Source organism: Photobacterium damselae, from assembly GCF_003026815.1.
Taxonomy (GTDB): Bacteria; Pseudomonadota; Gammaproteobacteria; order Enterobacterales; family Vibrionaceae; genus Photobacterium; species Photobacterium damselae.
On the sequence record NZ_PYOG01000010.1, the window covers coordinates 1 to 57,671 of the forward strand.

General features: G+C 38.9%; 58 protein-coding genes (1 of these 58 running past the window's edge). 33 read left to right on the forward strand and 25 right to left on the reverse strand.

All coding sequences use genetic code 11. The features are described 5' to 3' along the window. Positions 1–460 precede the first annotated feature (460 nt). Positions 461–667: a hypothetical protein gene (locus tag CTN07_RS10865; protein WP_036765697.1), complete on the reverse strand. Its 207-nt coding sequence runs from the start codon at positions 665–667 to the stop codon at positions 461–463. A 439-nt stretch (positions 668–1,106) separates the two neighbouring features. Here CTN07_RS10865 and CTN07_RS10870 point away from each other — a divergent pair, with 439 nt between their 5' ends. Continuing rightward, complete coding sequence (locus CTN07_RS10870) at positions 1,107–1,556, forward strand: GNAT family N-acetyltransferase (protein WP_005305232.1); 450 nt, start codon at positions 1,107–1,109, stop codon at positions 1,554–1,556. A gap of 444 nt (positions 1,557–2,000) precedes the next feature. Here the strand turns inward: CTN07_RS10870 and CTN07_RS10875 are convergent, their stop codons facing one another. Next, a complete protein-coding gene (locus CTN07_RS10875) occupies positions 2,001–4,028 on the reverse strand; it encodes a DUF885 domain-containing protein (RefSeq protein WP_005305230.1) in 2,028 nt (675 codons plus the stop codon). Positions 4,029–4,793: 765 nt separating this feature from the next. On the opposite strand from CTN07_RS10875, the gene CTN07_RS10880 reads away from it, so the two are divergent. Then, on the forward strand, positions 4,794–5,225 hold the full coding sequence (locus tag CTN07_RS10880; protein ID WP_036765696.1) for a hypothetical protein: 432 nt from the start codon (positions 4,794–4,796) through the stop codon (positions 5,223–5,225). Positions 5,226–5,238: 13 nt separating this feature from the next. After that, positions 5,239–5,865: a hypothetical protein gene (locus CTN07_RS10885; protein WP_005305227.1), complete on the forward strand. Its 627-nt coding sequence runs from the start codon at positions 5,239–5,241 to the stop codon at positions 5,863–5,865. A 106-nt stretch (positions 5,866–5,971) separates the two neighbouring features. Here CTN07_RS10885 and CTN07_RS10890 read toward each other — a convergent pair whose 3' ends face one another. Next, entirely contained in the window at positions 5,972–7,099 is a 1,128-nt protein-coding gene (locus CTN07_RS10890) for a M14 family metallopeptidase (RefSeq protein ID WP_036765695.1), read from the reverse strand. A 42-nt stretch (positions 7,100–7,141) separates the two neighbouring features. Further along, positions 7,142–7,546, reverse strand: a complete 405-nt coding sequence (locus CTN07_RS10895) for an NUDIX hydrolase (RefSeq protein ID WP_005305219.1) — start codon at positions 7,544–7,546, stop codon at positions 7,142–7,144. 132 nt (positions 7,547–7,678) lie between these two features. On the opposite strand from CTN07_RS10895, the gene CTN07_RS10900 reads away from it, so the two are divergent. Continuing rightward, a complete protein-coding gene (locus tag CTN07_RS10900; RefSeq protein ID WP_036765692.1) occupies positions 7,679–8,197 on the forward strand; it encodes a GNAT family N-acetyltransferase in 519 nt (172 codons plus the stop codon). Here CTN07_RS10900 and CTN07_RS10905 read toward each other — a convergent pair. Next, positions 8,187–8,447 carry a hypothetical protein gene (locus CTN07_RS10905; RefSeq protein WP_050787818.1) on the reverse strand — a complete coding sequence of 87 codons (261 nt, stop codon included), beginning with the start codon at positions 8,445–8,447 and terminating at the stop codon, positions 8,187–8,189. The genes CTN07_RS10900 and CTN07_RS10905 overlap by 11 nt on opposite strands. Positions 8,448–8,652: 205 nt before the next feature. Here CTN07_RS10905 and CTN07_RS10910 point away from each other — a divergent pair, with 205 nt between their 5' ends. Then, a complete protein-coding gene (locus tag CTN07_RS10910; protein WP_036765688.1) occupies positions 8,653–9,108 on the forward strand; it encodes a YccF domain-containing protein in 456 nt (151 codons plus the stop codon). A 175-nt stretch (positions 9,109–9,283) separates the two neighbouring features. Continuing rightward, entirely contained in the window at positions 9,284–9,769 is a 486-nt protein-coding gene (locus CTN07_RS10915) for a ComEA family DNA-binding protein (RefSeq protein ID WP_005305210.1), read from the forward strand. 104 nt (positions 9,770–9,873) lie between these two features. On the opposite strand, the gene CTN07_RS10920 is transcribed toward CTN07_RS10915, so the two are convergent. Further along, the gene (locus CTN07_RS10920) at positions 9,874–10,974 is read right to left on the reverse strand and encodes a nucleotidyltransferase family protein (protein ID WP_005305207.1); all 1,101 of its coding nucleotides are present in this window, start codon (positions 10,972–10,974) and stop codon (positions 9,874–9,876) included. A gap of 201 nt (positions 10,975–11,175) precedes the next feature. Between CTN07_RS10920 and cobU the strand changes: the two genes are divergently transcribed. Together cobU and CTN07_RS10930 are read left to right on the forward strand one after the other, a co-directional pair. Beyond that, positions 11,176–11,712, forward strand: coding sequence for a bifunctional adenosylcobinamide kinase/adenosylcobinamide-phosphate guanylyltransferase (cobU, locus tag CTN07_RS10925; protein ID WP_036765686.1), 537 nt, complete (start codon positions 11,176–11,178; stop codon positions 11,710–11,712). A gap of 62 nt (positions 11,713–11,774) precedes the next feature. Beyond that, positions 11,775–12,407 carry a histidine phosphatase family protein gene (locus CTN07_RS10930; RefSeq protein ID WP_005305205.1) on the forward strand — a complete coding sequence of 211 codons (633 nt, stop codon included), beginning with the start codon at positions 11,775–11,777 and terminating at the stop codon, positions 12,405–12,407. 129 nt (positions 12,408–12,536) lie between these two features. Here the strand turns inward: CTN07_RS10930 and CTN07_RS10935 are convergent, their stop codons facing one another. Beyond that, on the reverse strand, positions 12,537–13,766 hold the full coding sequence (locus tag CTN07_RS10935; RefSeq protein ID WP_005305202.1) for a DEAD/DEAH box helicase: 1,230 nt from the start codon (positions 13,764–13,766) through the stop codon (positions 12,537–12,539). A 139-nt stretch (positions 13,767–13,905) separates the two neighbouring features. Here CTN07_RS10935 and CTN07_RS10940 point away from each other — a divergent pair, with 139 nt between their 5' ends. After that, positions 13,906–15,384: a cobyric acid synthase gene (locus CTN07_RS10940; protein WP_005305199.1), complete on the forward strand. Its 1,479-nt coding sequence runs from the start codon at positions 13,906–13,908 to the stop codon at positions 15,382–15,384. 114 nt (positions 15,385–15,498) lie between these two features. On the opposite strand, the gene CTN07_RS10945 is transcribed toward CTN07_RS10940, so the two are convergent. The 5 genes from CTN07_RS10945 to CTN07_RS10965 all read right to left on the reverse strand — a co-directional run bounded on the left by CTN07_RS10945 (position 15,499) and on the right by CTN07_RS10965 (position 20,320). Continuing rightward, entirely contained in the window at positions 15,499–16,590 is a 1,092-nt protein-coding gene (locus tag CTN07_RS10945; protein WP_005305195.1) for a YdcF family protein, read from the reverse strand. A gap of 234 nt (positions 16,591–16,824) precedes the next feature. Next, entirely contained in the window at positions 16,825–17,715 is an 891-nt protein-coding gene (locus CTN07_RS10950; protein ID WP_172460615.1) for an amino acid ABC transporter permease, read from the reverse strand. Positions 17,716–17,786: 71 nt separating this feature from the next. Then, positions 17,787–18,602: a transporter substrate-binding domain-containing protein gene (locus CTN07_RS10955; protein ID WP_036765685.1), complete on the reverse strand. Its 816-nt coding sequence runs from the start codon at positions 18,600–18,602 to the stop codon at positions 17,787–17,789. A gap of 124 nt (positions 18,603–18,726) precedes the next feature. After that, the gene (locus tag CTN07_RS10960) at positions 18,727–19,569 is read right to left on the reverse strand and encodes an amino acid ABC transporter permease (RefSeq protein ID WP_005305186.1); all 843 of its coding nucleotides are present in this window, start codon (positions 19,567–19,569) and stop codon (positions 18,727–18,729) included. Between the two features lie 10 nt (positions 19,570–19,579). Beyond that, entirely contained in the window at positions 19,580–20,320 is a 741-nt protein-coding gene (locus CTN07_RS10965; protein WP_005305182.1) for an amino acid ABC transporter ATP-binding protein, read from the reverse strand. Positions 20,321–20,753: 433 nt separating this feature from the next. Here CTN07_RS10965 and aroG point away from each other — a divergent pair, with 433 nt between their 5' ends. From aroG to mrdA, 6 genes are all read left to right on the forward strand, one after another. Then, entirely contained in the window at positions 20,754–21,809 is a 1,056-nt protein-coding gene (gene aroG, locus CTN07_RS10970; protein ID WP_036765682.1) for a 3-deoxy-7-phosphoheptulonate synthase AroG, read from the forward strand. A gap of 507 nt (positions 21,810–22,316) precedes the next feature. Continuing rightward, on the forward strand, positions 22,317–22,808 hold the full coding sequence (locus CTN07_RS10975; RefSeq protein WP_036765679.1) for a hypothetical protein: 492 nt from the start codon (positions 22,317–22,319) through the stop codon (positions 22,806–22,808). Next, positions 22,792–23,364, forward strand: coding sequence for a rhomboid family intramembrane serine protease (locus CTN07_RS10980; protein WP_217906982.1), 573 nt, complete (start codon positions 22,792–22,794; stop codon positions 23,362–23,364). The genes CTN07_RS10975 and CTN07_RS10980 overlap by 17 nt, the downstream gene beginning before the upstream one ends. A gap of 11 nt (positions 23,365–23,375) precedes the next feature. Beyond that, on the forward strand, positions 23,376–23,696 hold the full coding sequence (locus tag CTN07_RS10985; RefSeq protein WP_036765677.1) for a DUF1840 domain-containing protein: 321 nt from the start codon (positions 23,376–23,378) through the stop codon (positions 23,694–23,696). Positions 23,697–23,782: 86 nt separating this feature from the next. Next, entirely contained in the window at positions 23,783–23,962 is a 180-nt protein-coding gene (locus CTN07_RS10990) for a DUF2986 domain-containing protein (protein ID WP_005305171.1), read from the forward strand. 197 nt (positions 23,963–24,159) lie between these two features. Beyond that, on the forward strand, positions 24,160–26,118 hold the full coding sequence (gene mrdA, locus CTN07_RS10995; RefSeq protein WP_005305166.1) for a penicillin-binding protein 2: 1,959 nt from the start codon (positions 24,160–24,162) through the stop codon (positions 26,116–26,118). 83 nt (positions 26,119–26,201) lie between these two features. On the opposite strand, the gene CTN07_RS11000 is transcribed toward mrdA, so the two are convergent. The 3 genes from CTN07_RS11000 to CTN07_RS11015 form a co-directional block, all read right to left on the reverse strand. Next, entirely contained in the window at positions 26,202–26,924 is a 723-nt protein-coding gene (locus tag CTN07_RS11000) for an SDR family NAD(P)-dependent oxidoreductase (RefSeq protein ID WP_005305162.1), read from the reverse strand. Positions 26,925–27,063: 139 nt separating this feature from the next. Next, positions 27,064–27,444, reverse strand: coding sequence for a PH domain-containing protein (locus CTN07_RS11005; RefSeq protein ID WP_005305159.1), 381 nt, complete (start codon positions 27,442–27,444; stop codon positions 27,064–27,066). Between the two features lie 401 nt (positions 27,445–27,845). Beyond that, complete coding sequence (locus CTN07_RS11015; RefSeq protein WP_005305155.1) at positions 27,846–28,757, reverse strand: DNA ligase; 912 nt, start codon at positions 28,755–28,757, stop codon at positions 27,846–27,848. A gap of 265 nt (positions 28,758–29,022) precedes the next feature. On the opposite strand from CTN07_RS11015, the gene CTN07_RS11020 reads away from it, so the two are divergent. Then, positions 29,023–30,078 (forward strand): PTS sugar transporter subunit IIC, encoded by a 1,056-nt coding sequence (locus tag CTN07_RS11020; protein ID WP_005305152.1) that lies wholly within the window; start codon positions 29,023–29,025, stop codon positions 30,076–30,078. Between the two features lie 4 nt (positions 30,079–30,082). On the opposite strand, the gene CTN07_RS11025 is transcribed toward CTN07_RS11020, so the two are convergent. After that, on the reverse strand, positions 30,083–30,604 hold the full coding sequence (locus CTN07_RS11025) for a hypothetical protein (protein ID WP_050787817.1): 522 nt from the start codon (positions 30,602–30,604) through the stop codon (positions 30,083–30,085). 237 nt (positions 30,605–30,841) lie between these two features. Here CTN07_RS11025 and CTN07_RS11030 point away from each other — a divergent pair, with 237 nt between their 5' ends. The 3 genes from CTN07_RS11030 (at position 30,842) to CTN07_RS11040 (ending at position 33,090) form a co-directional block, all read left to right on the forward strand. After that, entirely contained in the window at positions 30,842–31,507 is a 666-nt protein-coding gene (locus tag CTN07_RS11030) for a hypothetical protein (RefSeq protein ID WP_005305149.1), read from the forward strand. A gap of 150 nt (positions 31,508–31,657) precedes the next feature. Beyond that, positions 31,658–32,101, forward strand: coding sequence for a hypothetical protein (locus tag CTN07_RS11035; protein WP_036765673.1), 444 nt, complete (start codon positions 31,658–31,660; stop codon positions 32,099–32,101). A 95-nt stretch (positions 32,102–32,196) separates the two neighbouring features. Continuing rightward, positions 32,197–33,090: an aspartoacylase gene (locus tag CTN07_RS11040; RefSeq protein WP_005305147.1), complete on the forward strand. Its 894-nt coding sequence runs from the start codon at positions 32,197–32,199 to the stop codon at positions 33,088–33,090. Positions 33,091–33,236: 146 nt separating this feature from the next. Here CTN07_RS11040 and CTN07_RS11045 read toward each other — a convergent pair whose 3' ends face one another. Genes CTN07_RS11045 through CTN07_RS11055 form a run of 3 tightly spaced genes read right to left on the reverse strand, consistent with a single transcriptional unit; the run spans position 33,237 to position 36,186 of the window. Continuing rightward, positions 33,237–33,986, reverse strand: a complete 750-nt coding sequence (locus tag CTN07_RS11045) for an ABC transporter ATP-binding protein (RefSeq protein ID WP_005305144.1) — start codon at positions 33,984–33,986, stop codon at positions 33,237–33,239. Then, positions 33,983–35,032: a FecCD family ABC transporter permease gene (locus tag CTN07_RS11050; protein WP_005305142.1), complete on the reverse strand. Its 1,050-nt coding sequence runs from the start codon at positions 35,030–35,032 to the stop codon at positions 33,983–33,985. The genes CTN07_RS11045 and CTN07_RS11050 overlap by 4 nt, the downstream gene beginning before the upstream one ends. Beyond that, positions 35,029–36,186 carry a TroA family protein gene (locus tag CTN07_RS11055; RefSeq protein WP_005305139.1) on the reverse strand — a complete coding sequence of 386 codons (1,158 nt, stop codon included), beginning with the start codon at positions 36,184–36,186 and terminating at the stop codon, positions 35,029–35,031. Before CTN07_RS11055 ends, CTN07_RS11050 begins: the two co-directional genes overlap by 4 nt. A gap of 311 nt (positions 36,187–36,497) precedes the next feature. Here CTN07_RS11055 and CTN07_RS11060 point away from each other — a divergent pair, with 311 nt between their 5' ends. Next, complete coding sequence (locus CTN07_RS11060) at positions 36,498–37,139, forward strand: DNA alkylation repair protein (protein WP_146154885.1); 642 nt, start codon at positions 36,498–36,500, stop codon at positions 37,137–37,139. Positions 37,140–37,209: 70 nt separating this feature from the next. Here the strand turns inward: CTN07_RS11060 and CTN07_RS11065 are convergent, their stop codons facing one another. After that, positions 37,210–37,893, reverse strand: a complete 684-nt coding sequence (locus tag CTN07_RS11065) for a MaoC family dehydratase (RefSeq protein ID WP_005305134.1) — start codon at positions 37,891–37,893, stop codon at positions 37,210–37,212. A gap of 498 nt (positions 37,894–38,391) precedes the next feature. After that, entirely contained in the window at positions 38,392–39,855 is a 1,464-nt protein-coding gene (locus CTN07_RS11070; RefSeq protein WP_036765671.1) for an oligopeptide:H+ symporter, read from the reverse strand. A gap of 370 nt (positions 39,856–40,225) precedes the next feature. Between CTN07_RS11070 and rnk the strand changes: the two genes are divergently transcribed. Then, the gene (gene rnk, locus CTN07_RS11075) at positions 40,226–40,627 is read left to right on the forward strand and encodes a nucleoside diphosphate kinase regulator (RefSeq protein ID WP_036765668.1); all 402 of its coding nucleotides are present in this window, start codon (positions 40,226–40,228) and stop codon (positions 40,625–40,627) included. A 136-nt stretch (positions 40,628–40,763) separates the two neighbouring features. Here the strand turns inward: rnk and CTN07_RS11080 are convergent, their stop codons facing one another. The 3 genes from CTN07_RS11080 to CTN07_RS11090 all read right to left on the reverse strand — a co-directional run bounded on the left by CTN07_RS11080 (position 40,764) and on the right by CTN07_RS11090 (position 44,271). Beyond that, the gene (locus CTN07_RS11080) at positions 40,764–41,678 is read right to left on the reverse strand and encodes a DnaJ C-terminal domain-containing protein (protein ID WP_036765665.1); all 915 of its coding nucleotides are present in this window, start codon (positions 41,676–41,678) and stop codon (positions 40,764–40,766) included. 134 nt (positions 41,679–41,812) lie between these two features. Further along, positions 41,813–43,708, reverse strand: coding sequence for a molecular chaperone DnaK (dnaK, locus tag CTN07_RS11085; protein ID WP_005305125.1), 1,896 nt, complete (start codon positions 43,706–43,708; stop codon positions 41,813–41,815). A gap of 140 nt (positions 43,709–43,848) precedes the next feature. Beyond that, the gene (locus tag CTN07_RS11090) at positions 43,849–44,271 is read right to left on the reverse strand and encodes an Hsp20 family protein (RefSeq protein ID WP_005305122.1); all 423 of its coding nucleotides are present in this window, start codon (positions 44,269–44,271) and stop codon (positions 43,849–43,851) included. A 509-nt stretch (positions 44,272–44,780) separates the two neighbouring features. Between CTN07_RS11090 and CTN07_RS11095 the strand changes: the two genes are divergently transcribed. Together CTN07_RS11095 and CTN07_RS11100 are read left to right on the forward strand one after the other, a co-directional pair. Further along, entirely contained in the window at positions 44,781–46,016 is a 1,236-nt protein-coding gene (locus tag CTN07_RS11095) for an efflux RND transporter periplasmic adaptor subunit (RefSeq protein ID WP_005305118.1), read from the forward strand. Beyond that, on the forward strand, positions 46,013–49,126 hold the full coding sequence (locus CTN07_RS11100) for an efflux RND transporter permease subunit (RefSeq protein ID WP_005305115.1): 3,114 nt from the start codon (positions 46,013–46,015) through the stop codon (positions 49,124–49,126). Before CTN07_RS11095 ends, CTN07_RS11100 begins: the two co-directional genes overlap by 4 nt. Before the next feature lie 69 nt (positions 49,127–49,195). Here the strand turns inward: CTN07_RS11100 and CTN07_RS11105 are convergent, their stop codons facing one another. Beyond that, the gene (locus tag CTN07_RS11105) at positions 49,196–49,996 is read right to left on the reverse strand and encodes a DUF2076 domain-containing protein (RefSeq protein ID WP_005305112.1); all 801 of its coding nucleotides are present in this window, start codon (positions 49,994–49,996) and stop codon (positions 49,196–49,198) included. A gap of 473 nt (positions 49,997–50,469) precedes the next feature. Here CTN07_RS11105 and CTN07_RS11110 point away from each other — a divergent pair, with 473 nt between their 5' ends. From CTN07_RS11110 to CTN07_RS11155, 10 genes are all read left to right on the forward strand, one after another. Further along, the gene (locus CTN07_RS11110) at positions 50,470–51,327 is read left to right on the forward strand and encodes an EAL domain-containing protein (protein ID WP_005305110.1); all 858 of its coding nucleotides are present in this window, start codon (positions 50,470–50,472) and stop codon (positions 51,325–51,327) included. 134 nt (positions 51,328–51,461) lie between these two features. Beyond that, positions 51,462–52,319 carry a glutathione-dependent disulfide-bond oxidoreductase gene (gene yghU, locus CTN07_RS11115; protein ID WP_005305108.1) on the forward strand — a complete coding sequence of 286 codons (858 nt, stop codon included), beginning with the start codon at positions 51,462–51,464 and terminating at the stop codon, positions 52,317–52,319. 138 nt (positions 52,320–52,457) lie between these two features. Continuing rightward, on the forward strand, positions 52,458–53,084 hold the full coding sequence (locus tag CTN07_RS11120; protein WP_005305105.1) for a PepSY-associated TM helix domain-containing protein: 627 nt from the start codon (positions 52,458–52,460) through the stop codon (positions 53,082–53,084). 20 nt (positions 53,085–53,104) lie between these two features. Next, on the forward strand, positions 53,105–53,623 hold the full coding sequence (locus CTN07_RS11125) for a DUF2271 domain-containing protein (protein ID WP_005305102.1): 519 nt from the start codon (positions 53,105–53,107) through the stop codon (positions 53,621–53,623). A gap of 23 nt (positions 53,624–53,646) precedes the next feature. Continuing rightward, positions 53,647–54,483 (forward strand): DUF4198 domain-containing protein, encoded by an 837-nt coding sequence (locus tag CTN07_RS11130; RefSeq protein ID WP_005305099.1) that lies wholly within the window; start codon positions 53,647–53,649, stop codon positions 54,481–54,483. A gap of 9 nt (positions 54,484–54,492) precedes the next feature. Continuing rightward, the gene (locus CTN07_RS11135) at positions 54,493–54,813 is read left to right on the forward strand and encodes a hypothetical protein (protein ID WP_036765663.1); all 321 of its coding nucleotides are present in this window, start codon (positions 54,493–54,495) and stop codon (positions 54,811–54,813) included. Further along, complete coding sequence (locus CTN07_RS11140; RefSeq protein WP_005305093.1) at positions 54,810–55,409, forward strand: DUF6162 family protein; 600 nt, start codon at positions 54,810–54,812, stop codon at positions 55,407–55,409. Before CTN07_RS11135 ends, CTN07_RS11140 begins: the two co-directional genes overlap by 4 nt. A 12-nt stretch (positions 55,410–55,421) precedes the next feature. Next, positions 55,422–56,345 carry a metal ABC transporter solute-binding protein, Zn/Mn family gene (locus CTN07_RS11145; RefSeq protein WP_005305089.1) on the forward strand — a complete coding sequence of 308 codons (924 nt, stop codon included), beginning with the start codon at positions 55,422–55,424 and terminating at the stop codon, positions 56,343–56,345. Further along, a complete protein-coding gene (locus CTN07_RS11150) occupies positions 56,345–57,136 on the forward strand; it encodes a metal ABC transporter ATP-binding protein (RefSeq protein WP_005305084.1) in 792 nt (263 codons plus the stop codon). Before CTN07_RS11145 ends, CTN07_RS11150 begins: the two co-directional genes overlap by 1 nt. After that, positions 57,136–57,671 carry the 5' portion of a metal ABC transporter permease gene (locus tag CTN07_RS11155; protein ID WP_005305081.1) on the forward strand. It continues 340 nt past the right edge of the window, so only the first 536 of its 876 coding nucleotides appear in the window; it begins with the start codon at positions 57,136–57,138; its stop codon lies off the right edge, out of view. Before CTN07_RS11150 ends, CTN07_RS11155 begins: the two co-directional genes overlap by 1 nt.

Sequence of the window (57,671 nt, forward strand, 5' to 3'; positions counted from 1 at the left end):
ACTCCATTTATATTTTGTTTGTGGAGTTTAGCTTTATTGTGATTGTGTACTATGATGATAGTCACATATTAGTAATTTATAAAATAGATATCTAAATGCTGATTACTAGGGATTTAAAATTAATAAACATAAAAAAGGGCTACAGATAATGTAGCCCTATGATAATGAACCTAGCTAAATTAATGGCTTCGCTTCCAACGAGAGATCATTTCATGCGTTACTTCTCGCTCATAGCAAATAGGAGAATAGCCACCAGGCTTACTCCATGCACTTCTTTTGCCACAGCGAGACCCATTGCTTGTTACATTGTAAGGGCAAGGACATCGACCTGAATAAGAGCGTATAGATTGCTTGATAATTTCTTGTTTGATTTTTGAATTAGTCTTTGCACTTATGGAGAAAGATGGAAGGTTAATTGCCAGAGCTATAATTACTAAATATAGCTTCATTACGTACTAACTTAAGATGTATGACAAAGGCTTGAGCAGTGTACACAGCCATTAGCTTTTGGATAATATTTTTTCGCTTCAATCACGGCATCACCACAATATTCGAAACAACCTAGATAACCTTTTTTATGTATTTGTGATAGATATGGACAGTTTTCTGAATGAACTTCATGCTCACCATTTGCCTGAGCATTTTGATTTACATAATAACGAGTCATAACATTCCTTATACTTTATCGAGCGGAAATAATATTTTGCTACTATTTACAACTAAATCAATAGTCAGTTACTTGATATGAGTGTTGTTGCATAAGTATATTATAGCTTTTTCTATAGTTGCAGAAGATTATTCTAACTAATATCTCATTTATCTTGTTATGTCTCAGTACGATTTGCATCTACTTCGTTTATCAACACATAGAGATACCTATGAGTAGAACTGTTGAGTTACTAGTCCGCATAATCTAAATAATGCATCGAAAAGTAGGTACAACTGCGCAGAAGCTATCAAAAAAATCGTTCTAGTTGTGGAGTATATATTCACCAGATCTGAATTTATATATTATCTATTATATTATAAATCTTATTTTACATATACTTTTATTTGTAGCTGAGAAAACTTGGGTATCTAATAGTGAACAAATATTGAGGTGTATTATGTTTTCAGTAAAAAAAGCAACATCAGATGATTTAAGTAAAATATCGCCACTGTACGAAGAGTATTTAACGTTCTATCACGTAGATTTCTCAGATAAGAATCCGCAGAAGTATCTAGAGGAACGTTTATCAAATAACGAATCTGTTATTTATTATGTAGAGGATGATAGCGGTAATTATGTTGGTTTCACTCAATTGTACCCATTATTTTGCTCTCTAGAAATGAATCGTACATGGTTACTGTATGATTTGTTTGTTGCTGAATCAGCTCGTTGTCATGGTATTGCACAACTACTTCTAGACCAAGCGGATAAATTAGCTAATGAAACGGATGCTTCGTTTATAATGTTAAGTACTGCCATTGATAATCTTAAAGCTCAAAAACTTTATGAAAAAAATGATTATGAAAAAGATGTTGAGTTTTTTACGTATTTAAAGCACTTGAAATAATGAATATTGCTTCTTTCATAAAGTAAGCTATTTAACTCACGTTAAGCCTCAATTATTAGTTGGGGCTTTTTCATATCTGGAATTTGTTATGTTTAGTAGAACAACATTCACTATCAGTGCAGTATGAGAACAGTGGTCGATATCGGCACTATTAAATCTTTGGTCATTGCTTAAATAGTAGATTAGGCCACTACATTAAGTACGATGGGCATAAGTGAGCCCAATAAATACATCGTGAAATGGTTGAATCATATGACTAGAGGTAGTGAGTTTCGCTCCGTATGTATTGAGTAAGTCCAGATATCCTGCAATGTATTGTTGACGGTTAGGAAATCTAACTCCTAACCGTCATTAAAAATTAGTTAAAATTAATAATTACTAGCTCGTTATATTTAGTCTGCTGCGTTTTGCAGCAACTGTGGCTGTTTATCTTTTTAACAAGTATTATTTCTGGGTTTTGATCCAATTCTTAATACTTGTTTCAACAACTTCCATTGGTTGATCCCCATATTTTAGCAGTTGATCATGGAAGCTCGCCCAGTCAAATTTATTGCCTAACTCATTTTGGGCTAAAGTCAGCATTTCCATGATTACTAAATACCCAGACTTATAAGATACGGCTTGCCCAACATAGGCCGCATAGCGGAAACTTTCAGATTCGATATCTCCATCACCCAAAGCAGAATTTTGATTCATATAGTTTTGCGCATTTTGGATACTCCATCCTTTTGCATGGATCCCAGTATCTACGGCTAGTCGCATGTTACGTAATTGTGCCTCATTTAGACTACCGAAATATTGCAGGGCGTTACATTCCTCAGCATCGTTATAAATACCGCCTTGGAAGTGGGTATAGTCGAGATCAGGTTTGCACATTCCTGTAGCATTAATAAAGGTTGGTTTGCCTTCAGCGTTTAGTTCACCATAAATACCCATCTTCAGACCTAACCATTCAGTGTACAGCGCCCAACCCTCGGCATACGCAGTATAGCTAACACCTTTGATGTAATCAGGCTTATCTTTTGGTGGATACTCAATGGAATAAGCATTTTGGAAATGATGACCAGGAGCAGCTTCGTGGAGTAATAGGGTAGAGACATTCCATTTCTGAAGACTATAATTTGGATTAGTATTGAGGTTAAACTCATTACCACCATAGGAGGCTACGCCATCATATTTCTCGCGGTTAGCAGGAACAGGAACGATGGTGTAATCGGTTTTAATTGGCTTAAAGTATGAGGCAACAATGTTATTTGCATCATTTTTAAAGGTGTTATAGTCGATAAGAGCCGCTTCACAAGCAGTTTGGTCGGATGCCGCTTTGCACAGATTGGCATAAGGTGTACCAGAGATAGTCCGACCGTCACGGCCATAGAAAAACTGTTCACTGTTGAGATAATCGAAAAACTCATCGAGGTTAACGCTTTCATCTGCATTTACAAGGTTAAACGTACGCTCTTCGACTACGCCATCTGGGTTACGCCATTCGGCTTTAATCGTCTCACCTCGTTTTTTGATGATCAATTGAGCGACTCGAATCATTTCGGCCTTAGCATCGGCTACCAGATCTTCACCGAGCTTGTTCAATTCCATCGCTGATTTGCCCGTTGTACTGTTACGATCAAGCTGCCATTGATACCATGCTTGACCATTTGGTAGATCGCCCCAACCGATATTGGTGTCAGTAATGTCATTTGTTCCGCGAGCGCTCTTGAAATAGTCTGTTTGCAAGAAATTAATAATATTGTCGACAGCTCTTTGGGCATCATTTACGGCTTTTTGGTATTCAGCTATAAATTCGTCACTATAATCAGCATTACCAGATGCTTTGATATCGTTCAGACCGATCTCTAGTAAACCATAAGGTTGGCCATTGATAGCCATAGCTTCAACGGTACTATTAATAAGGCGAGTTGTTAGTATTTTAGGTAGCTGAGCTCTGTCGATAATTGCCAGCGAGTATTGTGATTGTAAGTTATTGACCCAAGACGTGAATTCCCTAAGAACCTGAATATGTTTGTGGTAGGCTTCAGGTGATTCTTGTTTACTGCCTGCGGCACTGGCATTCCAGTCTATGTAGTTATAAAAGTGGGTGATGGGAATATCAAAGTTACCAAAACGAGGGTTGGGAAATGAAGCTCCTCTGATGGCAAGATTACGGTCAAATTGGAAAGTATCGTAGTAGATTTTGTCTTCGTCAGACAGTGCATCGCGATTGATTTGTTCTAATTTATCAAGATACATTCGGTCTATCCCCTGACGTGAACTTGCCATTTGGTCTGTTACTTGGCCGAAATGGGTATTGTCGAGGGTGTGGGTTGCATTTTGATAGTTACTTAAGACTGTCCGTAATTGTGTTGCTGGTGGTTCAGTATCTTTAGGCTGTTCGACAACAGTAGTATCATCATTACAGCCACTGAGCATAAGTAAACTGGTTATAGCAAAGGTGTAAGGTAAGGAGTATTTTTTCATTATTCTAATCCTAATATTTTTATCGTATCTCTGGTTTTGCCTGCATAGCGGGCTCAGAATAAGTTATTTTATTTGGGTGATTCAGTTTGTGAGCAGGATCAGGGAATATATCTTTGTTTTTATATGTGAAAATAGAATATTCACGGAATTATGCTTTCATGCAAAGAGGAGATGATTTTATAAGTACTGAAGCTGTTTAGGCTGGATAAAATTCCGATAAAACATTCAGGGTTATTGCCTTTTTTGCTGTTATAAATTAAAAAATGTGGATTGATTCACAATTATTTAATGTTGTATAGCTACATCCTTACTTTTTATTCGCTTTGATTTCTATAAGTCTAATCGAAAAAGACTATTATTTTAGTTTGAGGACAAAGTTTATCTATTCCATAGGAGGATAAATAACTTTAAAATAGGAATACTTTAAAAATATTTTATTATTAGAACAGTTTGGTTTTCCAAAAGTTATATTTGCATGTTAAATGAGACTTCCCACCAATATAGCATTAATAAAATATTTTGAAGTGAGCAGTGTATTCAATAAAATTACAATATCGAATTTCAGAGTGGTTTGTATGGTTTTTATAGTTAAATGTTTACTGTATAATCGTTCTAAGCTTCACTCGTGCAGTGCATGAAAGATGCAATATGTTGGATAGAAGCACAATTATAGAAAGTTTAAACCATTTAGATACGGACAAATTATTACTAAATCCTTTTAATTAGAAGAAAATTCCTAATCTATATTGAAGAGTAATTGAATTAATGAAAATAAAGTTGTTATTAAAACGTATTATACAGTTGGTAATTGTTTTATTTGCTTTTGTGTATCTATACGCGACAAATCCATTTACAACAAAAGAAATGAGTATGTCGAGTTTGAGTTTAGCTCTTGTGAATCAACAGGCTTGTAACTTTTCAGTGTATGGAATAAGAGCTGTTGAAAGCGATAAATTAAACCCTATTGGGTTCGCACTTAATTATGTTGAAAAGCCTAAAGTCGGTCTAGCAGTGATTAAAGGCTATAATATTTTAATGACTAAATATACGAAGGATGGAGTATTTACAAAGGGAAGTCCAAATGTTGTCACAAAAGAATGGTGTGAGAATGAGGCTTACAATCTAGCCAAAACATATGGTTCACCTATTCTCGCTTTACAAGTTAGTCATGAATCTTTTCGCCGATTATGGTTTTAAGAGATCAGTATAAATGAATGATAATCAATTTTATGTAGAAATGGTTGGTAATTTAGTTTGGCCTGTAGTAGTAATTATATGCGTTTTTATTATCAAGGATAAAATACAAAAGATAGGATTAAAGTTAGCAAAATACAAAGATGCTGAGCTTCATTTTAGTGATCAACAAACCGCTAAACCAAATTCAACAGTTCAACAGGATTTGCAACGTTTAATTCCTATTGATTCTACTGGGTTTCGCAAAGAGGTTGAAGATAGATTGCAAGACTCACTAGTTCAGATTACAAGTGATGAAGAGAAAATTGATATTCTTGTTAAAAACTTAGCTCAAGAGCAATTAAACAGAGCCTTCGAAACAATTTATTACAACATATTTGGTACACAAATTAGATTGCTTGAATTTTTATCTGTCCAAGAATCAGGAGCAGTGAAAACCACCGATATTCTTCCTTTCTTTGAAGAGTGCAAAAAAAGTAATCCTCAAACATTTTCTAAGTCAAATCTATCTGATTACCTTAATTTTCTTCATACATGGGAATTGCTAGAATTTGATGCGGATCAGTACATAATAACAAAAAAAGGCAGAGCATTTTTAAGATATATAACGGCAATGCAGTTTAATAAAAATAAAGCGTTTTAAATACTAAATAAACGATTAAAGACTGTACGCATAAAATCAGCTAACTTAAAAAAGTCCCTGCAATAAAAACAGGGACTCAGCATTAATTTACCGTTACCTAAGCTAATTACTTAACTTTTGGCAACGTTGCTAAAATTGCAGCTAGCGTATCATGACCAAACATAATGCTACGCTCTGGAGACCAACCGAATAGGCTATCGGGATGGTTATTGTGATCTTTAAATGGCATCTCTACCGTGTAAGATAAGCACTTAAAGGTTTCGCCAACCCAGTTAGAACAAATAGTTAAGTTCGCTTTACCTGGTTCATCTTTACCGTAACCGTGTTCATCTTGGAACTCAGGCGTTACTGTTAGTAGTGCTTGCTTGAAGGTATTTTCAAGATCAGCAAGGTAAGCATCATAAGATGGGATACCTTCAGAACCGGCAACGAAGTTATAAGGGATCGCTTCATCACCATGAACATCAAGGAAGAAATCGATACCCGTTTCTAGCATACGTTGACGAACATGATAAACCTCAGGGCTACGCTCAAGGCTTGGCTCCGCCCATTCACGGTTAAGGTTCACACCAATTGAGTTCATGCGTAAATGACCACGGATCGCGCCATCTGGGTTCATGTTTGGCACAATATAGAATACGGCTTGATCCAATAGAGCACGAGCAACCGTATCAGTCTCATCCAGTAGGCGCTGAACTACACCTTCCATAAACCACTCAGCCATGGTTTCACCTGGGTGCTGACGTGCAATCAACCAAACTTTCTTTTTGCCTTCATCTGGCTCACCAATGGTCAATAGGCTCATATCATTGCCATCAAGGGTGTGACCTAGAGTCTCAAGGCGACAGTTGTGCTGTGCTTGCGCTAAGTGAATCAAATCTTGGTGACGATCGTAGCTGTATGGTGCAAAGTAAGCAAAGTACATAGAACCGTGCTCAGGAATAATGCTAAAGCTTAGTGTATCACCATCAAACTCAGCAGGAATTCGGAACCACTCTTCACGGTCGTAAGAAGCCACTATATCGTAGCCGTTCCAGCCTTCAGGGTAACCGGATTTAGCAAGATCAAGGATCTTAAAGCTATGTGATTGCTGAGGCTCACTCTCTAAACGGAAATGAAACCACTGATAAACGTCAGACTGATTATCTTTAGGAATAGTGAGTTGGATATCATCTTTTGATTCGGCTTTGACAACATTAATGCTGCCACTTTCAAAGTTGCTAAAAATTTTCATTATTATTGTTCTCTATTTTGTGAGCTTAGTATGACAATTAATTTAGTCGATTAAGCCTTGTTGTTTAAAGTCTTCAACGATGATTTTTGCAGCAAGCGAACAGACATCTAAGTTTTCACTATTAAGCCATTGAGCCTCTTCGATCTCAGCACTTGGCGTGATTTGACCGTCAAATTGGGCAAAATAACAGGTCATTTTAACCATAACACCTTCAGGCTTACCGTCGGCTTGTGCTTGATAGAAGCCGGCGTATTCAATTGAGTCTGGTTTTAAATCTACAGCCAATTCTTCTTGAATCTCTCGAATTAACGCCTCTTGATCCGATTCGCCATTTTCTCTTTTACCACCAGGGAGATAAAAGCTGGTTTTACCAAATGAACGAACAGCCAGTAGCTTACGATCTTGAATTAGGATCCAAGCCAATTTATCAATATGTTGTAGCGTCATGAGTTTCTCCTAAATTTTGATTTAGTGTACTGATAAGTTCTGTTAACAGCCAGTTTTCAAAGTTGTTTTTTGAATGAACTCAATTTTTTCTTATAATCAGCTCAAACAATGATAATCAGAATAAAGATGACTATGAAAATGCATTTTGAAACCGAACGACTAGAGCTTGCACCATTAACACTAGAAGATGCGCAATTTGTCTTTGATCTTTACAGCACCCAAGAGTTTAAGACATTTGTTGGCGATAAGAATTTGCACAATTTAGAGGATGCCAAAAAGTATTTGGAAACGGCTTTAATGGCAATGTATCAAACTAAAGGCATGGGACTGCTAAAAGTGACGCGCAAAGAAGATAACAAGCCAGTTGGTATTTGCGGCTTAATTAAGCGTGATACATTGGATGATATCGATTTAGGTTATGGCTTCCTGCCAGAAGTATTCCGTTGTGGCTATGGGTATGAAGCGGGACGTTGCATGATGAATTTTGCAAAAGAAGCATTGAACATCACGCGATTGGTCGCAATTACAACATCAAACAATGTGGCTTCTCGTGCGTTACTGACGAAATTGGGTTTTACTTTTGAAGCGGTTCAGGAACATCAAGGCGAACATACGCTGGATCTTTTCTCAACCAACTTATCTAATTTGTAAACCACTTCTCGTAAAGGGTACGAGTCAAATAGAAACAAAAGATAGATGGGATCAGTAGGGTGATCACACCTAAAGCGTACGAGATGGCCGTTGGAATTCCCAGCCCCCAAGCAAAGGAAAATGCCATACCGTTTACAGCTTCAATAGGGCATTGATAAAACGGAACGTTTTGGTTGTAACACAGTCCAAATGTTGTAGCAGCAAAGGCTAGGACGGCAATGCAAAGGGAAATGATGGTCTTAGTTTTCATTTGTTCTCTAAAATGGTAAAATACGCTGTTTTTTTATTGTTTGATATTATAATCTGAATTGAGTAACTAGCAATAGAGATAACTCACGCCAACAATTTAATGTGAGCTAATCTTTAAATATTATAGACGTAAGATAAAACGTCTTTTTCTTTGCTTATAGCAAGCACTCAGTATGTGCTATAGCGAATTTGAATAGGTAATAGTAATGAGAACATTAGGTAATATTATTTGGTTTTTATGTGGTGGCGTGATCATGGGCCTAGCTTGGTGGTTCTTTGGTCTACTTGCGTTCATCAGTATTGTTGGTATTCCTTGGGGTCGTGCTTGCTTTGTTATGGGTACTTTCTCATTCTTCCCATTTGGTAAAGATGCAATTTCACGTGATGAACTAACCAATCAAGATGATATTGGTACCAGCGGTTTTGGTATCATTGGTAACATAATTTGGTTCTGTTTAGCCGGTATTTGGCTGGCTATTGGTCACTTAATCTCAGCCGCTGCGTGTTTTGTTACTATTATCGGTATTCCATTTGCGCTTCAGCACCTAAAACTTGCCGCTATTTCACTTGCGCCAATTGGTAAAACGGTTGTTGATAGTGAAGTTGCTGCAGCTGCACGAATCAGCAATGCGCAAGATCGTGTAAACAAATACCGTTCATAATTCAAATCTGAACATAAATATCAAAGCCGAGTTTGAACTCGGCTTTTTTATTACTAAATTTGCAAAACCTGCTAATACTTTATGAGGTTTGACAGAAAATTGTCATTAATAATGGGATTCTTTGCTAAAAAGTCGCCATAAAAATGACATCATATAAACACTAAAGGAGTGAGTCATGTTTCGTGCGTTATTATTATCTCTTATGTTGGTAGCACCATTTGCAAGCCAAGCAGCAACACCTTCATCTTCTGATGTTAAAGCAGCAATTAAGCAATGCGAAACAAAATATAAAGCAGATGCTAAGAAAAAATCCGACTGTATTACTAAAGCGAAAAAGTCAGTATCTAAAGTAGCAACTAAATCAACTAAAGATATTAAAAAGGACGTAAAGAAAACGTCTCACAAAGCAACAACCTCTACGACTAAAGATGTGAAGAAAACAAAAGCAGCAGTTAAGAAAAACCTTAAAGCTGTGAATGTAAATAACGCATCAGCATCTGATCTGGCTGCTTCTTTACCTGGTATTGGCGATGCAAAAGCAAAAGCGATTGTGGATTACCGCAAAAAGCATGGCAAATTTAAGTCTGCAAAAGATCTAGAAAAAGTTCCTGGTCTTGGTGCGAAAAGTGTTGGTGCTATGTCTAAGTACCTAAAATTCTAATCTTTTGTTTTAATTAAAAGATTGATAAAAAAGCTCGCTAGTCGGGCTTTTTTTGTATCTGTTTTTATATATCAAACGTTATGATAAGAAATACATGGGATATACTAACAAATCAGTTCTTCTTCGCTTTCATGAGGAAGGCAATTCCAGATACCACGTTTAATAATATGAGGCAGTAACAAGTATAAAGGCATCTGCTTAATGCACCCTCGTATACGCAGTAATCTCGCCGCCAGTTTGTAATCATCATCTTGATAGGGCGGGAATGCATAACTAAACAGGTCAATATAGCTGGTTTCTAATGAATTAAGTGTCACACTTACTTTAAATTGCTGGTGGTAATATTGGCTGACAAAATCAGGAATAGCGAGATCAAAAAGAACGTGGCAAAAATGTAAAGCTAAAAATAAGCTTGAGTCTTTACCAACTTTATTTTGAAACGTGAGTAATTCTCCCCAAAAACCTTCCTGTAAGCTATTTTCATTAAGTAGTGAATATAACGTGAAAATATCTCTTAGACCAAACTTACTATCGTTAATAAAAAATAAATTAATAGCCAAATGATAAATAGTCGAAATTGGATCGAATATTGAGGCTGGATAACAGCTATCTGGATAGATTAATTTACGAGTAAATGTGTCATCGCTTGAGTACCGAAATCTCTTAGGAAGAAGTTGATAATGAACAACAAGCTCTAAATTTGATTCTTGATGAATAAAAGGTGATAACGCATTGGTATATCTAATACGGCTTTTTTCATCATAATCACTGATCAATTTAGGCCGCCATCCATGTGTAAGGAGACACTTTTCTATATGATGAATCGCGTTGTGGCTTACTAGAATTTCAGTTGTTTGCCGTAAGTAACCTAGTCGACTTTGCTGTTGCGAAAATTGAATACCAGCTTGATTAATGTAACTCCATGTTGAAGTCGCTTGGGTTAAGGCTTGAGTAAGAACGTTGTGATAATCGTTTAGCTGCTTACATTGGGCTAAATGAGCTTGTTGGCCAGATAACAATGTTTGTTGCGAATGTAAGAAAAGATCATCGAACACATCATGCTGGTGACATAAATACTGTAATTGCCCTAATAAATTGACATGGCGAGCCTCAGTTAAAATGGCACTCTGATGTTGTTCACTTAACGAAGTAAGTAAGCTCGGTCGTTTGAGAATATCAATCAGAATTACAGGCGGTACGGTCATTAAATTATCCAGTCATTAAAGGGGCTGCTTCAACGGGTTAAGCTCAATTTTTTATTATTAGAATCTTATATTCAAATGCTCTTGTTTGTTGTCGTCATTTTAAGAACGTCAATTAACATAAGTATGGAAACAAAAAGTTGATTTAGGCAAATTTATGCTAAGTGCGATAGGATAATGACAGTTTAAAGTAACCTGATAAGGATGAGGACATTGGCACACGTTGAGTTAGTTTTAGGTGGAGCCCGTTCAGGTAAAAGTTCATTAGCTGAAAAATTGGCTTTTGATGGTGGTAAAGAGGTTATCTATATTGCAACAGCGACCGCTGGCGATGATGAAATGGCACAACGCATCGAACACCATAAGGCACAAAGGCCTGCACATTGGACTGTAATTGAGGTGCCCATTGAGCTTGCAAAAGTCATTGCAGAGTACAGTGCGCCTAATCGTTGTCTGTTGATTGATTGTTTAACGCTTTGGCTCACAAACTGCCTATTTTCAGGCCACGAAGCCCTTTGGCCTCAGCAAAAACAGGCTATGATTAAAGCGTTGAATGAGGCTCAAGGCGAAGTGATTTTAGTCAGTAATGAAGTTGGGCTAGGCGTTGTCCCTATGGGGGAGGTTTCCCGCCAGTTTGTCGATCAAAGTGGTTGGCTGCATCAAGATATTGCGAAAATAGCAGATCGAGTCGTGTTTGTTATTGCAGGACTACCTCAAGTACTTAAAGGAGAGACATTGTAAGTTTGATGGCTAATTCGATGCCTAAGTTGTTTGGTACTAACAGCAAAAAGGAGTGAAATATTATGACGATAGGAGAGACTCGGGTAGATTTTTTACGTCATGGACTTCCTGAAGGTGATAAATGTCTACGTGGGCATACTGATTTTGCGTTAACAGAGGTGGGCTTTGCTCAAATGGAGCACGCCGCAAGCTCGTTAAAAGAGCTAGATGTGATAGTGACATCGCCCTTACAACGCTGTGCAACGTTTGCTCATCATATTGCGCAGCAGTTTAATCTTGAGGTTGTGGAAGAGCCGTTATGGAAAGAGATGAACTTTGGTGAATGGGACGGTTTAGAACAACAGCAACTCTGGCAGGATATAGGTCCAACAATCGATAGCTATTGGCGCGATCCATGGCAGTTAACAGAGCAGGGTGAGGCATTACACAAAGGAGAGACCTTAGAGCATTTTGACGCGCGAATTCTGCAAGCTTGGCAGACTCTAGTTACCCAATATGCAGGTAAAAAAATCTTAGTCGTGACACACGCAGGAGTGATGCATCAGTTACTGCGTCATTTACTCTCGATGCCAAAAGACACCACATACCTTCATTGTATTAAGTTTGATTACGCCGCACGTTACCGTGTCACTCATTTTGTCGATAATGAAAACCAACAATGGCCACGACTTTACTGGCCACCTTATATAGATTAAGCCCCAGACTCCAGTGACTTCAAGATACCCGGTTTCGTAAAAATGCCTTTGTTTGTATCTTGAAATCACCTAGATATGATGGGTTTAAAAGTATATGAGTATTTAGTGCTTATAACTATTCCATACAGTTTAAGCTTTACGGGGCTTTTGTTTGAACAGCTTAACACTTCGTTTTTGAGCCGTACGACGATTGGCCTGTTTATCTCTTGGTTTGCGCTTACTCTCTCCTGTGGTTGGTTTGTCTGTCACAGGGAAGCCATCAAGATTATGCAGCTCTAATGGGCGCTGAGTTAACTGACGAATCGCCGTCAAAAATTCCGTTTCGCCATGACAAACAAGAGAGAGTGCCAAACCATTATTGCCAGCACGACCCGTACGTCCAACACGATGTACATAGGTTGCGGCATTGGATGGCAAATCAAAGTTGATCACAAGTGGTAACTGCTCAATATGAATACCACGAGCTAAGACATCAGTGGCAATCACTACATTTAATTTTTTTGCTTTGAAATCAGCAAGAATTTGCTCTCGTTCAGTTTGCTCTTTGTGACCGTGTAACGCAGCAGCTTGAACACCTGCTTTCATTAGGCGTTTACATAGTGCATCAGCGTTATCTCTAGCCCCAATAAAGACCAAAGTTTGTTGAGTTGGGTACTGCTTTAATAGAGCGATGAGTGCTTGTGGTTTGCTGCCTTTATTGACCAAATATAACTGCTCAGAAATAGTATCGACTACACTGTTAGTTTTCTGCGCTTCAATTCGAACGGGCTTGAATAATACCTCTTGAGTGAGCGATTCAAGTTGTTCTGGAAGTGTGGCAGAGAACAGTGCTGTTTGTCGTTTAGCCGGTAGCTGTTGGATGATCTTTTGAATATCAGGCCAAAATCCCATATCCAGTAAACGGTCGGCTTCGTCGAGTACCCAAGATTTGATATGGCTAAGGCTTACTTGTCCTTTACTGAGAGCATCAAGTAGGCGACCTGTTGTTGCGATAACTAACTGAGGTTGACTGTTGAGTGTCTCTTCTTGTTGTTCTTGGCTGATCCCACCACACAAAATCGCAGTTCGAATCGCCATTTTTTCTGCAATCGTATTTAAAGATTGATGAACTTGAGTAGTTAATTCTCGAGTTGGTACCAGAATAAGAGCTTGAATCTTTGGTTGACTTGGATCGATTTGTTGTAGCAGAGGTAAGCCGTAAGCATAAGTTTTACCGCTGCCTGTTTGAGCTAAAGCAAGAACGTCTTGATGCTTTACTAGCGCTGGAATAGCGTGACGCTGAATATCTGTTGGGGTATTGAGCTCATTAGGTAGCGCATGAATCAGAGAAGGAGATAAAGGTAAGGTTGAAAAAGACATAATCTTAGCTGCAAATCGAAAACAAGGGGCGCAGTCTAACAGGTCAAAAAAGGCTTGGGTATTAAATTCATCTGCTTCTTGTTACATCGCTTAAGTTATGGTTTTATTTGCCTGTATTTTTCAGATTGCGGTAGGACTCATGCAAAAAACAACCCAAGCGATAATGGTTCAAGGTACAACATCGGATGCAGGTAAAAGTGTTTTAGTTGCCGGTCTATGCCGTGTGTTGGCCCGAAAAGGGATCGCTGTTGCACCATTTAAGTCACAAAATATGGCGCTAAATAGTGCAGTGACTCAAGATGGTGGTGAAATTGGTCGAGCTCAAGCTGTGCAAGCTCAAGCCTGTCGCATTGAACCTACTGTTGATATGAATCCTGTGCTTTTAAAGCCAAATACTGATATCGGCGCTCAAGTAATTGTACAAGGCAAAGCGCTAGCCGATATGGATGCTGTTGGTTATCACAACTATAAGAAAGTGGTGATGGGGCCGATTATGGACTCTTTTGCCAAACTGCAAGCACAATATCAAACGGTGGTTATTGAAGGTGCCGGTAGCCCAGCTGAGATCAATTTACGAGAAAATGATGTAGCAAATATGGGGTTTGCTGAAAAAGCAGATGTGCCCGTTATTATTATTGCTGATATTGATCGTGGCGGTGTGTTTGCCCATCTTTACGGTACACTAGCCCTGCTATCGGAGTCGGAACAAAATCGCGTTAAAGGCTTTGTGATTAACCGTTTTCGTGGCGATATTAAACTATTGGAATCTGGGCTTGATTGGCTTGAACAAAAAACTGGAAAGCCAGTATTGGGTGTTCTTCCTTATTTGCATGGATTAATGTTAGAAGCAGAAGATGCCATTAATAGCCAGCAAGTCGAATCAACCACGGATCAGCCATTACGAGTGGCAGTTCCTGTTCTTACCCGAGTGAGCAATCATACTGATTTTGATCCGTTACGCATGCATCCTCAAGTGAATTTGATGCTGGTGGGAAAAGGAGAGGCTTTACCGCCCTGTGATCTGGTTATTATTCCCGGTACGAAAAACGTTCGTGATGATTTAGCGTATTTAAAAGAGCAAGGGTGGGATCAACAAATTCAACGTCATTTACGTCTGGGCGGTAAATTGATGGGTATTTGTGGTGGTTACCAAATGCTAGGACAAACCATTGCAGATCCCCTCGGTATTGAAGGTAAAGCAGGAGAGAGCCAAGGTTTAGGTTATCTTGATGTCACAACTGTTTTAGAACAAGAAAAGCAGCTAAAACAAGTAAGTGGAATATTAACGCTACCTAATCAAGCGAGCGTACCTGTCCGTGGTTATGAGATCCATGCAGGTGTTACAACCGGGGTTCAAGTTGATGCTCCTATTCAATTAGAAAGCGGCTTAGATGGTCAGTTAGGGTTAGATAACCAAGTATTTGGTACTTATCTTCACGGTGTTTTTGAACGCCAAGAAGCGTGTGATGCGATTTTATCTTGGGCTGGACTTGAAGCGACACAAACCCCAGATTTTGATCAGATCCGTGAGCAAGGAATTGATCGTGTTGCTGATACGATTGAGCAGTATTTGGATCTAGAAGCGCTTTGGCCTGAGTGGGATCTGTTTAAAAAATAGTGTAATACCTACCATCTACTGATCTTTATGTTTTCAAAAAAGCCCTTACTACATCAGGCTAAATAACTCACTGTTATTGCTGTAGTAAGGGCAATATCGCGGTGAACGAATCGATTATCTTTGTTCTAGTGGGTAAGAACGATAACTCCACATACCATAGGTTCTAAGGGCGTCTCGATATATCCCCAATAATTCACCTTGGCTTGGTTTTGCCAATTCTTCTAAAGGTTTATCTGGTGCGCCAATAGTATCAAACGTGATGTTTTGAGGCCCTGTTTGCCACGATGCTATTTCAAATAGAGTTTGGCCGCGGCGAACGTGACTGGCTGAGCTAATGATTGTTGCATGCTCAATTTTATGTCGAGCCAGTGCGTAGCTGCTGTATAAGGCATTCTCTACTGTGCTGCGGGCGTAGTTATCTTCAATCAGGCGATTTGGGTTGATGCCCTGTTTGATTAACCAATCTGCCATAAGTCGGCCTTCGGTTTGATTATTTTGAGGCACACCGCCTGTTAAAATAATCAGCGAATTTGGCTGTTCTTTGGCAATTTTCAACGTCATATTGAGTCGTTCAATGAGGATATCACTCATCGTCCCATCAGGGTTTAAGGCATACCCCAGTGTGATGATGGCAGTATTACCCGCTTTAGGTTCTTTCATCTTTGATTTTAATGGCGTAGCAACAATACGATCTACAGTTTCAAAAATACGTTGGATATCAGCTGCTTTTCCACTGTCTAGTTGTTCTAATTTCTTTAAGTGTTTATTGGCTGCTTGATTATTACCTTTAAAGTGCTGCCACACAGCAAGGTAAGCATTAGCGTCGACATCATCAGGCGCAACAGAGAGTACTTGTTCAAACAGTTCAATGGCACGATCGACATTTTTGTTATAGATCTGAGCGTTTGCAGCTGAAATCAATAAATCGGTTCGATAAGGTTCCAGTTGATAAGCTTGTAATAAACGATCGGTAACAATTTCCATATTACTTGGCATTTTAGCTGTAAACCCAGCGTGAGAAATACGGGCAGGGGACTTAAATGCAGTAACGGCTTGTTCTAACAGTTGATCGACAACTTGACGTTTGCTGACCACTTGGGCGTAGTCTGCAGTACTTTGAACAGCACTTTGAGTTTGAGTTAAAGCAAAAGTTGGGGAGACGTACAGGATGCCGCTTAGGGCTAAAGTAATAAGTTTTTTATTCATAAGGTATAACCGATTATTTTTATAATACCGCGCTACTATAAAAATGAATGGTTACAATTGGTGTGATGTACCGAGGATTTTTACTTCTTAAATATATTTATGAATGAATTTGCAATATCGCTCACAATTTATCGTTCTTAAGAGCACTGTTATCATTATGATTAAAGCAAAAACAATAAGACAGAACCATGTTTGAGCACGCATCTGTCTTATTTAAATAAAGCTTGTATGGTTTCAGTGATTATACGCTTGATGTTTTAAATAGCGCTTTTCTAGATAACTAAAGAGAATTGAAAGTGACAAGCATAATACGAGATATGCGAGACCGACTAAAATCCAAATTTCAAAGATGTAGCCAGAAGAATTGGCTATTTCACTACCGACAAAAGTCAGCTCTTGTATCGAGATCAGAGAAATGATCGAAGAGTCTTTAACAATAGATATAAACTGGCCCGCAAGCGGAGGGATAACAGAGGCAAACGCTTGAGGAAAAATAACATAACGAAAACGTTGTAGAGGTGTTAATCCTAAAGAATCTGCTGCTTCCCACTGTCCTTTTTCAATACTATCAATGCCTGATCGGATAATTTCTGCTATGTACGCAGAGGCCAATAAACCAATGCATATCACCCCAGAAAATAGATTTTCCCATAGGTTAGGTGTGCCAAATAAAAACGTTTGTAAGCCATTAGGCGTGCCGTTGTAGTAACGAAATAGTGTTTCGAGTCCCAGCAGTGGCACTAATTGACTTGAGATAAAGAAGTAAAAAATAAAAACAAAAACAAGCGGCGGTATATTGCGGATCAATTGAATGTACGCTTGAGCTGGCATTCTAATAAACGCCAAAGAAGAACGTCGAGCAAGTCCAAATAATAACCCTAAAACCCCCGCAAAAAGCATTCCCCATAAGCTAATACGAATGGTTGTAGCTACGCCTTGAAAGAAATATGGCAGTTCACCATTAGGACCTGCGGTAAAAATAAGCTCAAGCGCTTGATGCCAGTGCCATTGATATTGAATACCAACAGCCGAACGATAAATAAACCAACCCAAAGCACTGGCGATGAGTAGCAATAAACTCCAATCGAGTCCATTTAAATTGCGGAGGGACAGGCGAGACAGCACCGAGCGTTGACTCGGTGCTGATGATGTCGATTTGTCTAATTTAGGTAGAGACACAGTTTGTTGAGACAAAATTATTGACCTTCTGCTACCTGATTTTCCCAATCTAGGGTCTTAAACCAGTAATCATGACGAGATTGTAGCCAACCATCTTCCGTGCGCAGCATAATCCAGTTATTAAAGAAGTTCAGTAAATCGAACTCACCCTGACGAAGCGCAAAGCCTTCTGAACCACGGTTTAGGTTTTCCTTAAATGGAATGAATAGCTTATCTTTGTATTGAATAGCCATTTGTTCAGGTTTTGGTGATGAAGCAAGAACCGCATCTGCATTACCGTTTAGCACTTCTTGAAAGGCTTGGGATTCATCATCAAATTGACGTAATTTCGCTTTAGGGAAGTATTTTTTTGCTGTTTGGACGGTTACTGCGCCACGACGAACCGCTAATGTAACACTGCGTTTGTTGTAATCAGCAATGGTTGTTTTATCTGCGGCAGATTTTTTACTTGCTGCCAGTTGAACACCTGAGTGAGCATATGGGACTGTAAACAGAACGTTTAAGTTACGCTGTGGAGTAATAGATAGACCACCGATGATAACATCAAATTTTCCAGCAAGTAGGGCCGGGATAATACCGTCCCATGCGGTTGGAATAAATTCGATTTTAAGGCCTGCATCTTGTGCAACACGTCGTGCTACATCAACCTCAAAGCCAATCAGTTCACCTTGTTTATCTCGCATCGCCCAAGGAACAAAGGTAGATAAACCAACACGCAGTGTGCCTCGTTCTTTAATTTGATCTAAAGCTGTTGGCTGCTGATCGGCAAAAGAGTGAGTTGCAGTAAATAATAATGTGATTGCCGTAAGCCAGCTGGCGAGTCTTTTTTTCATTGTACTTTCTCCATGTTTATTGTTTTTATATCTAAGTGACTTTAAGTTAGAAAACTATTATTAAAGGCTTATATTAAAGGCTTGTATTAAAGGCCCAATATGAGAGTCATTTTGTATCTCGCATCTATTTTGCGATAGCGGTGTTAAGTCTGTGTGCCATCCATGCCGCAACAGCAGACAACAATAAAGTAACGCATAGATAAATGGCCGCAACGGTAAACCAAACTTCAAAAGGCATGGCTGTATCGGCGACAATATTTCGGCCTTCGGTGGTGAGATCAAAGATAGCCATAATACTCACAATTGAAGAATTTTTAACGAGCGAGACTGTTTCATTGGTTAGCGGTGGCAATATACGTTTAATCACTTGCGGTAAAATAACAAATCGGTACATCTGCCATTGTGACAAGCCTAAGCTAGCTGCCGCTTCAAATTGACCTTTAGGAATCGCATTTAATCCGGCACGAAATATTTCAGCAGTGTAAGCGCCTTGAAAAAGTGATAAAGCAAGCACAGCCGTTGTGAATCGCTCTAGATCTAAAATAGGGCCAAGAACAAAATAAAGAATATAGATCTGTACCAATAATGGGGTGTTTCTGATCAGCTCGATATATCCACGCGCAAGTGCCCGTCCAACAATAGAGTCAGACAAACGTAACAAGGCCGTGATAAGACCTAACCCTAAGGTAAAGATTAAACTTACTGCTGATATTTTTAGGGTAATCAGTAGACCATCAATTAATTCTCCGCGATACCACTCTCCATCTTCATGAACAAATAAATACTGAGGAATTTGATGCCATTGCCAGCGATAATTCATCGCATCAGCACCAGAAGATAAGATCCAGCCCAGAACAGCAATAACCAGCCCAATTTGCACTAAAGCAGAAAACGCAGGCTTACAGATTTGCCACCAATTGAGTTTATTGGATACGGATTTTTGTAATGAGGAATTAGAATGAGTCATCATGGCATCTTTAATAACTTAAGATCTTACGTAAGAACTGTTGAGTTCGAAGATGCTGTGGACGATCAAACAGATCATCTGGAGCGGCGATTTCTAATATTTCTCCTTCATCCATAAAAACTACTCTATCAGCCACTTGGCGGGCAAACCCCATTTCATGAGTAACGCATACCATAGTAATGCCTTCATCAGCCAGTGACTTCATTACATCAAGGACTTCACTGATCATTTCAGGATCCAGCGCCGATGTCGGTTCATCAAACAGTAAAATGTCGGGTTTCATGCAGAGTGAGCGGGCAATAGCGACTCGCTGCTGTTGGCCTCCTGATAATTGAGAGGGATATTTATCTGCTTGGTGTGCGATTTGGACTCGGTCAAGAAAATGTAGGGCTCGTTGTTCTGCTTCTTTCTTTGTGAGTTTAAGAACTTTTATTGGAGCAAGGGTTAAATTTTCAAGCACTGTCATATGAGGAAAAAGGTTAAAGTGTTGAAAAACCATGCCAACTTGGCCACGAATACTATGTAGATGTTGAGGTGTCAATGGTTCTCCAACAACCGTTAAGGTTCCAGAGTCAAATTGTTCAAGGCCATTAATACAGCGGATCAGAGTCGATTTACCCGATCCTGAAGGCCCACATACTACCAACTTTTCACCTTTCTGAATGGATAGGTTTATATTTTTTAAGGCATGGAAATCACCATACCACTTATCAATACTTTCAAAGGCGATAACAGCGTCATTACTACTCAAGACGTTCTCTTTTTATTATTGGCTTATGCATCTATGTTATTGCCTAAAAACAAAAAATACAAAGGCAGTCGAACTATTTGGTGAAAATTAAAGCATGTTTTATTTATCGATATGTTAAAAAATATCTGGATATATGCTACTGATATCTGTCTGTGGGATATGTGATTAATGTGCAATGGATGAGAATTTCTAAAAGATTATAGCTGTATTCCAAAAAGACATTATAAGAGTAGGTTTACTATTTATCTTGAACGATATGACCAAGTAATCATTGTTAATGGTTTGTATTGGTTGTGGAGAAAAAATGTGAGGTCTAACCAATTAGCGTTTGCACATCAAGCTGATAGACGATAAGTTAACCAAGACCAATGGAGAAATGTATCAAAGAAATGTGATGACCGACACGACTTTGATTATCGAACAGGATAGAACTATGTATAAAACTGATGATGTCCGCATTAGCGAGATCAAACAACTATTACCACCCGTTGCGATTTTAGAGCGTTTTCCTGCAACTGACCATGCGGCTAAAACAGTTTATGACTCTAGACAAGCTATTCATAACATTCTTAACGATCAAGATGATCGTCTACTTGTGGTTGTTGGGCCGTGTTCGATTCATGATCCTGATGCTGCGTTAGAGTATGGTAAGAAGTTATTAGCACTACGAGAGCAACTTAAAGGTGAGCTCGAAATTGTTATGCGAGTGTATTTTGAGAAGCCTCGTACAACAGTTGGCTGGAAAGGGCTAATCAATGACCCTTATATGGATAACAGTTTCCAACTCAATGATGGATTACGCATTGGCCGTAAGCTGTTATTAGATTTGACGGATATGGGGATGCCAACTGCTGGTGAGTTCCTTGATATGATTACGCCACAATATATGGGTGATCTCATCAGTTGGGGAGCTATTGGTGCGAGGACAACGGAATCGCAAGTACACCGTGAATTGGCTTCAGGTTTGTCATGTCCTGTAGGATTTAAAAATGGTACTGACGGTAATATAAAAATTGCAACTGATGCTATTGGCTCGGCTAGTGCACCACACCATTTTCTATCTGTGACAAAATACGGCCACTCAGCAATTGTATCAACAGCAGGTAATGAAGACTGTCATATTATTCTGCGTGGTGGTAAAGATCCTAATTATAGCGCAGAACATGTTGATGCTATCACTGCACAGCTTGCTAAGGCAGGTCATCGTCAGAAAGTGATGATTGATTTTAGTCACGCCAATAGCTTGAAGCAGTATCAACGTCAGATGTTAGTGGCTGAAGATGTGGGTAGCCAAATAGCTCAAGGGAATAATGCTATTTTTGGGGTAATGATCGAAAGTCATTTGGTTGAAGGACGTCAAGATATTATTGATGGTGTTGAGCCTACTTACGGCCAGAGTATTACCGATGCTTGTATTGGCTGGGATGATACAGAAAAAGCATTAACTCAGCTTGCTCACGATGTTAAAAAACGCAGAGTCCTGAAATAAATCCTCTTTTTTAATGCTATAAAGCTTTAATGATACAAAATATGAGCCTGATGATAACGCTTACTATAAGAATGTCATCTGGCTCTTTTTATGACGTATATTTTTTACACACTTCTTGATAGACAGATTTTAATAAAAGCATTAAGCCTTCATCTGATAGCTCGTCAGGAGTTAATAACGCATTAGTGAGTCGTTCGTGATAGGTTCTTACGACCTCTTTCAATATGATGTCATTACTAAGCTTACAAGATGAGTGTTCCATACCCGATCATCCAATCAATAAGAAATGTGATTCATATTATATTCGATAAATTTCAGAAATACAGACAAATATACGTAATTTATTGTTCAAGTTAGATATATTTTGACAATCTATCGTATTTATTTCTTTACACGTATTAACATACTAATTTTGCACTGTTCATTATTTTCTATTGATAAAGATTTATACTGTTGGTTAGTAGGGTGCTATAACCAATGAATATAAGCAGATTTAAGAGGTGAAATATGACGATGCGAAATCACACAATGATCTTCTCGATACTAACTGCGGCAAGTTTATTATCTACACCGTCATTTGCTCGTGATGCTTCTAATCCTTCATTTTCATCACTGGTTGCATCGGAACTGACCTCAACCGACGTATTTCATCATTCTGTTCGATCTATTGTTTATCCCACTCTTGGGTATGCCGATTCAACTGCTTTTGCCTGTTTTCAAGATAAAGGTTTATCGGCGAAGCAGTACGAAAAGTTTGTAAGAAATCAGTGTGAATCGACTTTGAATGGCTCCATGGAAGGGGGATGGTGTCGAGATAAACAAGATTCTCCACTGTTCTTTGTCGAAATTGGCCAAGATGGTTCATACTGTAACAGTGGTCTATCTCGATCAGTGGTTTATATTTTGGAGCCTGTAACAACAAAAAGCTCTCCTAATAGTAATACAGATACGGGATGGAAAGACGTTTCTCAAGCATTTGGATTTGACCATCATCTCTAGAGCAAGTGTTGTATTTATCGGCGCCATTTGGCTGATCACTATTACTCTTTTTATCGTCTCATTACATGGTACGCATGTTGATGAATACGGGTTATTACCTCGTCATCATTTAAGTAACGCAAATTATCTTATATATCCATTTATTCACGGCTCTTTTAGCCATTTATTAGGTAACTTACTGCCTTTTACCGTATTTGCTCTATTTATTGCGCGAAAAGGGTTGGCTCGTTTGCTCATTGTTTGTTTTCTTTGTTGGGCTGGAGCTACGTTAGGAGTCTGGATCTTTGGTCGTATCAGTTATCATATTGGCTTAAGTGGTATTGTTTATGGTACATGGGCTTACCTACTAAGTTATGCTCTAGTGAAGAAATCTATAAAGTCCGTATTGTTAGCCGTTGTTACATTGATTTTATATGGCTCGATGATATGGGGGATTCTTCCATTACATCCATGGCTCAGTTTTGAAAGCCATTTATTTGGATTTTTAACTGGCATTCTTGTTGGGTGGTATTATGCTAGTCAAGATAAATTAAAAGATGCTGACGATCATAAGTAAGGAATACGATTATGTTAATTCAATTTAATGCAAGTGTTTGCGGTTCCATTACAATGTTTGGAGAAGTGGGTGAGACCATGATTAAAGCGATGGGCTTTTGTCAAACGATCCCTGGAGCTATTACAGAACTTAATTTAACTTCAGCATTGGAAAATTTGATGAATGCGACGGTTGAAGCAACAGAAAAGGAGCAAAAACTGGCATTATCAGAGGATGAAGAAAATGATGAGGAAGAATCTTTTGTTCCTTTTGCTAATCGAGCTCGACCACTGATTGATATGCTAGAGACCTGCGTAAAAGAAAAATGTCCATTAATGTGGGATAAGGTTTAATCGCCTTCTTTTTGATGTAGCTTCATCTTGTGATCTCTGCTGAAAACATTAGACTATGCCCAACATCACAATAAGATTGAAATCTAATGAATCGTAAGAAAAAAGTTAAACAGACGTTACTGAAAAAGGCTAAGAAGTCGAATGCTAAGATGCATAAGAGTAATAAGCCTAAATATATTTCTAAAGCTGACCGAGAAAAAATGGCTTTAGAAGAGGAGCAAGCTGCAGTTGAGACTCCTATTGAACCATCAGACGTATCTGAATAATTGGTTTAGCTAAATTATGGTTGGGCAATCTCATCAGTAAGAGGATTGCTCAATCAGCCTATTTTGTAAATATTTGTATAATAAAACACCATCTAGCAATGCCAGAAGCGTATAACTAGAACTCTTATACTTTCCATGTGTCATAATCCCTACGCCTAAATGGGTTTTAAATACTCTAACGCCATATTGATGTACACATGAAGAAAACCACACGTACGCCTTTTCGAGATCATACTGCTGAAGTCCGACTTTTTGGCCGAAGAGCCATTTTCTCTTTCGCGGCAATCATTATTTTAATGGGAGTCTTGATTGGTAACTTGTATCATCTACAAGTTCAAGACTATAGCGCATATAAAGCACGCTCAAATGATAACCGCATTAAAATCATTCCTGTTGCACCTAACCGGGGGCGAATTTTTGACCGTAATGGTGTTTTGCTCGCAGAGAATGTACCTATCTATTCCTTGGATCTTTACCCATCAAAAATGAAAGATCTTAAGCAGACATTAGCAGGACTTCAAAAGCTGTTAGGGATAACAGATGAACAAATCGCCGCTTTCTATAAAGAGAAACGTCATACCAGTCACTACAAGCCAGTTACATTAATTGAGCAGATGACAGAGACACAAGTGGCAGAATTTTCTGTTAACGAATTCCATTATCCTGGTGTTGATGTTGACGCATATTTAGAACGTTATTACCCATATGGCGCACAATTAACGCACGTACTTGGCTATGTTGCAAAAATTAATGATAGAGATATTCAGCGCTTAAAAGACGAAGGGGTATACAGTAACTATAAAGCAACCCATACGATCGGAAAGTTGGGTGTAGAGCGTTACTATGAAAGTCTTCTTCACGGTAAATCTGGCTATGAAAAAGTCGAAGTGGACAGTCGTGGTCGTGTTGTTCGAACGTTGTCTTATGTTCCTCCTGTATCGGGTAAAGATATTATGCTCAATATCGACCTTGGCTTACAGGAATACGCCAATCAATTACTGACACAGCAAGTAAAAGATCCTGTTACTGGAAAAATGGTAACGAAACCTCGCCGTGGTTCGATTGTTGTTCTTGATCCTAAGGATAACTCGGTGCTGGCTATGGCATCGAGTCCTAGTTACGATCCTAATTTGTTTGTACATGGAATCTCGTCTAAAAATTATCGAGCACTATTAAATAACCCTGATCACCCGTTGCTGAACCGAGCCACACTTGGTGTTTATCCTCCAGGCTCTACAGTTAAACCTGAAATTGCAGTAGCGGCACTAACAACTGGGGTAATTACGCCCCAAACGACCTATGATTTCCCTGGCTGGTGGCAGATCCCTAACGCGAAAACCACACGAAAATTCCGAGATGATGTGCGCTGGGGTCATGGTCGCGTAAACATTTATAAAGCCATTGAAGAGTCGGTTGATACTTTCTTCTATCAGGTTGCTTATGATATGGGGATAGACCGATTATCCACTTGGATGAAAAAATTTGGTTATGGTCAACCAACCGGTATTGATATTCGTGAAGAGACCAACGGAAATATGCCAACCCGAGAGTGGAAACATGCTCGTTTTAAGGTGCCATGGTATCAAGGTGATACGATTCCTGTTGGTATCGGACAAGGCTATTGGACAGCAACACCAATGCAGATTGCAAAAGCCGCGTCAGTTATTGCCGAAAGTGGTGTTGAGCATCGGCCACATCTTCTAAAAGGAATTGTGGAAGAGAATGATAAAGTTGATGATGCAGAGTTCCCTGATTTTCCAAAAGTGGCTGCGCCTAAACAAAATTGGCAGATTGCTCAAGAGGGGATGCATCTGGTAACTGTAAGTGGTACAGCAAGAAGTATATTTAAGAATGTTGCTTATCCCGTTGCTGGTAAAACAGGTACCAGTCAGGTATTTACTTTGGCCGATAACCAGAATTACAACGCGAAAGATATTGCTGAACATCTACGAGATCACGCTTTATTTGTTGGATTTGCTCCTGTTCAGAACCCTAAGGTATTAGTTGCAACCGTGCTGGAAAATGGTGGTTGGGGTAAAAATGCGGCACCACTGGCTAAGAAGATTATGGATTACGTGTTGTTAAAACCAACATTAAATCCAGCATCATCTGAGAACACTGCGAACGATAAATCCATGAAAACGACCACGAGTTGATCCAGTTCACTGTATTTCATGCAATTTATTGTCCTTTCTCATGAAGTAACTACAATGCGCACACGTTTACGTTGTAGTTACTTTTACCAAGGTAAAACCTCTCCATTATAATCAATAAAAGTTCCGCTCTGTTTCGAGTTTATGCGCTGTAATTGTGTAATGATGGCAGCGGCTGTTTCTGTGCTCGTACGTAATTGGCCCGGTGGAATATTGGCTTGAAAGGGCTCTGAAAGTGAAGTTTTTGTTGTTCCTGGATGGATTACAAAAATGCATGCATCGGGGATCGTTCTTTGCCATTCAATTGCTATCGTTTTTATGGCCATATTCAGTGCCGCTTTTGAGCAACGATAGCTAATCCATCCACCTAAGTGATTGTCTTCAATACTGCCCACTTTCGCTGATAGAGTACAAAAGCGAGGTGTTGCCGAGCGTTTTAAGTGATGTTCGAAATGTTTGGCGATTAATATACTGGGTAAAGCATTCGTTTGGATCACAGTTAAAAAATGAGAACTATTTAATTGAGATAATGCTTTTTCAGGAACTAAAGCAAGATCTGTATTATGCAGTAAACCAACAGTATTAATGATGATATCAACTTGAGATAGCGACTGACTCAGTTGTGCTATCTGTGATTCTTTTGTGAGATCCAGTTGAGTCCAATGCAGTTGTGGTGAAGATAAACATAACTTTGTGGGATCGGCAAGATGATAGGTCGCCCATATTTGATGTTTAGCTGGCATCATCAATATGTGCTTAATCAGTGCTTGGCCAATGCCTCCTGACCCTCCGAGTATCAGTATATTCATACTTAGCTTTCCTTTTCCTAACTAATCTAAATATAGATAATAGCTAGTATATATACCCAGGTAACATCAGGTTACGAATCAAGTCCCTTGGGTATATATGAAATAACTCAGGTATAAACTGGAAAGCTAATTTATTTCTTTATTTACCTGCAATCTTGGCAGCCAGTAATCCTTGCATAGTGTAGATATTGGTTTTACCGTTAAACTCTAGGCTAATTGGATCATGCTGACCTGAAATCCATAGCTTAAGTTCAGCATCCATATCAAAGTGACCTTTGGACTCAACAGTAAACATCGTAATTGATTTGTAAGGAATTGAACGATACTCGACTTTCTTACCTGTTAATCCTTGCTTATCAATCAATAGCAAGCGGTTATCGGTAAGTACTATCATGTCTCGGATCAGTTTATATGCAAGCTCAATCGTCTCATTTGGGCCTAAAATAGGCGCAAGATCTTCAGTTGCTTCGTTGAGATCCATTGCGCCAGCATTGCCGAGTAAAGCGTCAAATAAACCCATACCTGTTTCCCTTTATGATTAATATTGAAATTATACCTAAGCCATTTGTTGACCCGGTAGTTTTCTGTTACTTAATTTTACGCATCTTACAATTAAACATTGTTTTTATAAAGGTGAAACAGTCAAAAGAGTCATCAATATTGAGTCTGCATCTCAGAAATTATTTCTTATGTTTGAAAAGTGAACAAACATTCTTAAATATTAATGCTGAGGTAAGAAAAATAGGCAGAGATATCATTAAAATCAAAGCAATGGCCTCAACATTTAGAAATATAAAAGATTTCAAAACGGTAGGGTTAGTGAGATCTAACATACAAAACTCCAAACTTGTATTTTTAATGTATGTTAAGGTTTGCTTTAGATAATAGCAAGATTCCTAATTCATAAATGTGTCCAATGTATTAAGAATCAGGATTGTTTCTGATACGAACAAAGCGTGCAAATCGAGGCAGTCCTTTATTGGTATAACCATTGAATCGATATTGAATGGTTGAACCGATAGGAGGAGGCGAAATTCTTTGTGTGTCTTTGAAACCTGAGCCAATTTTGAAAATTTGATTATCGATAGTACGAACCCATACTGCTCCAAGCATGCCTTGGTATTTACCTTTGCCTTCCTCGTATCCGATAATAACAGCCTCTGCATCTTGATGCTTCTTTAGTTTAAGTAATTGTTTTGTTCGTCCATTGGTGTAGAAATTATTTTTATGATGAAGCATTAGTCCCTCACCAGATTCGTTCTCTATAATTTCTAACCATTGCTCTAATTGAGCTAAAGAACTTATTTCTGATTGTTCAACAACGCGAATGAACGTCGGATCGAGCTGTTTACTTATACGTAAAAGCTCTTGGTAGCGTTCCGAAAATGGAATAGTGATACTGGGCAAATCAAACAACATATATCGGACTTGTTGCCATTGAATGGAATTGGGTTTCGCATCGAGTACTATTTGACTGAGTTCTTGAAAATGATCTCGTCCTAACCACAGCTCTCCATCAAGTGGTATGGAGGGGAGTTTAGATAAAAACCATGACGGAGCCGATATCGGATTACCTGAACGGGTTAGCAATTCTTTTCCTGTCCATATAGCTCGGATTCCATCTAATTTTTCCGATACTAAATAGTCAGTGATCGGGAAATTATTTGTTGTATCGACTTGGTTTTCTAGGGCAATTAGAGCCGTTAAGTGTTCAATCGTGAAACTACTGGCTTTCATGGAGTCAAGCTCTGTCGTAAATGCAGAGGTACTAAAAAGTAGACTGATAGAAGCTGCAACCGCGGTCAGATGGTTTGTATGATATAGCAAGGACATAGTCAATGAGTCTTAATCAATTTGAATGGTATGGCAGCATACAAAATTGATATAGCTAACACATTGAACTTGATGCTATTGATTGAGTTATGAAACACAAACATGAATTTTGATTCGGGACGTTGCGTAAATCATGTGATATTTTTCTCATATATCCTATGCATCTGGATAGTATTAATAAAAGACTGTTTTAAACTCATAATATTGCTTAATTTAAGTTACAATTTTATCAATTTTTGACTTAATATCGATATCACACATTAGTATGCAATCAATAAATACCCATCCTCCCCATCACCGAATCTCCTCATTTTTAAAACAAAAGAACATCTCATTATCAGCAAAAGTCTATTTAGTTGATGTTATGAGTTACATGGCATTAGGGCTTTTCTCCTCATTACTGATTGGTTCTATTTTTAACTCAATTGGGGTGAAATTTGATATTCCTTTGTTTACCGATACGTTGTGGCCTCTAGCCAAGCAAATGACGGGACCCGCAATTGGTGTGGCTGTTGCGTATGCACTTCAAGCTCCGCCATTAGTACTATTCTCAAGCGTTATCAGTGGTGCAGCAGGGGCTATGTTAGGTGGTCCAGTTGGTGCTTATGTGGCGGCTTTAATTGCAGCTGAAAGCGGTAAATTGGTTGCTGGTTCAACTAAGGTTGATATTTTGATTACACCTGCGGTTACCATTATTACGGGTATTTTAGTGGGTAACTTCATTGGTCCTCATGTTAATTGGTTGATGTCGTCTTTAGGTGATTTAATTATGGCGGCAACTCAACTTCAACCTATAGTAATGGGGGCTCTGGTTGCGGTATTAATGGGGATGGCGTTAACGTTACCAATCAGCAGCGCAGCTATTGCAATTATGTTGAGTTTGAATGGTATTTCAGCTGGTGCTGCAACAGTTGGTTGTGCAACACAGATGGTCGGCTTTGCTGTGATGAGTTTTCGTGAAAATGGTTGGGGTGGGTTAGTTGCTCAAGGGCTCGGAACATCGATGCTGCAAATGCCAAATATCATTCGAAATTATAAAATTTGGCTGCCTACTATTATAACTTCTGCAATCCTTGGCCCTATTGCTACCACTGTTTTTGAGTTACAAAATACACCACTAGGAGCCGGAATGGGGACCTCCGGTTTTGTCGGTCAGATTCAAACCGTTATTGCAATGGATAATACACCGGCCTTTACTCTGTATAGCTTGATCCTATTAATGCACTTTATTTTACCTGCAACTATTACCCTCTTTTTTGCTGAGGTTATGCGCAATAAAGGGTGGATAAAGCCAGGTGATCTAACATTAACGTTGAAATAGCCAGTTAGTGATTATTTTTTACCATCTGTATGGTTGTAGATGGCGGCAGATTGGAGCAAAGAAAGAAAGCTTCAGCCTGACGTTTATCTGCAACAAAGGTAAAGGGATGATCCAATTCTGCTAACTGTAATCGTGTTTTAAATCCATTGCGTTTGAAACTGGATAAGAACTCATCTAATGCATTGTTTTTATTAACCAATGTTGTTTGGTAAATAGCATTGGTGTCACTTAATCGTTTATATAAATTGTGATCGGCTAGATAGGTTTTTTCTGCGTAGGAAGCTGTATTACCTATGGTTGATGAACTCAGTAATGATCGCTTAGGTGGATTGACATTTTCTTGATGATAAATACGTATCTTATAATCAGAGGTTTTGTTGGTGGTAATGGTCAGAACAGTATTTTTTTGATGCTGTTCTTCTTGAATATTTAGACGACAAAGCGTGTCATCAGAGTGAAATGATGAATTTTCTAACAGCGGCAAAGAAAACGCAGAAACAGTCAATAGTATTAAAGATGAGATCATTATTTTATGCCTTTATTTAATCTGCAACGTATTTTGCAAGTTGTTGCAATGTGCCATACAAAAATAGTATTTGCGGGTTCAACCGATACCAAAGTTCTTAGGTATAAAAGGCCATGCACACACTGTGCCGATAAAACGAAGGCTTTCTTCTTATATTTTCCGATAGCATGAAGTCTGTTAGAATATTTTAAATATCAGATTATTAGTAAAAATATACTCATGGGTAAGGATTAGGTCATGAAAGACTCATTAAAGAACTGGATGTTACCCCTTTTGGTCGGTGTGTTATTGGGTAGTGGTAGTGCTTCTGGTTATTTTTTATATCAGCAGCAAGGTCATGACGCTCATAGCCAAAAATTAGAACAACAAATTCAGCTAGAGCAACAAAAACAGCTGCAACAACAGCAAGAATTTACAGAAGATCTTGCAAATAAAACATCACAATTCGAGCAATTAGTTGCCAAGCTTAATGATGAGTTAAAAGAGCAAAAAGAGTCTAGTGATAGAGAGTTAGCAAAGTTGCAGCAAAAAATCACTTCGTTACAACAATCGACACAAAAATTAACGGTGACAAAAAAGAAACTTGATACACGAGTAGTACAATTAAAAACAGAAACCAAGCAGCAACAGCATGTTATATCTAACTCTCAAGCTCTGTTTACTGAAAAAGCCAATTTACAGGGTGAGTTAACACAAATTAAAAGCCAAATTACTCAGTTAAAAGGTCCTTTGGCAAAACAAAAGAAAGCGTGTGATGAGTTTAAATCAGGAACAAGCTGGAACTGGGTATCGCAAGCTGATTGCGACAAATATAATACGATGAATAAAGAAGTGGTCGCTTTAGAGCAGAAGTCTACATTAATCTCTAATCGCCTTGAACAGCTAGAAAAGTTGACAAAATAACGCTGTTTCTTACATGCTTGTTATCATTAAAGTGGGCCAGTTAAGTCCGCTTTTTTGTGACTTCAATGGCAGTATTTTAGTCAAGTAGGTGACAGGCTATTCTTTACCATCTAAAAGATTACGGTCTAGTTTTAAGTTTGGTATGGCAGGATGTCAGAGAAAAAAACACGGCAGTTAATTCAACTTTTTTATCGTGAGACTGAGCGCGTTAGGTTAATCGATTTAGATAATTTACCTGAGCTTGATGTTAAGCATCAGGATCATATGAATCAATGGTTAGAATCTAAGCGAAACTTTTCATTAGAAGAAGTTTATCAACAAGTTTGGTTGAAAACCTGCAGTGCAGGATACATCACTGAGCTATACCTTCATGCCGATGGCTCTGTTGATGAATATACTTTGTTTAATCGGCTTCATACACAAGGGTACTGGCAGCTTGTTGATGGGGTGATTGAAGTAACCATTTATAAGAATGACAATACATATCAGTTTGCCATTATTGCCAATCAATTTTCGAATATTCACTCAGCAATAGAGTATAAGAATCAACAGTTACATTCTTATCTTAAAGTTGCTCAGATAAAGCCTATTTGATCATCGCATAATGGCTTGTTTAATTGATGGAATTGATATCTGAAATTCAGTAGACTGATGAAAATTTGTCTACTGAATTATCAAGGATTGATTACATGAGCAGTATTAAGCGTGTCGCTATTGTGGGGGGAACTCACGGTAATGAATTTAGCGGTATTTATCTGTTAAAAAAATGGCAACAACAGCCTCAGTCTATCTCTCGTCCATCATTTTGTTCTGAAATGGTGTTTGCAAACCCTAAAGCTCATCAAGAAAATAAACGCTATTTGGATCACGATCTTAATCGTCAATTTGGCTTGGCTGATCTCAATAACCCAGATTTAACCAGTTATGAGCAGTGCCGCGCAAAGGCCATGAATCAGCAGTTAGGGCCTAAAGGAAACGCTCAGACCGATTTTATTATTGATCTTCATAATACAACCAGCAACATGGGGCCATCTTTGATTTTACTTCAGTCTGACGAGTTTAATCGTAAGATGGGGGCCTATATAAAATGCAAAATGCCAGAGACTGTCGTTGAATTTGAAGATTACTCATCGGTAGATGAACATCATTTTGTAAGCTCAATAGCAAAACAAGGTGTCATTATTGAAGTTGGGCCTCAACCTCAATCCGTTATTCGACAGGATATTCTCGATTGGATGGAAGCATTGACTCAACACGTTTTAGATTATGTTCACTTAAGCAATATTAATGCACTGCCTGAATTACCTGAAACTTATGAAGCATTTCAATACAGTGAAACATTAACACTACCCGTTAATGAAAAAGGTGAGCGGATTGGTATGGTCCATAAAGATGTTCAGGATGCCGATTTTAAACCTATCTATAATGGCTCAGCTATTTTTACACTGTTTAATGGTGAGATCATTACCTGGGATGGGGATTACGAAGCTTACCCTCACTTTATTAACGAGGCCGCTTATTATGATAATAACCTCGCGATGTCTTTAGCTCGAAAGATCACAGTAAAGACATCAGATGAATAACTGAGGCGTGTATTTTAGGTGAACTCTTTACGGTAATGAGCCTTGTATATCTGAGTTTTGGAAATTACTCGAATATACATCACCGTAAAGAGTTCTTTTATTAGGAAAAGCTACTTAGGTATAGTGATAACACAACGATGGCTTTGTTAAGCGGCTTTTACGATAACAATGGGGTAGTCGTTCATAGGTATAATCTCTGACTCAACCTCAAAAATGTCTTGAATTAATTGAGTGGAAATGATCTCTTTAGGGGCTCCAAATTGAGCTAGCTGACCTTGATTGAGCGCCGCAACTTTATCTGAATATTGAATAGCGAGATTTAAATCGTGAACAACCATTAAGACACAGGCTTGATGATGTTTAGCGTATTTTCTGACATAACTCAGTAGCTTTAACTGATTTTTCATATCTAATGCTGATGTCGGCTCGTCTAGAATTAACACTTTAGGTTGGTTAATAACGGCTTGAGCTAATCCTACCATTTGGCTTTCACCACCAGATAATTCAGTACATGTCTTATTGGCTAAGTGTAAAATATCCATCTCATCCAGTAATTGAAGTGCACGTTCAGCACTATTTGATTTAACAAATAAAGAATTTGAATGGACGTTTAGTGCCGTGATAAGTAACTCAATAACGGTAATTGCGGCATGAATTCGATGATCTTGTGGCAGATATCCAATTTGTTTAGTATCAAGAGGCTGATTTTGCCATGATATTGTTGATGTTAATAAATTTTTTGGATGGGTCAGATGCTTCAATAGCGTAGACTTACCAGCTCCATTTTTACCGATTAAAGTAACAACTTCACCACAACATATATTGGGTAATGTGAAGTTATCTAAAACGCGGTGTTGTCCATAGATAACGGTAATATTATTAATGGCTAGGCTCATGAAAATTTTCCTCCTTTCTTTATGATTAAAAAGATAAAGAATGGAATACCAACAAAAGACATCACCACCGTAAGCGGTAATATGATTCCAGGCATAATGGCTTTACTGGCAATGGACGCTAGCTCAAGTAAGACCGCACCAATTAAACAGGAAGCTGGAAGAAAGAAACGTTGATCTTCGCCTAGTATCATTCGTGCAATATGAGGAGCGACAAGGCCAACAAAACCGACTGCACCAACAAAAGAGACAGAAAGGGCGGTGATAACAGAAACTAGTACAAGTGTTTTGATACGAAGCCTCCGTACATTGATCCCCATTGTCTCTGCTCGTTCATTGCCAATTTTTAGCGTAGAGAGCTTCCAAGAGTCTTTCATCATTAAAAAAATTACGATAGGAAGAACAATCGCGAGCGTTATAATCTTTCCCCAACTGCCACGATCGAGTGAACCCATATGCCAGAAAACTAAGGTCTGGAGCTGAGTCTCACTTGCAATATATTGCATCATGGCAAGCAAGCTGTCATAAGCGAACATAACCGCAACGCCAAACAGCATAACCCCTTCAATTGAGATTCGTTTTATGGTCGATATTCCCGCAATGAGAAATGTTGTACCTAAGCACATAATGAAAGCCATGAAAGCGACTTGATATTGGCTAGGTATCCATGGGATTGCGATAACATTAGTAATAATAAGAGATGCCCCAAAACTGGCAGCAGCTGATATTCCGAAAGTATATGGATCGGCTAATGGGTTATGAAGTGTTGTCTGCATTTGTGCACCCGCGAGCGCTAAGGCTGCGCCAACTAAAGGAGCCATTAGCGACATTGGCATTCTGATATCCCACACAATAATACGACTAGCGATAGAACTAGATGTCGGATGAAACAGCGCAGAAAGCACTTGATGCAATGTTAGACCTTGAGAGCCAATAAGAATATCGGTAATTAAGAACACAATACTCATAACAAAGAAGGCAGCCAGTGCCACCTTCTTGTTACGATTACGAGCATGGTGCACTTTTAGCGCATCGGTAATCGCTGTCACTGACTCATTGCCTCAATGTTATTTTGACCAAATACTCCAGAAACCTTGCGATTAGCAAACTTCTGATTCATTTCAATAAAGGTTTTATTAGGATCTAAATTGGTAAACTGAGTTGGATGAATCCATTTTGCAAAATACTCTAGAGCAACAAGGTTATATGGTGAATTGTAAAATGGCATGTAGATAGAGTAGACATTATTCGTTTGATACGCCTTCACTGCTGGCATCCAGTTTCTATCCATAAGCGTTTTTGTTGCTTGCGCTATAGCTTGGTGATTAACCGGTGAGTAACCAAGTGGAATACCTCCTGTCGGCTTTCCTTTTTTATCAAGCCAGCCTGTTGTTTGCATAATGTATACGTCTGGTTGGCTTGCTATCACTGTTTCTGGTGACATTTTGCCAGTAACTGCACCATGAAGAGGTTTCGTTGCGATATTCTTTGCTTTGAGGAAAGGGATATAAGCCCCCATATTGCCAGCTGCGAATGTTTGGCAACAGGAATTATCGTAACCAGCCGCTCGTTCAATAAAGACGTTTTTCTGATCTTCAGATTTAGGTAGATCTGCCAATGCGTGCTTAATATTATTTAGGTGTTTTTGATAGTACTGGGTAAAAGCTTCGCCTTGTTTTTCTTTGTTAAGAGCAATAGCCAGATCAGATACTGACTGAACAGTATTTCTAAGTGGGTCTTCGCGAAAATCTATCGCTAATACAGCAATACCTGCTTGTTGAAGTTTCTTTAATAATCCTTTGTCTTGAGCCAGTTTAATATTAGAGAGATCAACCACAAAAAGATCAGGCTTTGGCTTTAGATTAATGAATCGTTCAGCATCAAACTCCCCTGATTTGATCTTGCCAATCACCGGTAGCGAGCTTAGAGATGGAAAGTCTTTTAAATAACTCTTATACATACTTGGTGCTGACATTTTCATATCATCACGCCAAGCCACTAAATGTTTTGCTGCATCTTTTTGATACATGATTTCTAAAAGAGGGAACACTCGTCCGGTTGATAATGCAATGTGCTCTGGCTTATGATCAATCGTCACTTGTCGGCCAGATACATCGGTAATAGTAACAGGATACTGAGTCGCCAATGCAGAAAAAGAGCTAATAAGAGTCGTAAGCGCAAGGGCTGTTGTTGAGCACTTCATGTGGTTTGTCTCCATTATGATTATGACTCGCAATACTAGTGATAATTATTATCAAAAAGAAGAGGTGTATCTGAAATGTAAGATTTAAGCTATGATCTGATAATGAGGATTGTTCTCATTCGTGAGGGTATAAATAGTTATGAACAGGCATGAAAAATCGATGGTTAAAACGGTTTACACAATGACATTTTAGTAATAACGTACTAAGAAATAGCATCAATAATGAATGTTATTAAATGAATATTATAATTAAGTAATCCTATGTCTTTAAGGAAGTTTTTGTGTCATTTATCATTTCGATGGTGATTTACATGCAGCAGAATTTAGTTCAAAAAGCTGATTACCGTCTTGCTGTTGAATTTGAAGCTCAATCAGGTATTCCTGCCTATGGAGTTAATGAGCAGAATCGTAAGGAAATATTAGAGTCTGCTTTAAAGCATACGCAGATTCAGAGTGAAGATGATTTTGAGAAAGTTGTTCTCTGGCTTGCATCCGGAGAGTATTTAGAAGAACAGCAACTTGCTTTTGATTTTATTGCTCGATTTTCTGATGTGTATCAACAGAAAATGTTAAGTATGTATCCTAAGTTATTACTGGATTCCACATCTGAGTTTGTTGAGAGAAGTGTAGTTGGCTTGTTGTCTGAAACAGAATTAGTAGCTATTAAGCATGTACCTTCAGATTTTTATTCAGATCAAGCTTATCAATATTTTTGCTTTCTTATTAAATGGCTAAATTGTTTATCAAAGCAAGAAAGTAAAATAACAAATGAAGTGATGCAATTAATTGATAGAGTGGAAGAAAAGGATCATTTAGCCAATCAATTAGTATTTGAAACTAAAGCGTATAATAGAACGATTATGCGATTACAAGATAAGATCAACTTGATGTTATCAACGGTAGCTAAAGCTAGACTCAATGAAATCGAGCTATTTTCGAACGAAACAACTTGAGTAAATACAAAAAAGAGCTGAATTATATCCAGCTCTTTTGCTATCTCATAACGAACAATTTAATACGCAATTAGAAATACAAACGAATTACAGACTCCGCAACACATCCAGGACGGCGACAGCCTTCAATCTCCACCGTGATTTCTTGTACGATCTCAAGGCCACGTTTAATTGGCGTTACTGATTGAATCTTAGTGCGAGCACGAACGTTTGACCCTTCTTTTACTGGGTATGGAAAACGTACCTGATTTAAACCGTAGTTAACCGTCATTTTAGCGGTTGGAAACTTTTGAGTCTCAGGATCAACGCTATCTGTTAGCACTGACAGCAGAGAAAGCGTTAAGAAGCCATGTGCAATGGTTGTTTTAAACGGTGATTCCTGCTGTGCACGCTCTGGATCAGTGTGGATCCATTGATGATCATCGGTAACGTCAGCAAACTGATTAATACGAGACTGGTCTACCGTTAGCCAATTACCAACATGGATTTCCTCACCTAAAGTATCTAGGAGTTCATTCATCAACTTTTCAGCTTCTGGATGCAGCTCAATTTGAACAGTTTCTTGGATCGCTTCACCATTAGAAACAAACTTAAAGTTATGCTCTTTGGCCCAGTTTGCCAGTTGGCTATTATTTGCTTTGTTGAGAAACTCAATCCAGTAATCGCGGATAGATGGTGATAGCCAATCTTTAAACTCAAACTGATGTCGCGCAAGATCTTCGCGCTTTTGCTTGATGAATTCGACTACTTTCATGAATTTGACCTTTATTTAAAAATAACATTCGTCTTATGGCGATATGAGTATTGTAACGATAATCCAGACCAATAAAAATATTTTTGTGTTATAGATCTCATTTCAAAACAGGTCGGATTTGTTAATTTTACTATTTTTCAACAACTTAATGATTTATAAAAATAGTGTTAAAATTCTATTTTCTAACGTTGTTGCACAAAAAATAGCATATATATATAAATTTTGCATTGTTTTTTATTTTAAAAAATAGAAAACTCAAGTTTTGAAGCTAAATTTGGCTATTGATTGCTATTTTTACTAGAAATTAAAATAACATATTGAATTTTAGCGGATTTATTTGTCGTTTTAATATTTTTAGCTTACAGGTGTACGCTGATTAGTTTGATGAATAAGGAATTAAGAATAGACCTTGAAGGCTGGAGTATAAATCAGATTATGCTATAGGTGTAAAAGGAGAGAATCATGGGCTCTGAAGTAACTCAAGAGCCCATTGAAAGCTTATTGGATATCTTTTGCCATCATCATACGATTTAGCATCGGAGCCGTAACGGCCATAATGATCGCTACTACTAATGTAAATAGCCCAATATTTTGGAAGACCTCTGTATAAAGAGGCAGTGTTTCTAATGGATTCGTCACATTACCTTTAACCGCAGTCAAAGAGGCGACGTAACCGCCAATAATAAAGGATGCTGCTTGAGTTAAGAACCATGCGCCCATTGTAAATCCCATTAGGCGTTGTGGAACTAAACTGGCAACCATCGCTAGCCCTAAACCACTGATCAGTAGTTCTCCAATACTTTGGAAGAAATAGGTAGCAACAACCCACCAGATAGCCACTTTACCATTTGGATCGGCAAACCACATTCCCGCAGCTGCAACGGCTAAAAAGCCTAGCGCACACAAAAACATACCCAGTGTAAATTTAACTGGCATGCTAAAATCTCGGCCTTTATTACCAAGAGAGGTATAAAGATAAGCCAAGATAGGGCTACAAATGACTACCCAAAATGGATTTAGAGCTTGTAAGCTTACCGGGTTTAAATGAATACCAAATAAATCTGTACGGACATTATAGATCGCAAAGAAATTAAGTGATGTAGGCATCTGTGCATATAAAACATAAAACACAATAGCTTGTAACATAAGCACGAAAGCAACTAACATTTTTTGTCTAGCCGCGCCTTTTGCTTTGAAACACTCATACAAGAAGAATGTCACTACCGCAACACCAATAATCGCGAGTACTGTATTTGCCCAAAAAACATTACGTAGAAGCCAAGCGCAGAAAAATGTTGCGCATACTGTGCCAAGGATGACGACAAACAGACTTTTTATTTTTAGGGGCTGAGAGTCCGGAAATGAACCTATTCCTGCGACCGTTGAGCAAAATAGGGCATAACTGATAAGACTGGCAATTAATCCTAAACCACAAATCACAAATGCTGTTGTGTAACCAAAATGTTCAGCAATAACCGGTGTTAAGGAGAGCGAAACCAGTGAGCCAATATTGATGGCCATATAATACAGGGTAAACGCACCATCAAGACGACTATCGCCATGTTCATAACACTTAGACAATAAACTCGATGGGTTCGCTTTAAATAGACCGTTACCAACCGCTATTGCGCCAAGAGCATAGAAAATAAAGTGTTTGTGCAAAATGGAAAAACCCATTAAGAAATAGCCTGAAGCTAAAACAATTGCACCTAACACCATTGTTCGTTTTGTGCCGAGAATATGGTCCCCAACGTACCCACCAACAGATACAAGGCCATAAACTAGGGCTGCAAATGCGCCAAACGTAACAAACGATTCCTGTTGAGTGAAACCTAATTGTTTAACAAAGTAGACGGCAAGGATACCTTGCACACCGTAATAGCCAAATCGTTCCCATAACTCGATGAAAAAAATCATCTTAAATGGTTTTGGCTGATCAAAAATACTCACATTCGTTTTCATCGCAGTATTCAATCTCTTCCACATTAAGGTTTGTATTAAACCCCTATTTTTTCTAAAGTAAAGGTTATCGTTTGCTATTCCGTATATTTAATGCGTTTACAGTATTTTGCGTTCAATTACTAATCAGTTTTTCTTATGTTCTTTGAGCATAGCTTATACAAAGATATCAACAATAAGTGGTTTAATAATCTGTTTATACCCAAGTAACTTCGCATCTTGTAACCACTTGGGTACATAGATTTACTGGTATCACTAATCGCTCATCTTGTTATGGGATAAATGCTTATTTTCAACAGAGTGAGACTCTTCACGGTAATATATTAATTTGAGTGCATAATAACGTTTTTTTATTATGGATGAGTGAGATTTTATGGCTGAGAACAGACCTCAAATCATGTTGTCGGTTAAAGATGCAAATCGACTTGAAGCATTATTAGAAAGTTTGTCTGATGATGTCGTTACTAAAAAAGGGCTTGAAGAAGAGCTTGATCGTGCAGTTATTGTCGATGATGAGATGTTACCGAATGAAGTCGTGACAATGAACTCAACGGTTCAATTTAAAATCTCGTCTTCTGAAGAAGTTTTTTGTCTCAAGCTTGTCTTTCCAAAGGATATGGATGAGAAAGGAAAAACAATCTCTATTTTATCACCGGTTGGCAGTGCGCTATTAGGACTTGCTATAAATGATGAAATTGAATGGCCTGCACCAAATAGCAAACTGATCAAAGTAAAAATCTTGGATGTGATTAAAGAAGAAGTTGCTACTATTTAATTTGATGATAACGATCTAATCTAAAAAGTTGATTAGGTCTATAAAGAATAAAGAAAAACCGCCTGTTATATTATCTAACAGGCGGTTTTGTAATTTTGATAGACTTGCTCAGTAACTAAGTTAGATTATTTAAATCTTATTCGCTTGCCGCTGCAAATTCAGTGAGCAACTCTTTTTGGCGTTCAGTTAAATTAGTCGGAGTTTCAATAACAAGTTCAGCAATTAAGTCACCAGTATGACCTTTACGATCGGTGACACCTTTACCTGTTAGTTTAAATTTACGACCAGCTTGTGTACCTGCTGGAATCGTTAAATTAAAGCGACTGTCGAGAGTTTGAACTTCAACTTTGCCACCGAGAGTAGCGGTAACAAAGTCTGTTTTTACTTTGGTATGAAGGTTATTACCATGACGCGTAAATCGTAGGTGAGGACGAACTGTAATTTCAATTAAAATATCACCAGCTGGACCACCATTAATACCTGGTTCACCTTTGCCGCCTAATCGAATCTGCTCACCATCTTTGATTCCCATTGGGATCTTGATGTTAAGTTTCTTCGTAGACTGAACATTACCTTCATAAGTTGGAATATCGATAACACGGCTCGTACCTTTTATCGCATCTTCGAAATCCACTTCCATTTTGTAATGGAGATCGTTACCTTTGCGTGGTCGATTGCCAAAACCACCAAAGCCGCCGCCACCAAAGTGGCCTCCACGTGCTTTCGAGAACATATCACCGAAAGCGCCACCAAAAATATCTTCGAAATCTGCGTAGTTGCCGTATTGCTGGTGGCCTTCATAGCCATTACCACCCATACCACCACGTTCAAACGCTTGGTGACCAAATTGATCGTAGGCTGCGCGTTTTTCTTTATCCGTTAGGATCTCGTAGGCTTCTTTAACTTCTTTGAACTTGTCTGCAGCAGATGGATCATCAGGGTTTTTATCTGGATGATATTTCATTGCTAGCTTTTTATAAGCTTTTTTGATCTCTTTTTCAGATGCATTTTTGGTGAGACCAAGCACTTCATAAAAATCTCGTTTCGACATGACTATACCTCTGGCATGTACAACAGAATAAGGGCGTAAAAGAGTGATCCCTTTACGCCCATTAAATATGAATCGATGGAACCACCGTTTCTTTCCCTAACTAAGCGATAGTAGGGAAGAAACCGATGTCTACTTTATTTCATCTCTTCAAATTCTGCATCAATCACGTCATCATCTTTAGCCTTTTGGTCGGCGTCCGTACCTGATTGTGCTTGAGAACTTGCTTGAGCCTGTTCCATCACTTTCTGCATTGCTGCAGTGAGAGTTTGTGTTGCGCTATCAATGCGAGCTTTATCATCGCTTGATTTGGCTTCTTCAAGCTCTTTAATTGCATTTTCTACTGATGTTTTCACATCGGCAGCCAGATTATCACCTGCTTCATCGATTTGTTTACGAGCAGTATGAATTAAATGGTCTGCTTGGTTACGAGCGGTAACTAACTCTTCGAATTTTTTATCCGCTTCTTTGTTAGCTTCTGCTTCTTGCACCATTTTTTCAATTTCTGCTTCTGATAAACCACTAGATGCTTGGATAGTGATTTTCTGCTCTTTACCGGTTGCTTTATCTTTTGCTGATACATTTAGAATACCATCAGCATCAAGGTCAAATGTTACTTCAATTTGAGCCATTCCGCGAGGACCAGCTTGAATTCCTTCTAAGTTGAACTGACCAAGAGACTTGTTATTCATCGCTTGTTTACGTTCACCTTGTAACACATGAATTGTGACCGCAGTTTGGTTATCTTCCGCTGTTGAGAATACCTGATTCGCTTTTGTTGGAATGGTTGTATTTTTCTCAATCAACTTAGTCATTACACCACCCATGGTTTCAATACCAAGAGATAGTGGAGTAACATCTAGTAGTAGAACATCTTTAACATCACCAGCAAGTACACCGCCTTGAACCGCAGCACCCATCGCAACTGCTTCATCTGGGTTCACATCTTTACGAGGTTCTTTACCAAAGAATTCAGTTACTTTAGCCTGAACTAATGGCATACGTGTTTGACCACCAACCAAGATAACATCGGTAATATCGTTTGCCGTTAAGTTTGCATCTTCTAATGCTGCTTTCAATGGATCCAAAGTACGTTGAACAAGGTCTTCAACCAATGACTCTAATTTCGCACGAGTCATTTTAATGTTCATGTGTTTTGGACCCGTTGCATCCGCGGTGATGTAAGGTAAGTTCACATCAGTTTGTTGCGCTGAAGATAGCTCAATTTTAGCTTTTTCTGCCGCTTCTTTTACACGTTGCATAGCAAGCGGATCGTTACGAAGATCGATACCTTGCTCTTTCTTAAACTCATCAACTAGATAGTTAATAACACGGTTATCGAAGTCCTCACCACCTAAGTGGGTATCACCGTTGGTTGCTAATACTTCAAAGGTCTTTTCACCTTCAACTTCGTCGATTTCAATAATTGAGATATCGAAAGTACCACCACCTAGGTCATAAACAGCGATAGTGCGATCGCCACCTTTTTTATCTAAGCCGTAAGCTAATGCAGCAGCTGTTGGTTCGTTAATAATACGTTTAACATCCAGACCTGCGATACGACCCGCATCTTTTGTTGCCTGACGCTGGGCATCATTAAAGTATGCAGGAACAGTAATAACAGCACCTGTTACAGGTTCACCTAAATACTCTTCTGCTGTTTTTTTCATTTTTTTCAATACTTCAGCGGAGATTTGCGGTGCTGCTAGTTTTTGACCTTTTGCTTCAACCCATGCATCACCATTGTCTGCTTTAACAATGTGATAAGGCATAATTTTAAGGTCACGTTGTACTTCTTCATCTTCAAAGCGACGACCAATCAAACGCTTAATAGCAAATAGCGTATTTTCTGGGTTAGTAATTGCTTGACGTTTTGCTGGTTGACCAACTAAGGTTTCAGTATCTGTATAACCAATAACAGATGGGGTAGTACGCTCGCCTTCTGCGTTTTCAATAACACGGGCTGTATCACCATCTAATACCGCAACACAAGAGTTAGTTGTACCTAGATCAATACCGATAATTTTACTCATAATTCTTTTCCTTCTTACTTACGCTGATACCGTGTTTTTCTATTAGTACCAGCGCAATAAAATTCTTACGCCCTAGGGCAATGCTGTCTGTCTGGCTGTGGATTAGTCACACAGCCAAGGCTTTATTAATAGGTAATTTGTTACGCTTTTTGACCAATTTCGATCTTTCGCGGTTGGGCTTTTTCAATTTGCTCACGTTCAAGGTCGATATGAAGTAGACCATTTTCCAAGTGTGCGCCTAGTACTTTTACATTATCGGCAAGTTGGAATTTACGTTCGAAATTACGTTCAGCAATACCTTGGTAAATAAAGTTCTTTTTCTCATCAGATGATTGCTCACCTGCAACAATCAGCATGTTCTCTTCTTGAGTAATATCCAGTTGATCTTCAGAAAAACCCGCTACTGCCATTGTGATACAGTAATGGTGCTCATCTTTTTGCTCGATATTATATGGAGGGAAACCGCCTGACTGTGATTTCTTAATGCTAGATTCGATCTGGTTGAATAAGCGGTCGAAACCAATCGCACTACGGTATAAAGGTGTTAAATCTACGTTTCTCATAAATACTATCCTCATTAATAAGCAATAGTCTTAGTTCATCATCTCGTGTGACAAACTAAGTGGCATCTATAGTTCAATAAGATCATCAGATACCGTTTTGTTGCTCCACTTGAACTTCCCTAATAAGGCAAAGAATGTGGAACGATGAATTCCATTTGGCAATTCATGTAATTAATATATGCTTCCGTAATTTATAGGTCAATACCTTCAAGCTATTTTTTTCATGTTTTTTATCCGTTTTTCATAAATCAATGATTACAAAAAAGAAAAAAACACAAAAATTTAAAACAATGTTCTTTAATTAGCTCGGTAACAACATAGCAATAAACGAAAATTGCTCTATCTGCATAGATTAAAAAGCATAATATCGCTTTAGTAATAGATAGGGGCGGGGTTTGGAATTTCAAGGATAAATCATAAAAAATTTACCTTATCTATCTTATAGCTAGAGATGTTCTAAGATTAAAATATGTGACTGAGGCGCTAACCAAGGATGGGGAGGGGCAAATATGTTCAAGAAATTGATGCCATTTGGGATTGTATTGCTCTCTATTGCCATCGCGACACTGTTAATTATTGCCAAGCCAGAGCCAAAACAAAAAGAACCAGAACAACTCATTCCGACCTTAGAAGTCGTCCAAGTTATTAAGCAGGATGTTCCTATTACTATTCGAGCTTATGGTGTTGTAGAGCCCAGTCGCAGCGCTGATCTTGTCTCAGAATTAAAAGGAACGGTTAATTGGTTATCACCGAAATTCGAAGTCGGCCAGTTTGTTAAGCAAGGTGACGTTTTGCTGACTTTAACCGATGGCGACTATCAAGCGGACTTGATGCAGGCGAAGGCGTCACTTGCTCAAGCAAAAGCGAGCTTAACCGAAGAGATAGCAAGAGGAGAGGTTGCGAGAAAAACATTACGAAATACTCAAAATACCAATGCACTAGGTTTACGAATTCCTCAGAGGCAACAAGAAGAAGCCAATGTTGAATATGCTAAGGCGGCCGTTGCGCGAGCTGAGCGTAATATTGCCAAAACTCAGATAAGGGCACCGTTTTCTGGCTTAATCAGTCAGAAGCGAATACATATTGGCAGCTATATCAATGTGGGCACACAAGTCGGTGAGTTGTTGGGAACAAAAATAGCGCACATTCGATTAGCCATTACCCCAGAATCTTTTTCTTTATTGCCTACACCTTGGCCTGAACGTTACCCCGTCACATTAACAACCGAAGTTGCCAGTCATATTCATCATTATTGGCAAGGTGAGTTAATTCGTAGTGAAGGAGTCATTGATAAAAATAGTCGTATGGTCTATCTACTTGCAGAAGTGCATGACCCTTATCAATTAGAAAAGCAAAGTTCTCGCTCGTTGTCTGCTCAACCTCTGCAATTTGGCACATTTGTTTCAGCCCAAATTAGGGGGAAGACAATACCTAACGTTATCAAACTTCCTCGACATGTGGTTCGTAATCGTACTGTTATTACTATTGATGAAAACAGCAAAGCAAAGCATCAGGCCGTTACGGTCGCGAGAGAAGATCTCAATTACGCCTATATTACAGATGGATTAAAGGATGCAGAGATTGTTTCGCTAATACGACCAGAGCAAATTGTGGATGGTCTAAAAGTGAATGTGGTGGAAAGCCAAAGTTTTGATCCTAGCATTAACGTCTCTATTGAAGCCGATTCCGGTAAGTTAGTGCCATCTCTTAATAGTGAGCCTCCAAACCAAGAGGTGGTCAAATGAACAGAACATCAAGAGGCTTGATTGCTTGGTTTACCTATAATCCTGTGGCTGCCAATCTCTTAATGTTGATTGTTATGGTGGGTGGGGTTATATCAATTGGCTTGATCAATAAAGAAATCTTTCCCTCTTTTGCTCTTAATCGAATCTCTATTACGACCGTCTATTCTGGTGCTGCGCCAGAGGAGATTGAAAAAACAATTAACGGCAAGATTGAGCAGACATTAACAGGGTTAAATGGCATAAAGCGGATGACATCACGCGCAGTAGAATCTCAAGGCGTTGTCGTGTTGGAGTTAGAAAAAAATACGGATATTGATGATATCTATCAGAAAGTAAAACAGAGAGTTGATGCGATCACAACGTTTCCATTAGATATCGAAACGCCCACTGTCCTAAAAGATGAGTTTTTAAGTAACGTCGTCTATTTATCTGTTTATGGCGATGCCTCTGATAGACAGCTAAAAGAATTCGCAAAGCAGCTAAAAGATTCATTATTATTAAATACTAGTGCAACCAATGCAGAGCTTTCAGGAGTTAAAGACTACGAAATAGCGATTGAAATAAATGAATATCAACGTCGAAAACATAATCTTACGTTAAGCCAAATAGCAAAGGCCATTGAACAGCAATCTATCGATTTACCAAGTGGCTCGATTAAAGCTCTCGATGGTGATCTGCTGGTACGAGCAAAAGGGCAGCGTAAATTAGGCGATCAATTCTCAGATGTAGTTGTGAAATACAATGGGGATGGCTCTCGGGTTTATCTTACTGATATCGCAAAAATTTCGGATGGTTTTGCAGAACAAGTGATATTGAATCGCTTTAATCAACAACGAGCAGCAGTTATTCAAATAAGAAACTTAACCTCGGAAGATGCCTCGCAAATCGCCAAAGAAGTCAGCCAGTTTGCAAAAGATGAGCAAGCAAAATTACCCGAGGGTATCTACATTGATTCATGGGCGGATATGTCTCATTACCTGGAAGGGCGTCTTAATATGATGCTGTCCAATATGCTATATGGCGGCATACTCGTATTTCTTATTCTAGCGTTATTTTTAGAATTGAGATTGGCTTTTTGGGTCATACTCGGGTTGCCTTTTTGTTTTCTTGGCACCTTACTGCTAATGCCATTTGAGGGAATAGGCGTATCGATTAATTTAATCTCTCTGTTTGGCTTCATTTTAGTATTGGGTATTGTGGTGGATGACGCCATTGTTGTTGGAGAGAGTGTTTATACCGAGGTTGAAAAGCAAGGTAATTCAATAGAAACTGTCATTAAAGGGGCAAAACGAGTCGCTATTCCGGCTACGTTCGGTGTACTCACAACCATTGCTGCTTTTCTCCCTATGTTATTGTCTGATAACCCAAGAACAGAGTTTTTTAAATCTATTGGTTGGGTGGTTGTTCTCTGTTTAATTTTTTCATTGATTGAATCGAAATGGATTTTACCCGCTCATTTAGCTCGTTCAAAACTGGTCGATAATACGCAAAATAAGGGACGTCTTTCACAATGGAAGTTCCAATTTAATCAGCGAGTTTCTCTTTTTATCGACTGTGATTACCGACGATTTATACGCTTTTGCCTAAGCCAAAAATACAGCGTGCTAGCGACGTTTATCGGTGTGCTAATCATCGCATTATCATTAGTTTTCAGTGGCCAGTTGCGTTGGGTCTTTTTTCCTAAGTTGCCGTCGGATTATATTCAGGTCATGGTCGATATGGAGCGTTCAAGCTCAGATCAACAGAATAAACGCGTTGCTCTTCAGTTAGAACAAGCGCTATATCAAGTCGATGAACATTATCAGACCGAGTTAGGTTTGCCTGTCGTTAAGCATAGCTTTTTAAATATGAGTGATGATTCAACGATGTTTGTGCTGGTGGAGCTTGAAAAAGGGGAGAATTTACCCGTTAGCAGTTTCGATATTTTAGAACAGTGGAAGAGCGCTATTCCCCCTTTAGTTGGAGTGAAAAAGATTCGTTATGAAGCTTCTATTGGACGTTCAACAGGAGATATCCAGTTTAGTTTGAAAGGAAAGGAATTACGGCAACTCCAACAAGCCGCTCAAGCATTAAAATATGAAATCTCAATGTTTGATGGCACGTATAACATTGAAGATGATCTTGCGAGCCAAAATCAAGAAGCTATTTTAAAGTTAAAACCGATAGGGCAAGCATTGGGGCTAACATTGGCAGATGTTGCGACACAAGTTCGTCATGCTTTCTACGGCTATGAAGTTGATCGTGTTCTACGAGATAAAGAAGAAGTAAAAGTGATGGTTCGTGCGCCTAAAATGGAGAGAACCAGTTTAGGATATTTACAACGTCTGTTTATTTTACTACCTAATGGCAATCAAGTTCCTTTTTCAGAGGTTGCATCTGTTGAGTTGGAGCCTGCGTTTACTCAAGTGAATCGCGTTAACAGTGAACGAGCTGTCGTTGTGAGTGCCAATGTTTTTAAAAACGAAGCCTCGCCAAGCCATATTGTAAAAACATTAAAGCAAGAAGTTATACCTCGCCTTAAGAATCAATATCCTAATGTTTCGTTCGATCTTGATGGGGAAGTAAAAGATGAACAAGATACACAAAGCTCTCTAGCTAGAGATGCGGTTATTGCACTATTTACGATTTATGCGCTAATGGCGATTCCTCTGCGTTCTTATGTTCAACCTTTAATCATCATGTCAGTGATCCCATTTGGCATTATTGGTGCGATTGCTGGCCATTATTTTGCTGGGTTAACGCTAAATTTATTGAGTGTATTTGGCATTCTTGCTCTGGCAGGGGTAGTCGTAAATGATTCTTTGGTTCTGGTCACTTTTATTAATAGAGCAAGAGAGCAAGGAATGAAGATTGAGCAAGCGGTTGAAGAAGCAGGGTGCCACCGTTTTCGCGCTATTGTATTAACATCGCTTACAACATTTTGTGGTTTAGCCCCAATTCTATTGGAAAAAAGTCTTCAGGCACAAATCGTGATTCCAATGGCTACATCACTGGCATTTGGTATTTTGTTTGCAACAGTTGTTACACTCATACTAGTTCCATCGTTGTATTTGATTTTGGTTGATATTAAGCGTTGGGGATGGAAGTTAAAAAGATTTTACACAACATAAGAAAAAGGAGTGTTCAAAACACTCCCTTTTATTGTATTTATACATTGTACTTATGCTCTAACCATAGAATTAGAACGTGTCGTCATCGTCTCCGAAGCCACTGTCGTCGCCACCGAAGAAGCTATCATCTCCGCCACCAAACCCATTGTTAGCAAAGGTATCGTCATCACCGAAACCAGAGTTATCTGTGAAGCCGTTATCACCACCAAAGCCGGTATCAGAACCAAAGCTACTATCACTGAAACCGCTGTCGCCAAAGCCACCTGAGAAGCTGTTATTTGCAGTATCGTCTAAGAAGCTTCCGCCATTCGAATTATCATCAAATGCCGGGTTTTCAAAATCGTTATCGTTGGATGATGTATCACTATTTTGAGCAGTGTCTTGCTGGGCTGCATCAGCATTATCTGGTGCTGTATTTTGATTGTTATCATCAACAACAACCGTTTCTTCTGGTGTTGCCGTATCCTTGTTATCAAACAGCATATCGCTAATTAGATGACCTGCAACCATACCTGCGGCAACGCCTGCTGCTGTTTGCATAAACCCACCAAAAGCGCTCGGTTGACGAACGGGTGGTTGTGGTGGTTGAGGCGCAGCTTGAGAACCTCCAAACATACGGCTGAATGTACCACGATTATTTTGTTCTTTGTAATACTCTGAGTTCTTTTGTAGATACTCATTTTGTTCTTTTAAGTTCTTCAGCGCCATTTCTTGAACAAGAACGGCTTGAGTTAATTTGTAGATCGCATCTGGCTGTGAGGCAATCTCAGTGTTAATTACTGTTTCTGCTTCGCTATCCTTTTTATTATTTGGGCTCTGCTTGAGTTTGTTGGCAACACTCAGAATCAGTTCTTTTTCTTGTGGAGTCATGGTTAATTACCTTCTCAATACCCCAATAACGAGGCTTTTCATCATCATATAGCTTAGCTTATAACGCCAAACTTTTATCATTTAATACCTAATCCGCATTAATTGCACTTGATTATTGAATGAAACCTGAATATGGCATTCATATTGCTTATTTCTATATCAAATGAGCGAAAATTAAAACGTTAAGCGTTATTTATTAGACCGGGGAACAATCTGTGCCACAGGATAGGTTATAACGGCTATTACAATCTGTAACTTAAAGTAATCAAATGTTTTTTTGAAAAGATTCATATAAAAAATCAATGCTGAAGCACAAGATAAGCAATGAGGTTGGCATTTGAGTCCCGATGTTACATTCAACTTGCATGAAATTGATATATGCTATCAAAAATGAAAAAACATGATAAATTAATTACTTAAAACCAATAGTAAATGTTTTACAGTAGAAAAAACTGAAATGATATTGATGATATATGCAACAAGGATTGAAGCAAAATGAATGGGTAGTAAAGACAGTGGACAGTATATTACATACTCACGAAGAGATTGAATGCCACCTAAGTTATGATGAGTCTTCAGGGATTTATGTTGCAACTTATCTTGGCTTTATTATGAAGAGTGCTTTCCAGCCCATAATCCATTTAGATGGTAGCTTGATGGGGTATGAAGCATTGTTACGGGTTTATGATAAACGCTCTCATGTTCAATGTAATACCGAGCAGTTCGTAAAGTCTCCTTTTCTGTCGTGCCATGAACGCCTTAATATAGACACGTTAGCCAGAGTTCTACATCTTAAAAATTTCTTTCTTCATATTGCAGAAGGCCACCTATTTCTTAATACTAATCCTGATGCGGTGATTGATTCTATTTCCATTGAGTATTTCAATCAGTTTATTAATAACCGAATTCAACCTGTAGGAACGGCGATTGATCAAATTTATCTTGAACTTCTTGAGTACAAATGCAGTAGTGATCAAGCCCTAACAACGTCGATACAAGATCTCAGTAAAAATGGATTTAAGATCGCCTTAGATGATTACGGTTGCAAAGCATCTTCAGAGATCCGTGCACGTAATGTTCGGCCCGATATTATTAAAATGGATCGATCTTTACTGGCTCAGTATGTGATTGGAATTGAACCCCCATTACTAAAAGCAATTAAGGTTGCTCGCGAGTTAAATGCTGAGGTGTTATTAGAAGGGGTCGAAGATTTTAATTTCTATCTTAAAGCAAAAGAGCTAGATGTTGACTACTTGCAAGGGTACTTTATTGGTCGTCCTGAGCTTGTGCATTATTTATCTCGTCCTTTTGAATTTTTTGATAAAAGTTAGCGTTAACTATATGAATTATATTGATATTATATTTGTTTAACTATGATATAAGAAAGTTGCATTTTTTTATCTTTACAATTTGGTATACCATTTTGTATTGACTTGATTTGCTCAATATATAATAAGGATAGCTAATGACCAATCAGTATGTACCGCCTCAAGTGTGGGCTCCTGACACGAATAATGGAGGACAGTGGGCAAGTATTAACCGCCCTGTTTCTGGAGCAACGCATCAAAGAGAACTGCCGGTAGGTGAACATCCAATCCAGCTTTACTCTATGGGGACGCCTAATGGCCAAAAAGTGACAATTATGTTGGAAGAGCTTTTAGCAAAAGGTTTCGCTAATGCTGAGTACGATGCTCATCTAATTAAAATAGGGGATGGAGACCAGTTCTCATCTGGCTTTGTTGAGATTAACCCTAATTCAAAAATTCCCGCTTTAGTTGATCAATCTGTATCTCCTGCGATCAACATTTTCGAATCTGGTTCCATTCTTTTATATCTTGCTGAGAAGTTTGGCTGTTTTTTACCACAAGAGATTGCAGCGAAAACAACGGTTATGAACTGGTTGTTTTGGTTACAAGGCTCAGCGCCTTATTTAGGTGGGGGCTTCGGTCATTTTTATGCCTATGCCCCAGAAAAGTTCGAATACCCCATTAATCGATTTACCATGGAAGCTAAGCGTCAACTCGATGTATTGGATAAGCAGTTGGCTAAGCACCGTTATATAGCTGGTGATGAATACAGTATCGCTGATATGGCTATTTGGCCGTGGTATGGAAACCTTGTACTGGGTCGCCTATATGATGCAGCCAAGTTTTTAGATGTTGATGGTTATGTTCATCTTCAGCGTTGGGCTAAAGAGATTGATGCTCGACCAGCAGTTGCAAGAGGGCGTATCGTCAACCGAGCATGGGGTGAAGTGTGGGAACAAGTCCCTGAACGCCACTGTGCAGATGATATTGATAATATTATGAAATTAAAGCCTTAATTATCCAAATTCAGTTCTAAGCCAGCTTCAGTTTTTTAGCTGGCTTTTCCTACCTTTGTAAACAATGTAAATCCAATACTAATACGAACTATTATCAATTAGATTACACTCTGTTATTTACTCAGTGTGTACAGTTGCATGGTGCTTCGTTCCAAGGGCGTTCAGAGTTGGGCGCGTCGATTACATATCTATATTTCAATGGCGCTACTTTTTGTTGTGCTGTTTTTCTCGATTACGGGCATTACGCTAAATCGTCCTGATTGGTTTGTCAGTAATAAGCCTACAGTGACAGAGCAAGTGCTTTCTATTCCCTCTGAGGTTGTTTTCGTTGGTGATTCATTTAAGCCAAATCAAGAGGGTATTTTACGCTATTTGCAACAACATGCTGATATTGCAGGTCATCCTTCCGCTCTCGATTCTTATATTGAAAGTGAGGATAGAGAGTTAATTGAAGCTGAGATCTCGTTTGACTACAAGGGACCTGGGTTTAGCTCTTCTGTGTTTATTGAACCCTTAACTCAAAATGTACGAATTGAAACTACGCATTATGGCTTAGTTGCTGTGTTGAATGATTTACACAAAGGTCGCAATACCGGGGAAATATGGAAGTGGTTTATCGATATCACTGCTTTGTTGATGGTTGTGTTTGTTCTAACGGGAGTCTGTCTTTTACTTCCAAAGAGAAAGAGTCTTCAGCTAGCACTTAGGTGGACGGCTTTCGGCAGTGTTATTTCTCTGGCTGTGTTCTTTCTTTTCGTACCGTAATCATGATGAATAAATTTGATATGAAAACGTTAACTCAATTTTTTGGTGCAAGCTTATTACTTTGTGGATCAATGTCACTGAGTGCATCTCCTTTACCTGCTCAAGCAAAATTGGCTGTTGAATTTGAACTGCCATCCATTGAAACCAGTATGTATGCCCGTCCTTATGTTGCGGTTTGGATTGAAAATGACCAACGACAGCCTGTTCGAACTATGCAATTGTGGGTTGGTAAGGATGAATGGTTAAAAGATTTACGCAGTTGGTGGCGTAAAGTGGGTCGTAATGATCGTGAGCTTGTTGATGCTGTAACTTCGGCAACACGACCTGCTGGCCAGTACCGATTTAGTTGGGACGGACTTGATGATAAAGGTCAGCGTCTCGACCAAGGTGAGTACACCTTCTATGTTGAAGTGGTCCGTGAACATGGCGGCCGGAATTATTTACGTCAAAAAGTCACATTAGCCGACCAAGAACAGAAATATCAATTAGCGCCGACCCAAGAAACAGGGTCAATTTCTCTACATTACACAACGCAATAATGCCCATTTTACGGATTGAAATTATGATTTATAACAAACCTTTAAAAGCTTTGTCGTTGGCTTGCTTAATGGCTTCGGGCCTTGCATTGTCTACTGCTGCGACTGCTCATCCTCGTTGGGTATTACCATCTCATTTTACTGTTTCAAAAGAAGGCGGTGATTGGCTAACGTTCGATGTGACCGCATCCCATGGTACTTTTGTCTTTGATAAACCAGCAGGCAGTGAGAGTGCAGAGGTCATTATGCCTGATGGACGTAAAGAGCGCCCAAATTTTGTCGTTCGTGGTAAACGTCGTTCAATGTTCGACTTTTTCTTTGTTGAAGAAGGAACGCATAAAGTTCAGATCAATCAAGTTCCAACCTATTACACTCAGTATAAAGCGGGTCGTCGAGACACAGTGAAATGGGTGAAAGCCAATAAAGCAGAGCGTGACAGTATCTTACCAAACAAATCTCGTGATGTTGTAACGCAAATGAGTTTTACACGCGCAGAGACTTACATCAATGTCGGTAAACCTTCTGTTAAAGCGATGGAATTGGACGGCCAGCTGCTGGAAATGAAGCCACTTGTTCATCCTGCCGATATCATTGAAGGAGAGCCGGTTACGTTCCAATTTTATTTTAATGGAAAGCCTCAAGCCGGAGTTACTGCGGAAATTACTCGCGAAGGAACGCTATACCGAAATCATCAAGAACAGATGGACGTTATCAGTGATGCAGAAGGTAAAGTGACATTTGCTCCTTCTATGGCAGGTCGTTATTTAATGAAGGCTAATTACAAAGGGGAACTAGCAAATAACCCGTTAGCCGATACGGTTAGTGCCAATGTTCATTTCACCTTTGAAACCCAATTAAATTAAGGGGGGGAAATGAAATATAAAATTATAACAACTGCGATTCTCGTTTCTGGTTTAAGTCTATCGGCTCCAGTTTTGGCTCATTTTCCTCTCATGCAGTGTTGGTTTGAAGCTAAAAATGTAGTGTGTCAGGCTGGGTATAGTGATGGCAGTACTGCAGTTGATTATGATGTGGATATGTTTGATTATGACGATAATTTGATTGCAAAAGTAAAAACAGACAAAGGATCTCGCGCCGTATTTACTCACCCTGAGACGGATTTCTATTTGGTCTTTGATGCAGGCCATGAAAACCCTGTTGAAGTTGATGTTGTCGAGATCAAAGAAAAATGATCACACAATCGGTTCGCTCAGATAATGGCGGTCGAGAAGGTAAGTGGGTGGCATTATCGATTGCCACCATCTTAGCAGTATCGGCTTTACTGTTGCCATATCATCAGGCAGCACAAGAAGAACAGCTTTTAGCGGCTCATCAACAAGCGGTAGCAGATCTTAATACAGAAAATATTGCTATGGTTGCAGAGCTTAGGCTCGCTCATGAAGAAATTCGTAACCTATATACGGATAATCAAATAGATAGCGCATCTTCTAAGCTAGCCCTGTGGCCAGATCTTAAAGAACTTGAAGCGCTTTGGCTTGCTCCTTTTGTTCAAGATCAAAGCTGGGAACGCAAAGGTAAGCATCAATGGGAAAAAGTCACTGACTCTGTTTATTTTGGTATGAATATCCTGCAAAAGGGGGCGAACTCTGTAGTGTTAATATCTGAATATGAAGAGCCAGAGATTTGGTTTGCCCAAGATTTTGATAATGCGATGACAGCCACCTCTTTATCGAGTTTTACCGACCTCAAAACAATCCGAACTAAATTGATTGCTGATAACTGGCAGCAGGTTGTATTTGATTCTCACTCTGCCTCACATCAACATTAGGTTTGCATATTTATGAAGAAATATTTTTTACTGTTGGCTGGTTTTTTAATCGGGGTGTTTAATGCACATTTTGCCCTAGCTAGCGATAATAAACTGACTATTGGCATTACACTTCAGCCATATTACAGCTACGTTAAAGCGGTAGTCGGCGATAAGGCGACAATTTTACCTTTAGTTGATGCCGGATTTAATCCTCACAATTATCAACCTCAGCCCAATGATCTCCGTCGTTTGAAAGAGATGGATGTGATTGTAGTTAATGGGATTGGTCATGATGATTTTGCGTTAAAAGTTATTAAAGCCGCTAATCGTTCAGATCTTAAGGTTATTGAAGCAAATAAAGAGGTTCCACTGTTGCCTGCAATGGGTCAATCTGTTGGCCAAGGTGCAGTGAATCCTCATACCTTTGTTGGGTTATCTACCACAATCCAAAAGGTATATACCATTGCTAGCGAACTGTCGAAAATAGATCCTAATAACGCACGTTTTTATCGAGCTAATGCAAGACAATATGCGGCAACATTTCGCAAAATGAAACATGTCGCGATGCAATCATTAGGGGAGTTAAATACAGCTGGAATGACAGTGGCGACCACACATAATGCATATGGTTACCTACTACAAGAATTTGGTGTTGATGTGGCAGCAGTAATTGAGCCTGCCCATGGTGTAGAGCCAAGCGCGAGCCAACTGCAAGAGACAATTGAAAAGATTCAGCGTTCTGGTATCGATGTTCTTTTTTATGAACTTAATATGCCAAATCGCTACGTTGATACCATCGAAAAAGCAACAGGTGTGAAGTTGTATCGTTTTTCTCATATGACTCATGGACCTTACCAGGCTGAGAAAGTCGAAGTCGAGATGCAAGAAAATATTAATACCCTTATGGCGGCGATGAAGTTTGCAGCCACGAAAACGACTGTGGTTACTCCATAATGAAAAAAGTCACTACTTCATCGGTATTGGGGCCGAGTATCGAGTTAAAAAATCTTAACTTACATTATGGTGAAAATACGATTTTAACTGACATCAATCATCGTTTTTCAGCTGGTGAGTGCCATGTCGTGATGGGACCAAATGGCGGCGGGAAAACATCATTATTGCGTTCAATTTTAGGACTTACACCATTTTCGGGGCAAATTGATATTCAGTGGGCTTCACAAGAATTGGCAAATAAGTCAGGGGTTATTGGCTATGTACCTCAAAAAGCCATGTTTGAAGCCAGTTTACCGTTAACTGTAATGGATTTTATCTTATTAAATCAGACTCGTTTTCCGTTATTTTGGCGTAAGCGAGGCAAAGAACAGCAAAACGCATTGGCGCAATTAGAGCGTGTTGGCATGGCATCTCGCGCTGACCGTCGCATGGGACAGCTGTCTGGTGGTGAACAACAGCGAGTGTTATTTGCTCAGGCACTTTTAGATGATCCTGCGCTGTTAGTACTCGATGAGCCAACGACTGGCATGGATGAACAAGGTGTGCGTTACCTTGAAAGCCTAATTAAAGAGTGTGTGAAAGAGGGCAAAACAGTATTAGCTGTACATCATGATGTAACTGCCGTTCGTCGCTTAGATGCCCATGTTCATGTTGTTAACCGTATCTTAGTAGATTCAGGTCGTCATCAAGATATTTTAGTTCCTGAAAAAATTGAGCGTATTTTTAATCACTATACCAGTTCACCTATGAATAGTTCTTTTAATTCATCAACTTCCAATAAGGTTGCGTAATGGAAATAATACGTCATTGGGCACAATTAGGTGTTGATGCTGGTTGGCTAAGTGAGAGTTTTTCTTATGCCTTTATGGTGAATGCCATTGTCGCTGCGCTTTTGTTAGGGCCATTACTTGGCGGCCTAGGTACGTTAGTTATAGCTAAACGCTTAGCCTTTTTTTCAGAAGCTGTAGGTCATGCTGCTTTAACCGGTATTGCTCTTGGTGTTTTACTCGGCGAGCCACCAGATAATCCGTTTATTGGGCTATTTAGTTTTTGTATGATCTTTGCTCTTTTATTGCATTTCGTGCGAAACCGAACCAACGTGCCTTACGATACTTTAGTTGGAGTTTTTTTAGCTTTGGCGCTCGCTGTTGGTGCCGCATTGCTAATGTATGTTGCACGCAAAATTAATATACATATGCTTGAAAATGTCCTGTTTGGTTCCATTTTAACCGTTACAGATCAGGATTTAATGATACTTGCAGTCAGTTGCGCCATTATCGTTGTGTTACTTATTCCGACCTTTAATCGAATCTTACTGACTTGTAT

What these genes read in the sequence shown, in the direction of transcription:
- CTN07_RS11040 (WP_005305147.1), top strand. Translation starts at nt 32,197, where the DNA reads ATGAGCAGTATTAAGCGTGTCGCTATTGTGGGGGGAACTCACGGTAAT.
- CTN07_RS11090 (WP_005305122.1), bottom strand. Translation starts at nt 44,271, where the DNA reads ATGAGAAACGTAGATTTAACACCTTTATACCGTAGTGCGATTGGTTTC.
- CTN07_RS10875 (WP_005305230.1), bottom strand. Translation starts at nt 4,028, where the DNA reads ATGAAAAAATACTCCTTACCTTACACCTTTGCTATAACCAGTTTACTT.
- CTN07_RS11130 (WP_005305099.1), top strand. Translation starts at nt 53,647, where the DNA reads ATGATTTATAACAAACCTTTAAAAGCTTTGTCGTTGGCTTGCTTAATG.
- mrdA (WP_005305166.1), top strand. Translation starts at nt 24,160, where the DNA reads ATGAAGAAAACCACACGTACGCCTTTTCGAGATCATACTGCTGAAGTC.
- CTN07_RS11070 (WP_036765671.1), bottom strand. Translation starts at nt 39,855, where the DNA reads ATGAAAACGAATGTGAGTATTTTTGATCAGCCAAAACCATTTAAGATG.
- CTN07_RS11000 (WP_005305162.1), bottom strand. Translation starts at nt 26,924, where the DNA reads ATGAATATACTGATACTCGGAGGGTCAGGAGGCATTGGCCAAGCACTG.
- dnaK (WP_005305125.1), bottom strand. Translation starts at nt 43,708, where the DNA reads ATGAGTAAAATTATCGGTATTGATCTAGGTACAACTAACTCTTGTGTT.
- yghU (WP_005305108.1), top strand. Translation starts at nt 51,462, where the DNA reads ATGACCAATCAGTATGTACCGCCTCAAGTGTGGGCTCCTGACACGAAT.
- CTN07_RS11020 (WP_005305152.1), top strand. Translation starts at nt 29,023, where the DNA reads ATGCAATCAATAAATACCCATCCTCCCCATCACCGAATCTCCTCATTT.
- CTN07_RS10935 (WP_005305202.1), bottom strand. Translation starts at nt 13,766, where the DNA reads ATGTCTTTTTCAACCTTACCTTTATCTCCTTCTCTGATTCATGCGCTA.
- cobU (WP_036765686.1), top strand. Translation starts at nt 11,176, where the DNA reads ATGAGGACATTGGCACACGTTGAGTTAGTTTTAGGTGGAGCCCGTTCA.
- CTN07_RS10955 (WP_036765685.1), bottom strand. Translation starts at nt 18,602, where the DNA reads ATGAAAAAAAGACTCGCCAGCTGGCTTACGGCAATCACATTATTATTT.
- CTN07_RS10900 (WP_036765692.1), top strand. Translation starts at nt 7,679, where the DNA reads ATGAAAATGCATTTTGAAACCGAACGACTAGAGCTTGCACCATTAACA.
- CTN07_RS10870 (WP_005305232.1), top strand. Translation starts at nt 1,107, where the DNA reads ATGTTTTCAGTAAAAAAAGCAACATCAGATGATTTAAGTAAAATATCG.
- aroG (WP_036765682.1), top strand. Translation starts at nt 20,754, where the DNA reads ATGTATAAAACTGATGATGTCCGCATTAGCGAGATCAAACAACTATTA.
- CTN07_RS10960 (WP_005305186.1), bottom strand. Translation starts at nt 19,569, where the DNA reads ATGACTCATTCTAATTCCTCATTACAAAAATCCGTATCCAATAAACTC.
- rnk (WP_036765668.1), top strand. Translation starts at nt 40,226, where the DNA reads ATGGCTGAGAACAGACCTCAAATCATGTTGTCGGTTAAAGATGCAAAT.
- CTN07_RS11145 (WP_005305089.1), top strand. Translation starts at nt 55,422, where the DNA reads ATGAAGAAATATTTTTTACTGTTGGCTGGTTTTTTAATCGGGGTGTTT.
- CTN07_RS11135 (WP_036765663.1), top strand. Translation starts at nt 54,493, where the DNA reads ATGAAATATAAAATTATAACAACTGCGATTCTCGTTTCTGGTTTAAGT.
- CTN07_RS10915 (WP_005305210.1), top strand. Translation starts at nt 9,284, where the DNA reads ATGTTTCGTGCGTTATTATTATCTCTTATGTTGGTAGCACCATTTGCA.
- CTN07_RS10890 (WP_036765695.1), bottom strand. Translation starts at nt 7,099, where the DNA reads ATGAAAATTTTTAGCAACTTTGAAAGTGGCAGCATTAATGTTGTCAAA.
- CTN07_RS11110 (WP_005305110.1), top strand. Translation starts at nt 50,470, where the DNA reads ATGCAACAAGGATTGAAGCAAAATGAATGGGTAGTAAAGACAGTGGAC.
- CTN07_RS10945 (WP_005305195.1), bottom strand. Translation starts at nt 16,590, where the DNA reads ATGAATAAAAAACTTATTACTTTAGCCCTAAGCGGCATCCTGTACGTC.
- CTN07_RS11080 (WP_036765665.1), bottom strand. Translation starts at nt 41,678, where the DNA reads ATGTCGAAACGAGATTTTTATGAAGTGCTTGGTCTCACCAAAAATGCA.
- CTN07_RS10905 (WP_050787818.1), bottom strand. Translation starts at nt 8,447, where the DNA reads ATGAAAACTAAGACCATCATTTCCCTTTGCATTGCCGTCCTAGCCTTT.
- CTN07_RS11105 (WP_005305112.1), bottom strand. Translation starts at nt 49,996, where the DNA reads ATGACTCCACAAGAAAAAGAACTGATTCTGAGTGTTGCCAACAAACTC.
- CTN07_RS10865 (WP_036765697.1), bottom strand. Translation starts at nt 667, where the DNA reads ATGACTCGTTATTATGTAAATCAAAATGCTCAGGCAAATGGTGAGCAT.
- CTN07_RS11140 (WP_005305093.1), top strand. Translation starts at nt 54,810, where the DNA reads ATGATCACACAATCGGTTCGCTCAGATAATGGCGGTCGAGAAGGTAAG.
- CTN07_RS10985 (WP_036765677.1), top strand. Translation starts at nt 23,376, where the DNA reads ATGTTAATTCAATTTAATGCAAGTGTTTGCGGTTCCATTACAATGTTT.
- CTN07_RS11015 (WP_005305155.1), bottom strand. Translation starts at nt 28,757, where the DNA reads ATGTCCTTGCTATATCATACAAACCATCTGACCGCGGTTGCAGCTTCT.
- CTN07_RS10940 (WP_005305199.1), top strand. Translation starts at nt 13,906, where the DNA reads ATGCAAAAAACAACCCAAGCGATAATGGTTCAAGGTACAACATCGGAT.
- CTN07_RS11150 (WP_005305084.1), top strand. Translation starts at nt 56,345, where the DNA reads ATGAAAAAAGTCACTACTTCATCGGTATTGGGGCCGAGTATCGAGTTA.
- CTN07_RS10880 (WP_036765696.1), top strand. Translation starts at nt 4,794, where the DNA reads ATGAAAATAAAGTTGTTATTAAAACGTATTATACAGTTGGTAATTGTT.
- CTN07_RS11065 (WP_005305134.1), bottom strand. Translation starts at nt 37,893, where the DNA reads ATGAAAGTAGTCGAATTCATCAAGCAAAAGCGCGAAGATCTTGCGCGA.
- CTN07_RS10920 (WP_005305207.1), bottom strand. Translation starts at nt 10,974, where the DNA reads ATGACCGTACCGCCTGTAATTCTGATTGATATTCTCAAACGACCGAGC.
- CTN07_RS11060 (WP_146154885.1), top strand. Translation starts at nt 36,498, where the DNA reads ATGCAGCAGAATTTAGTTCAAAAAGCTGATTACCGTCTTGCTGTTGAA.
- CTN07_RS10930 (WP_005305205.1), top strand. Translation starts at nt 11,775, where the DNA reads ATGACGATAGGAGAGACTCGGGTAGATTTTTTACGTCATGGACTTCCT.
- CTN07_RS10990 (WP_005305171.1), top strand. Translation starts at nt 23,783, where the DNA reads ATGAATCGTAAGAAAAAAGTTAAACAGACGTTACTGAAAAAGGCTAAG.
- CTN07_RS10895 (WP_005305219.1), bottom strand. Translation starts at nt 7,546, where the DNA reads ATGACGCTACAACATATTGATAAATTGGCTTGGATCCTAATTCAAGAT.
- CTN07_RS11095 (WP_005305118.1), top strand. Translation starts at nt 44,781, where the DNA reads ATGTTCAAGAAATTGATGCCATTTGGGATTGTATTGCTCTCTATTGCC.
- CTN07_RS11005 (WP_005305159.1), bottom strand. Translation starts at nt 27,444, where the DNA reads ATGGGTTTATTTGACGCTTTACTCGGCAATGCTGGCGCAATGGATCTC.
- CTN07_RS10910 (WP_036765688.1), top strand. Translation starts at nt 8,653, where the DNA reads ATGAGAACATTAGGTAATATTATTTGGTTTTTATGTGGTGGCGTGATC.
- CTN07_RS11025 (WP_050787817.1), bottom strand. Translation starts at nt 30,604, where the DNA reads ATGATCTCATCTTTAATACTATTGACTGTTTCTGCGTTTTCTTTGCCG.
- CTN07_RS11125 (WP_005305102.1), top strand. Translation starts at nt 53,105, where the DNA reads ATGAAAACGTTAACTCAATTTTTTGGTGCAAGCTTATTACTTTGTGGA.
- CTN07_RS10885 (WP_005305227.1), top strand. Translation starts at nt 5,239, where the DNA reads ATGAATGATAATCAATTTTATGTAGAAATGGTTGGTAATTTAGTTTGG.
- CTN07_RS10975 (WP_036765679.1), top strand. Translation starts at nt 22,317, where the DNA reads ATGACGATGCGAAATCACACAATGATCTTCTCGATACTAACTGCGGCA.
- CTN07_RS11030 (WP_005305149.1), top strand. Translation starts at nt 30,842, where the DNA reads ATGAAAGACTCATTAAAGAACTGGATGTTACCCCTTTTGGTCGGTGTG.
- CTN07_RS11100 (WP_005305115.1), top strand. Translation starts at nt 46,013, where the DNA reads ATGAACAGAACATCAAGAGGCTTGATTGCTTGGTTTACCTATAATCCT.
- CTN07_RS11045 (WP_005305144.1), bottom strand. Translation starts at nt 33,986, where the DNA reads ATGAGCCTAGCCATTAATAATATTACCGTTATCTATGGACAACACCGC.
- CTN07_RS11035 (WP_036765673.1), top strand. Translation starts at nt 31,658, where the DNA reads ATGTCAGAGAAAAAAACACGGCAGTTAATTCAACTTTTTTATCGTGAG.
- CTN07_RS11055 (WP_005305139.1), bottom strand. Translation starts at nt 36,186, where the DNA reads ATGAAGTGCTCAACAACAGCCCTTGCGCTTACGACTCTTATTAGCTCT.
- CTN07_RS11120 (WP_005305105.1), top strand. Translation starts at nt 52,458, where the DNA reads ATGGTGCTTCGTTCCAAGGGCGTTCAGAGTTGGGCGCGTCGATTACAT.